The sequence below is a fragment of the Paenibacillus sp. NPDC058071 genome (assembly GCF_042885235.1).
Classification (GTDB): Bacteria; Bacillota; Bacilli; order Paenibacillales; family Paenibacillaceae; genus Pristimantibacillus.
Window position 1 is genome coordinate 1 of sequence record NZ_JBHVSK010000020.1, and the last position, 57,671, is coordinate 57,671.

At 52.2% G+C, this 57,671-nt stretch carries 53 protein-coding genes, 1 rRNA gene and 2 riboswitches (1 of these 56 running past the window's edge); of the genes, 49 read left to right on the forward strand and 5 right to left on the reverse strand.

The window, feature by feature from the left end:
• From rrf to ACFVTB_RS23680, 3 genes are all read left to right on the forward strand, one after another.
• Nucleotides 1–95, forward strand: a 5S ribosomal RNA gene (gene rrf, locus ACFVTB_RS23670); the annotation flags it as partial.
• A gap of 86 nt (nucleotides 96–181) precedes the next feature.
• Nucleotides 182–328: a hypothetical protein gene (locus ACFVTB_RS23675; RefSeq protein ID WP_387754896.1), complete on the forward strand. Its 147-nt coding sequence runs from the start codon at nucleotides 182–184 to the stop codon at nucleotides 326–328.
• Between the two features lie 144 nt (nucleotides 329–472).
• Nucleotides 473–1,681 carry an S-layer homology domain-containing protein gene (locus tag ACFVTB_RS23680; protein ID WP_387754899.1) on the forward strand — a complete coding sequence of 403 codons (1,209 nt, stop codon included), beginning with the start codon at nucleotides 473–475 and terminating at the stop codon, nucleotides 1,679–1,681.
• Between the two features lie 205 nt (nucleotides 1,682–1,886).
• Here ACFVTB_RS23680 and ACFVTB_RS23685 read toward each other — a convergent pair whose 3' ends face one another.
• Nucleotides 1,887–3,575 carry an S-layer homology domain-containing protein gene (locus ACFVTB_RS23685; protein ID WP_387754902.1) on the reverse strand — a complete coding sequence of 563 codons (1,689 nt, stop codon included), beginning with the start codon at nucleotides 3,573–3,575 and terminating at the stop codon, nucleotides 1,887–1,889.
• A gap of 400 nt (nucleotides 3,576–3,975) precedes the next feature.
• Between ACFVTB_RS23685 and ACFVTB_RS23690 the strand changes: the two genes are divergently transcribed.
• The 13 genes from ACFVTB_RS23690 (at nucleotide 3,976) to clpC (ending at nucleotide 18,661) form a co-directional block, all read left to right on the forward strand.
• A complete protein-coding gene (locus ACFVTB_RS23690; RefSeq protein ID WP_387754905.1) occupies nucleotides 3,976–4,938 on the forward strand; it encodes an ABC transporter substrate-binding protein in 963 nt (320 codons plus the stop codon).
• Nucleotides 4,935–5,933: a FecCD family ABC transporter permease gene (locus ACFVTB_RS23695; RefSeq protein WP_387754908.1), complete on the forward strand. Its 999-nt coding sequence runs from the start codon at nucleotides 4,935–4,937 to the stop codon at nucleotides 5,931–5,933. The genes ACFVTB_RS23690 and ACFVTB_RS23695 overlap by 4 nt, the downstream gene beginning before the upstream one ends.
• A gap of 36 nt (nucleotides 5,934–5,969) precedes the next feature.
• Nucleotides 5,970–6,302: a heme oxygenase gene (isdG, locus tag ACFVTB_RS23700; protein WP_387754911.1), complete on the forward strand. Its 333-nt coding sequence runs from the start codon at nucleotides 5,970–5,972 to the stop codon at nucleotides 6,300–6,302.
• Between the two features lie 239 nt (nucleotides 6,303–6,541).
• Nucleotides 6,542–7,621, forward strand: coding sequence for a heme uptake protein IsdC (gene isdC, locus ACFVTB_RS23705; RefSeq protein ID WP_387754913.1), 1,080 nt, complete (start codon nucleotides 6,542–6,544; stop codon nucleotides 7,619–7,621).
• A 1-nt stretch (nucleotide 7,622) separates the two neighbouring features.
• Nucleotides 7,623–8,573 carry a heme ABC transporter substrate-binding protein IsdE gene (gene isdE, locus ACFVTB_RS23710; protein WP_387754916.1) on the forward strand — a complete coding sequence of 317 codons (951 nt, stop codon included), beginning with the start codon at nucleotides 7,623–7,625 and terminating at the stop codon, nucleotides 8,571–8,573.
• A 21-nt stretch (nucleotides 8,574–8,594) separates the two neighbouring features.
• Nucleotides 8,595–9,575 carry a FecCD family ABC transporter permease gene (locus ACFVTB_RS23715; RefSeq protein ID WP_387754919.1) on the forward strand — a complete coding sequence of 327 codons (981 nt, stop codon included), beginning with the start codon at nucleotides 8,595–8,597 and terminating at the stop codon, nucleotides 9,573–9,575.
• A 23-nt stretch (nucleotides 9,576–9,598) separates the two neighbouring features.
• On the forward strand, nucleotides 9,599–10,276 hold the full coding sequence (locus ACFVTB_RS23720) for a response regulator transcription factor (protein ID WP_387754922.1): 678 nt from the start codon (nucleotides 9,599–9,601) through the stop codon (nucleotides 10,274–10,276).
• Nucleotides 10,273–11,649, forward strand: a complete 1,377-nt coding sequence (locus ACFVTB_RS23725; RefSeq protein WP_387754924.1) for a sensor histidine kinase — start codon at nucleotides 10,273–10,275, stop codon at nucleotides 11,647–11,649. The genes ACFVTB_RS23720 and ACFVTB_RS23725 overlap by 4 nt, the downstream gene beginning before the upstream one ends.
• Before the next feature lie 203 nt (nucleotides 11,650–11,852).
• Nucleotides 11,853–13,274 carry an aldehyde dehydrogenase family protein gene (locus ACFVTB_RS23730; protein ID WP_387754927.1) on the forward strand — a complete coding sequence of 474 codons (1,422 nt, stop codon included), beginning with the start codon at nucleotides 11,853–11,855 and terminating at the stop codon, nucleotides 13,272–13,274.
• Between the two features lie 785 nt (nucleotides 13,275–14,059).
• Nucleotides 14,060–14,521 (forward strand): CtsR family transcriptional regulator, encoded by a 462-nt coding sequence (locus ACFVTB_RS23735; RefSeq protein ID WP_387754930.1) that lies wholly within the window; start codon nucleotides 14,060–14,062, stop codon nucleotides 14,519–14,521.
• A gap of 38 nt (nucleotides 14,522–14,559) precedes the next feature.
• Complete coding sequence (gene mcsA / locus ACFVTB_RS23740) at nucleotides 14,560–15,081, forward strand: protein-arginine kinase activator protein McsA (RefSeq protein WP_387754932.1); 522 nt, start codon at nucleotides 14,560–14,562, stop codon at nucleotides 15,079–15,081.
• Between the two features lie 35 nt (nucleotides 15,082–15,116).
• Nucleotides 15,117–16,193, forward strand: coding sequence for a protein-arginine kinase McsB (gene mcsB, locus ACFVTB_RS23745; RefSeq protein WP_387754935.1), 1,077 nt, complete (start codon nucleotides 15,117–15,119; stop codon nucleotides 16,191–16,193).
• Nucleotides 16,194–16,195: 2 nt separating this feature from the next.
• On the forward strand, nucleotides 16,196–18,661 hold the full coding sequence (gene clpC, locus ACFVTB_RS23750; RefSeq protein WP_387754937.1) for an ATP-dependent protease ATP-binding subunit ClpC: 2,466 nt from the start codon (nucleotides 16,196–16,198) through the stop codon (nucleotides 18,659–18,661).
• Nucleotides 18,662–18,820: 159 nt separating this feature from the next.
• Here clpC and ACFVTB_RS23755 read toward each other — a convergent pair whose 3' ends face one another.
• On the reverse strand, nucleotides 18,821–19,006 hold the full coding sequence (locus tag ACFVTB_RS23755; protein WP_387754940.1) for a hypothetical protein: 186 nt from the start codon (nucleotides 19,004–19,006) through the stop codon (nucleotides 18,821–18,823).
• A gap of 562 nt (nucleotides 19,007–19,568) precedes the next feature.
• Here ACFVTB_RS23755 and ACFVTB_RS23760 point away from each other — a divergent pair.
• From ACFVTB_RS23760 to ACFVTB_RS23780, 5 genes are all read left to right on the forward strand, one after another.
• Nucleotides 19,569–19,895 (forward strand): antibiotic biosynthesis monooxygenase, encoded by a 327-nt coding sequence (locus ACFVTB_RS23760; RefSeq protein ID WP_387754943.1) that lies wholly within the window; start codon nucleotides 19,569–19,571, stop codon nucleotides 19,893–19,895.
• Between the two features lie 136 nt (nucleotides 19,896–20,031).
• Nucleotides 20,032–21,399 (forward strand): DNA repair protein RadA, encoded by a 1,368-nt coding sequence (gene radA / locus ACFVTB_RS23765; RefSeq protein ID WP_387754945.1) that lies wholly within the window; start codon nucleotides 20,032–20,034, stop codon nucleotides 21,397–21,399.
• Between the two features lie 10 nt (nucleotides 21,400–21,409).
• Nucleotides 21,410–22,486, forward strand: coding sequence for a DNA integrity scanning diadenylate cyclase DisA (disA, locus tag ACFVTB_RS23770; protein ID WP_387754948.1), 1,077 nt, complete (start codon nucleotides 21,410–21,412; stop codon nucleotides 22,484–22,486).
• Between the two features lie 83 nt (nucleotides 22,487–22,569).
• Entirely contained in the window at nucleotides 22,570–23,316 is a 747-nt protein-coding gene (gene pssA, locus ACFVTB_RS23775) for a CDP-diacylglycerol--serine O-phosphatidyltransferase (RefSeq protein WP_387754951.1), read from the forward strand.
• A 429-nt stretch (nucleotides 23,317–23,745) separates the two neighbouring features.
• Nucleotides 23,746–24,654 (forward strand): GNAT family N-acetyltransferase, encoded by a 909-nt coding sequence (locus tag ACFVTB_RS23780; protein WP_387754954.1) that lies wholly within the window; start codon nucleotides 23,746–23,748, stop codon nucleotides 24,652–24,654.
• A 102-nt stretch (nucleotides 24,655–24,756) separates the two neighbouring features.
• Here ACFVTB_RS23780 and ACFVTB_RS23785 read toward each other — a convergent pair whose 3' ends face one another.
• Nucleotides 24,757–26,139: an NAD-dependent epimerase/dehydratase family protein gene (locus ACFVTB_RS23785; protein WP_387754957.1), complete on the reverse strand. Its 1,383-nt coding sequence runs from the start codon at nucleotides 26,137–26,139 to the stop codon at nucleotides 24,757–24,759.
• A 291-nt stretch (nucleotides 26,140–26,430) separates the two neighbouring features.
• Nucleotides 26,431–26,515, forward strand: a riboswitch (cyclic di-GMP riboswitch).
• 87 nt (nucleotides 26,516–26,602) lie between these two features.
• A riboswitch (cyclic di-GMP riboswitch) is annotated at nucleotides 26,603–26,688 on the forward strand.
• Nucleotides 26,689–26,767: 79 nt separating this feature from the next.
• Between ACFVTB_RS23785 and ACFVTB_RS23790 the strand changes: the two genes are divergently transcribed.
• The 15 genes from ACFVTB_RS23790 to ACFVTB_RS23860 all read left to right on the forward strand — a co-directional run bounded on the left by ACFVTB_RS23790 (nucleotide 26,768) and on the right by ACFVTB_RS23860 (nucleotide 44,511).
• Nucleotides 26,768–28,150 carry a glycosyl hydrolase family 28-related protein gene (locus tag ACFVTB_RS23790; protein WP_387754960.1) on the forward strand — a complete coding sequence of 461 codons (1,383 nt, stop codon included), beginning with the start codon at nucleotides 26,768–26,770 and terminating at the stop codon, nucleotides 28,148–28,150.
• Nucleotides 28,151–28,405: 255 nt separating this feature from the next.
• A complete protein-coding gene (locus ACFVTB_RS23795; RefSeq protein WP_387754963.1) occupies nucleotides 28,406–29,404 on the forward strand; it encodes a polysaccharide deacetylase family protein in 999 nt (332 codons plus the stop codon).
• A gap of 18 nt (nucleotides 29,405–29,422) precedes the next feature.
• Nucleotides 29,423–30,052 carry a YveK family protein gene (locus ACFVTB_RS23800; RefSeq protein WP_387754966.1) on the forward strand — a complete coding sequence of 210 codons (630 nt, stop codon included), beginning with the start codon at nucleotides 29,423–29,425 and terminating at the stop codon, nucleotides 30,050–30,052.
• Nucleotides 30,049–31,065 (forward strand): Gfo/Idh/MocA family protein, encoded by a 1,017-nt coding sequence (locus ACFVTB_RS23805; protein WP_387754969.1) that lies wholly within the window; start codon nucleotides 30,049–30,051, stop codon nucleotides 31,063–31,065. The genes ACFVTB_RS23800 and ACFVTB_RS23805 overlap by 4 nt, the downstream gene beginning before the upstream one ends.
• Before the next feature lie 37 nt (nucleotides 31,066–31,102).
• Nucleotides 31,103–32,416 carry a nucleotide sugar dehydrogenase gene (locus ACFVTB_RS23810; RefSeq protein ID WP_387755169.1) on the forward strand — a complete coding sequence of 438 codons (1,314 nt, stop codon included), beginning with the start codon at nucleotides 31,103–31,105 and terminating at the stop codon, nucleotides 32,414–32,416.
• Between the two features lie 40 nt (nucleotides 32,417–32,456).
• The gene (locus ACFVTB_RS23815; RefSeq protein WP_387754971.1) at nucleotides 32,457–33,041 is read left to right on the forward strand and encodes an acyltransferase; all 585 of its coding nucleotides are present in this window, start codon (nucleotides 32,457–32,459) and stop codon (nucleotides 33,039–33,041) included.
• Complete coding sequence (locus ACFVTB_RS23820) at nucleotides 33,041–34,144, forward strand: DegT/DnrJ/EryC1/StrS family aminotransferase (RefSeq protein WP_387754974.1); 1,104 nt, start codon at nucleotides 33,041–33,043, stop codon at nucleotides 34,142–34,144. Before ACFVTB_RS23815 ends, ACFVTB_RS23820 begins: the two co-directional genes overlap by 1 nt.
• 10 nt (nucleotides 34,145–34,154) lie before the next feature.
• Entirely contained in the window at nucleotides 34,155–35,462 is a 1,308-nt protein-coding gene (locus tag ACFVTB_RS23825; RefSeq protein ID WP_387754977.1) for a lipopolysaccharide biosynthesis protein, read from the forward strand.
• Between the two features lie 5 nt (nucleotides 35,463–35,467).
• Entirely contained in the window at nucleotides 35,468–36,856 is a 1,389-nt protein-coding gene (locus tag ACFVTB_RS23830; protein ID WP_387754980.1) for a polysaccharide deacetylase family protein, read from the forward strand.
• A 19-nt stretch (nucleotides 36,857–36,875) separates the two neighbouring features.
• Nucleotides 36,876–37,967, forward strand: coding sequence for a glycosyltransferase (locus ACFVTB_RS23835; RefSeq protein ID WP_387754982.1), 1,092 nt, complete (start codon nucleotides 36,876–36,878; stop codon nucleotides 37,965–37,967).
• A complete protein-coding gene (locus ACFVTB_RS23840) occupies nucleotides 37,964–39,241 on the forward strand; it encodes an O-antigen ligase family protein (protein ID WP_387754984.1) in 1,278 nt (425 codons plus the stop codon). Before ACFVTB_RS23835 ends, ACFVTB_RS23840 begins: the two co-directional genes overlap by 4 nt.
• The gene (locus ACFVTB_RS23845) at nucleotides 39,207–40,367 is read left to right on the forward strand and encodes a glycosyltransferase (RefSeq protein ID WP_387754987.1); all 1,161 of its coding nucleotides are present in this window, start codon (nucleotides 39,207–39,209) and stop codon (nucleotides 40,365–40,367) included. Before ACFVTB_RS23840 ends, ACFVTB_RS23845 begins: the two co-directional genes overlap by 35 nt.
• A 1-nt stretch (nucleotide 40,368) precedes the next feature.
• Entirely contained in the window at nucleotides 40,369–41,541 is a 1,173-nt protein-coding gene (locus ACFVTB_RS23850; protein ID WP_387754989.1) for a glycosyltransferase family 4 protein, read from the forward strand.
• A complete protein-coding gene (locus tag ACFVTB_RS23855) occupies nucleotides 41,538–42,950 on the forward strand; it encodes a sugar transferase (RefSeq protein WP_387754992.1) in 1,413 nt (470 codons plus the stop codon). Before ACFVTB_RS23850 ends, ACFVTB_RS23855 begins: the two co-directional genes overlap by 4 nt.
• A 16-nt stretch (nucleotides 42,951–42,966) precedes the next feature.
• Nucleotides 42,967–44,511, forward strand: a complete 1,545-nt coding sequence (locus tag ACFVTB_RS23860; RefSeq protein WP_387754995.1) for a glycosyl hydrolase family 28-related protein — start codon at nucleotides 42,967–42,969, stop codon at nucleotides 44,509–44,511.
• Here the strand turns inward: ACFVTB_RS23860 and ACFVTB_RS23865 are convergent.
• The gene (locus ACFVTB_RS23865) at nucleotides 44,504–45,838 is read right to left on the reverse strand and encodes a right-handed parallel beta-helix repeat-containing protein (protein ID WP_387754997.1); all 1,335 of its coding nucleotides are present in this window, start codon (nucleotides 45,836–45,838) and stop codon (nucleotides 44,504–44,506) included. The genes ACFVTB_RS23860 and ACFVTB_RS23865 overlap by 8 nt on opposite strands.
• A 16-nt stretch (nucleotides 45,839–45,854) precedes the next feature.
• Nucleotides 45,855–46,250 carry a DUF1573 domain-containing protein gene (locus ACFVTB_RS23870; RefSeq protein ID WP_387755000.1) on the reverse strand — a complete coding sequence of 132 codons (396 nt, stop codon included), beginning with the start codon at nucleotides 46,248–46,250 and terminating at the stop codon, nucleotides 45,855–45,857.
• Nucleotides 46,251–46,403: 153 nt separating this feature from the next.
• Between ACFVTB_RS23870 and ACFVTB_RS23875 the strand changes: the two genes are divergently transcribed.
• The 13 genes from ACFVTB_RS23875 to nusG all read left to right on the forward strand — a co-directional run.
• On the forward strand, nucleotides 46,404–47,501 hold the full coding sequence (locus ACFVTB_RS23875) for a PIN/TRAM domain-containing protein (RefSeq protein WP_387755171.1): 1,098 nt from the start codon (nucleotides 46,404–46,406) through the stop codon (nucleotides 47,499–47,501).
• A 54-nt stretch (nucleotides 47,502–47,555) separates the two neighbouring features.
• A complete protein-coding gene (gene ispD / locus ACFVTB_RS23880; RefSeq protein ID WP_387755003.1) occupies nucleotides 47,556–48,254 on the forward strand; it encodes a 2-C-methyl-D-erythritol 4-phosphate cytidylyltransferase in 699 nt (232 codons plus the stop codon).
• Between the two features lie 5 nt (nucleotides 48,255–48,259).
• Nucleotides 48,260–48,736: a 2-C-methyl-D-erythritol 2,4-cyclodiphosphate synthase gene (ispF, locus tag ACFVTB_RS23885; protein WP_387755006.1), complete on the forward strand. Its 477-nt coding sequence runs from the start codon at nucleotides 48,260–48,262 to the stop codon at nucleotides 48,734–48,736.
• Between the two features lie 362 nt (nucleotides 48,737–49,098).
• The gene (gene gltX / locus ACFVTB_RS23890; RefSeq protein ID WP_387755008.1) at nucleotides 49,099–50,562 is read left to right on the forward strand and encodes a glutamate--tRNA ligase; all 1,464 of its coding nucleotides are present in this window, start codon (nucleotides 49,099–49,101) and stop codon (nucleotides 50,560–50,562) included.
• A gap of 1,077 nt (nucleotides 50,563–51,639) precedes the next feature.
• Complete coding sequence (gene cysE / locus ACFVTB_RS23895) at nucleotides 51,640–52,302, forward strand: serine O-acetyltransferase (RefSeq protein WP_387755011.1); 663 nt, start codon at nucleotides 51,640–51,642, stop codon at nucleotides 52,300–52,302.
• A complete protein-coding gene (gene cysS, locus ACFVTB_RS23900; RefSeq protein WP_387755013.1) occupies nucleotides 52,299–53,711 on the forward strand; it encodes a cysteine--tRNA ligase in 1,413 nt (470 codons plus the stop codon). Before cysE ends, cysS begins: the two co-directional genes overlap by 4 nt.
• Nucleotides 53,708–54,202: a Mini-ribonuclease 3 gene (locus tag ACFVTB_RS23905; protein WP_387755016.1), complete on the forward strand. Its 495-nt coding sequence runs from the start codon at nucleotides 53,708–53,710 to the stop codon at nucleotides 54,200–54,202. Before cysS ends, ACFVTB_RS23905 begins: the two co-directional genes overlap by 4 nt.
• A 157-nt stretch (nucleotides 54,203–54,359) precedes the next feature.
• On the forward strand, nucleotides 54,360–55,115 hold the full coding sequence (gene rlmB / locus ACFVTB_RS23910; protein ID WP_387755018.1) for a 23S rRNA (guanosine(2251)-2'-O)-methyltransferase RlmB: 756 nt from the start codon (nucleotides 54,360–54,362) through the stop codon (nucleotides 55,113–55,115).
• 3 nt (nucleotides 55,116–55,118) lie between these two features.
• Nucleotides 55,119–55,643: an NYN domain-containing protein gene (locus tag ACFVTB_RS23915; protein ID WP_387755021.1), complete on the forward strand. Its 525-nt coding sequence runs from the start codon at nucleotides 55,119–55,121 to the stop codon at nucleotides 55,641–55,643.
• 182 nt (nucleotides 55,644–55,825) lie between these two features.
• Nucleotides 55,826–56,476 carry an RNA polymerase sporulation sigma factor SigH gene (gene sigH / locus ACFVTB_RS23920; RefSeq protein WP_387755024.1) on the forward strand — a complete coding sequence of 217 codons (651 nt, stop codon included), beginning with the start codon at nucleotides 55,826–55,828 and terminating at the stop codon, nucleotides 56,474–56,476.
• 338 nt (nucleotides 56,477–56,814) lie between these two features.
• The gene (gene rpmG, locus ACFVTB_RS23925) at nucleotides 56,815–56,964 is read left to right on the forward strand and encodes a 50S ribosomal protein L33 (protein ID WP_015847242.1); all 150 of its coding nucleotides are present in this window, start codon (nucleotides 56,815–56,817) and stop codon (nucleotides 56,962–56,964) included.
• Between the two features lie 18 nt (nucleotides 56,965–56,982).
• Nucleotides 56,983–57,192: a preprotein translocase subunit SecE gene (secE, locus tag ACFVTB_RS23930; protein WP_387755028.1), complete on the forward strand. Its 210-nt coding sequence runs from the start codon at nucleotides 56,983–56,985 to the stop codon at nucleotides 57,190–57,192.
• Between the two features lie 23 nt (nucleotides 57,193–57,215).
• A protein-coding gene (nusG, locus tag ACFVTB_RS23935) for a transcription termination/antitermination protein NusG (protein WP_387755031.1) crosses the window boundary here: on the forward strand, nucleotides 57,216–57,671 show its 5' portion. It continues 78 nt past the right edge of the window; only the first 456 of its 534 coding nucleotides appear in the window; it begins with the start codon at nucleotides 57,216–57,218; its stop codon lies beyond the right edge, outside the window.

The window sequence follows — 57,671 nt, forward strand, 5'->3', positions numbered from 1 at the left end:
AACCACGCGTTCCCATACCGAACACGACCGTTAAGCCCTCCAGCGCCGATGGTACTTGGACCGCAGGGTCCTGGGAGAGTAGGACGTCGCCAAGCTACGAGAGACCTACCGCATTATTGCGGTAGGTTTTTTGTTGTGTTCGAAGAAGTATGGCGATCCACTCTCCCGGGGAGAGTATCTGTTGCTTGGTCGAAGTGACTTCCACGAAGCAGGAACGGTTTTTAAGGAAGCAACAGATGCCGACCTCGATGTCGTCAAGAAAGCTTATTCATCCGGTGCGGAATGGACGTCGCCAAGCTACGAGAGACCTACCGCATTATTGCGGTAGGTTTTTTGTTGTGTTCGAAGAAGTAAGATATTTATTGCTAGTAACGATACAAAAGAAACGATTACAGGATTAAACTCATTGCTATGGTATAATATTGACTTGAATACTACATATTTTTACAAACATAGATGAGGAGTGTTCGATTTGTTAAAGAAATGGCTTTCGTCTCTATTTGTGCTTGTCATTATTTTTGGATTGTCGGGGAACGTTGTGAATGCCCAGTTTTCGGATGTTGATCCATACAAATATCGTTGGGCAAAAGAAGCGATCGATTTCATGGTTGATCGAAATGTGATCGTAGGCTACGAAGATGGTAGCTTTAGACCTGAAAAGTCGGTAACGAAAGCAGAACTAACTGTTATGATCTATCGATTGTTTCCTGAGCTAAGAGCCGACAGTCCAGAGGCTATACCGGGTATCGATAAAAACCATTGGGCCAGTAGGGAGTTTGTCGAGCTCTATAATGTAAATTGGCCGATATACGCCGCCGATAAGCAGAACTGGAATAAGGAAACATATTCTTATTTACCAGAGAAAAAGTTGACAAGATGGGAAGTTTTGATGGTCTTGAACACATTGTTTGAGGGCAGGTTAGGGATTGACGATTACCCGGAATTGAAAGCTGTAATGAAAACTTTAATGAAAGCAAAAGATGTGCAACGGAAAGTGATTGCCACGGAAAAACAGCTTGATACATTTTGGGAAACAGCTTCTACGATGTCTCCAATTATGGGTCTTGAAAAAGACGGCTCGGAATTATACTGTGCGACTGATATTGAATGTATGAAGGTAGCCGCCTTGCATAAATATATTAGTCTTGGCATTATGTCCTTGGACAAGCAAAACAAGTTTTATCCTTCACAGCAGGTTACGAGAGCAGAAGTGGCTACCATTCTTCACCGCCTCACAAAGGTTGTAACGGAGGCCGTGGCACTACCTTCTGAGACTTCCGTTGATAGGGAAAGAGACAAGGATAGGGAGAAAACTCCTGTTCAAGAGCCAGTAACCCGGACATATGTAGATCCTAAAGGAGGCGTTGGAATTGGAGGGAACTTATATGGTAAAGATGCAGGTATCAGTTATATAGCCGAATTTCAGGAATCTATGATTGACGGTAAAAAAGTCGAACGCATCGTTCTGAAAGTGGACTCTAAACAAATACTTGATGTGTATGCGACGCTTGGGAATATAAAAACCTTATATACCTATGAACAATTAACGAATCACTCGAATCCCGTTACGATTGATGTTCGAGGATATTCTGAAATAAAAGTAGAATCCAAAGTGAGATACCCTGAACGGCTTGTTGAAAATGGAGATAATCAAGCTATGATAACTGTAGAAGCTTATTAAGCGTATCAGAACCTATTGAGAACCAGATAGGGAATTACTATACGAACAATTAATCGTAATTGCCTTTGTATCTCAGGAAGGTATGCATAAAAAGAAATGATGATCTAACAGTCCATTATCAAGAATAAGAGCCCTGGCTGTTAGTTGAAGGTAAACATACAAAAGCGCCGCGGATACTCGCGGCGCTTCTTGTTTTTTTGTGTATTTACGGAGTTGCTTTCTTATTAGCTTCCAGGTAGTCTACAGCGCGCAACGCGATCGTTACCGCTTCCGCACGGGTGGCTGGTTTTGCAGCGCCAAAACGGTTATTTTCCTGGCCAGTGATGAGGCCGTACTTCACAGCAGTAGCAATGTATGCTTTGGCGTATTGCGGAATTTGATCGGCATCGGCGAAAGTCAGCGCAGATGCGTTTTCAAGCGGTAAGTTAAGAGCTCTAACGATAGTAACCGCCAATTCAGCACGGTTAATCTCTTTATTTGGACGGAAGTTTCCGTCTTCGTAGCCGTTTATAATGCCAGCAGCGACCGCTTGCTCGATATACGGTTTTGCCCACGATTGAATGTTGCCGAGATCGGCGAACTCTACCGTTTTGGTTTGTCCTTCAAGCTTCAAAGCGCGGCCAAGAATAGCTGTCCATTCGGAACGGTTAACGGAAGCATTTGGTTTGAAAGTTCCATCTGCATAGCCAGTAATCAAGTTCAATTGAACGGCACGCTCAATCGACTTGGCAGCCCAATGCGATGCGCTATCTTTGAATACGGTTGTCGGTTGGGTAGGCTTAGTGCCGGTTTCTTTACCAGGCTCTTCCGGTTTCTCCTCTTCCTTCTCTTCTTTTTCTTTAGTTTCACTTGGGTTAGGGCGCTCCGGAATGGTGCCAAAGTTATCGGAACCCCAGCTTGTTGTAGGGAATGCCGAGTTCAGTTGAATATCGACAGCATAGTCTTCAACATAATTGATTGCTGGCCAGTTGATTTTGACATGACCGCTTAAAGTGGACGGGACATCAGAAACTTCAAATTGAACTCTTCTTGTATTGGAGGCCGAATCGCTTTCAATCGTTTGCGTTTCGCTTCCGCCAACTTGGAAAGAGGTCACTTCCTTGCTTTGCTTCAAAAAGATTTGGACATATTTTTTTCCATTTTCAACAAGCAGACGTCCTGGATGTGCAACATAATCGTCCATTACGGAAGCTTGAGAGGTGCCCGATTTCAGGATTTTAAAGCTCAGAATATATTTTCCGTCCTGCAAGACGCTAGGGTTCGTACCTGGATTGGTGCCCGGGTTCGTGCCAGGGTCAGTGCCTGGATTTGTGCCTGGGTTCGTACCCGGATTAGTTCCTGGATTCGTACCTTGAAGCGGCACATTCGAGACGTCCAGCTTCAGAAGAACGCCATGCCAAGCGGAATAAACCGGCGTAGTCAGTTCAATATGAACAATGGCGGCTTGCTCTTGGTTAATGTCGCTAATGTTCAGTGTTACTTGGTGATACGTAGAATTAGTCACTGTAACGGCAGTTGCCGCATCATAGCGTGCAAGCTGTGCTTGGTCAAACGGTGTAGGCGATCCGTATGCAGGAATCGTTGCTTTCGTCTCGCCAGTTTTCAGGCTTCCAATGTACTTAAATACTTCGTACGATTTCATTTCGTGCGAGAAAGTCGCTTTACCGTTGCTGATCGTCAGCTTGCCCGTCCCCGGGACAGCGTAATTGTTAACGGAGGAGGTTTTGCCAGAACCGTTGTCGTTCAAGTATTGGTAAGGAACGTTGTAAACGCCGTCCACCGGCGCAGATGAACCGGAGCTAGCAGGAGCCGCCGAAACCGCGGCAGTGAAAGCCGACAGCGTCAGAGCGAGCGCCATGAAGAGCGAAGTAAATTGGCGAAGCATTTTGTTCATTTGTAGAAACACTCCTTTGAATGATATAAATGAAAATTTGAATAGCGGAAGCTTCCGCTTAAAACCAATATGTAACCCGCGGCTTCCCTCCCAGTAAAAGAATCTATTGATAGACGCCAAACGCCAAACGGCAGCGTGCAGATGAATCAAAGTAACAAAGGATAATGAGAATCATTATCGTCCGAGTGGCAAGTCGATTTTACTATGTGATTATGAACGGAGAATGAATTCTAAATTACAAATTTGAACGTCGGGATAGCTGAGGAAATGACGGCAGTAGAAGCTTCAAAATTGTAATCTGCATTTCATACCGCGTTCATAATTGCAAAGTAAAATGCAACTGTGCAGATGAAAGTGAGAATTGATCTCATTAAAAAGAGGCTGGAGGCATAGATAACAATTGAAGGCAATATTGAAACGCTGTACGGGAATAGGGACGGCATTGATCATTACGGTTGGCCTCTTATCCGGCTGCGGTTCTGCTGTTAATAGCAGCGGGGGAGAAGGTAAGCTGAATATCATCGATTTTGCTGATAGGAGCGTATCGTTCGAGAGCCCTCCGCAGCGTATTGTCGCGCTCGGCAACGGCGAGGTCGATATTGTGTATGCACTCGGCGGTTCGGTAGTAGGAAGGCCTGAAGCTTCTGGCGCTTTTGTGCCGGATGCTGCAAAGACGGCGTTGGAGATCGGATCGGTGCATACGGTCGATTTAGAAAAGATCGCAAGCGTACGTCCCGATGCGGTGCTCGGCAATTATCCGATTAATATGAACGACGTGCCCTTGCTACAAGGCATCGGGATAAAAACCGTGCTGACACAGGCCAACTCCGTTGACGACATTAAGCGTCAAATCGAGCTGTTCGGCAAGCTGCTGGAACAAGAGGACCGCGCGGCTGAGCTTGTCTCCAGCATAGATCATGCAATTGCGGAGGCCGTGAAACGACAGCATGACAATGAGCAGGCTGACGGACATAAGCCTCGCGTCCTGCTTGTGTATGGCGCGCCAGGCTCTTATCTGGCCGCTTTGCCAAATTCACTGGCCGGCAACCTGCTTGAAACAGTTGGCGGCGTCAATGTAGCGGCAGAGCTGCCGCGGATGCAAAACTTCCCGCAATACGCGCAGTTGAATACAGAACGCGTCGTTCAAGCGAATCCCGACATCATTCTAATGATGACGCACGGCAATACGGAGGAAGTCGAGCGGGGCTTTATCCGCGAGATGGAGAGCAGTCCAGCGTGGAATTCACTTTCCGCAGTTCGTAACGGTCGCATGCATGTGCTTCCATCAGAGCTGTTCGGTACGAATCCAGGGACGCGCGTTGTCGATGCCGTGGAGCTGCTGGAGGAGCTGCTTCGCTCATGAAGATCAGCGTAAGAAATAAAAGAAGAAGTTTGCTCGCAATAACGGCTTTACCGGCGATTATCGCGGCCGTTCTTTACGGTCTGGGCAGCGGCTCGGTATTTATATCCCTTCCCGACATTTGGGCCGTGTTAACGGGCGGCGGGGATGAAATGCATTGGACGATTATTTGGAACTTGCGGCTGCCTCGGGTGCTCGTCGGCTTGCTTGTCGGAGCTTGCTTAGCCGCCTCGGGTGCGCTGCTTCAAGGCGTAATGCGCAATCCGCTTGCCGATCCGGGCATTATCGGGATTTCGTCCGGCGGCGGATTGGCTGCGACGGTGGCATTGGTCATACTGCCGCAATTCTCGTACCTGCTGCCCGCTTTTGCTTTTGCCGGCGCCTTGCTGTCAGCGATTGTAATCTACTCGCTGGCTTGGGATAAAGGCGTATCGCCCGTCAAAATCGTACTATCCGGCATTGCGATCAACGCTTTGCTCGGCGCGGTAATGAACGGCATTATGGTGCTGAACGCGGATCGCGTTCAAAGCGTCATTCCATGGCTGGCCGGGGGATTGAGTGGCAGAAGCTGGCCGCATCTGACGTTTATGCTGCCTTACGCCGTTCTCGGGCTGCTGCTCGTTCCCTTTGCCGCCAAGGCGGTCAATATGCTCGCGCTCGGCGACAATTCGGCGAAATCGCTGGGCCAGCATGTAGAGCGGCAACGATTTTTTATTATCGCGCTCGCATCTCTGCTGGCGGGGGCTGCCGTGAGCGTCGCCGGTTTGGTTGGCTTTGTCGGCTTGCTGATCCCGCATGCTATCAGGCTGCTAATAGGCGATGACTATCGTTACTTACTGCCGTTATCGACGGTCTGGGGCGCCTGGCTGATGGTGGTTGCCGATACGGTGGCGCGCAGCTGGTTCGACCCGCTAGAGCTGCCAGCCGGTATTTTGCTCGCTTGTCTCGGAGCGCCCGTATTTCTCATTTTGCTGAAAAAAAGAAAGCTTACCCGATAGGTACAACACAAATTAACATATAGGAGGAATTTATTTATGGTTATCGTGACAAACGTTTCGCAAATTACAAAAGGTGACGGTATGAAGCTGATTGAGCGGTTTGACAAGGTGGGCCAAGTGGAAGGCATGAAAGGCTTCCTAGGGCTTGAAGTCATGCTCACGGAAAACGTGAAGGAATACGACGAAGTAACAGTCAGCACGCGCTGGGAGACAAAAGAGGATTTTCAAGCTTGGACGCGCAGCGATGCGTTCCGTGAGTCGCATTCCCACCGGGAGAAGCCGGAATACATCATTTCCAACAAAATCGCGTTTTACGATGTGAAAATCGTACGCCACCCGCTGCCTCAAGAAGAGAGCCAGGCCGTATAAAATCAATGAATGAAACGGGCTTTCACGGGGAGCATAGCTGCTCTTGAAAGCCCGTTTTTTTCGCCGTTGCTCTGTTTTACGGCCTAAAAACTAAAAAGGGATTGACAGAGCGTAATCATACTTGTACGCTTATTCAATAATGATAATCATTATCATACATATGATAATAATAATCTTTTTCATAAGAGTTTATAGGATTTGCCGACTAAGGCCAACCAACCGGAGAGGATGAAGAAGCATTGAAGCTTGCAAAAGCTAGCACGATAAAATGGGCATTCGCACTGCTGCTTGCTTGTGCGTTAATGCTGCCTGCAATGGCGGCAAGCGCTCAAGAGGAATGGAAAGACGGCTCCTACACAGTCGATTATTTGGTGCTGAAGGCAGAGGATGATTCTGTATCGATCGCTAACGATTACTGGGAGAAACCGGCTTCTGTTGTGTTCAATAAAGGAAAAACGACCATTCGATTGACGATTAACCATAGCGACTGGGTGACCGAGTTCAAAGTTTCCCGTAATGGCAGCTATTCGGATGCTCAAGTTATCGAAACGAATAATTCCGACAACCGGCGCGTTGTGCAATTTACGACAGATGATGTGACGAAGCCGATTCTGTCCAAAATTCATGTAGCGATTCCGGACATCGGCTACGACCACGGCTACACCATACGATTGGTATTCGACACCGATAGCTTTAAGCTCGTTAAAGCTGCAGAGCCGGAACGGGTGACCGAACCGTCCACTCATCCAAGCGAGAAACCGGCTGCGAATAAGCCAGCGGCAACGGCAAAGCCATCAGCACAGCCAACCGATAAGCCGAAGACGAGCGTTAAGGACAATGGTAAGGATGCGAGTGGGCCTTCGGAGCAGCAGAGCGCAGCGGCGAAGGAAACGCCTGCGGCTGACGGAAATGCGAAGGCGACGGAGGGCAAAGCGGAGAAAGAGAAAGCTTCGGAAGGCACAAGCGGTGCTGATACTGCTACTGCTTCATCGGCATCTCCTGCTCCCGAGGCGACAGAGGCTCCGGCTGAAGAAACAGCAGCCAACGCAAATGGCGGTGCGCAAGCGAACGGGACGAACGATGCTGAAAATGCAGAAGGTGCCTCTGAAGACAATGCGCCAGCGGATAGTGAAGCGGCCGTCGAGAACGTTGCTGCATCAACCGACGACGCTGTCAAAGCTGCTAACGCAACTGCTGGAACAGAAACCGGGGCGGCTAGCGCTGGCTCTAATTCCGCCCGAAGCGTCTGGGCGTTTGCGGGACTGGTCGTTTTTGTCGGAGCGGGAGCCTCCTTCGTCTGGATAAGGAGAAAACGATAAGATGAACAGAACCTTTATCGCGATTATAGGCTTGCTCCTGCTTTGCGCACCTCTGCTTGCAGGCTGCGGGGGATCAGGATCAACCGCTAACAATAGTACGGCGAATCAACCGGCCGAGGGGGCAACGGCTGAGCCGAACGGACAAAACGGCGGCCTAGCGGGAGAGAATGACGGAAACGCTGAGCATCGCATCGTCGCGACAACGGTAGCGGCGACGCAAATCATGGATATGCTGGGAATCGATCTTGTCGGCGTGCCGACAAGCGTCAAAACGCTGCCAAGCCGTTATGACGGCGTAACCCGCGTAGGCAGTCCGATGAGCCCGGATATGGAGCTTGTCAAATCGCTTAAGCCAACCGAGGTGTTGTCCGTCACGACGCTCAAGTATGAGCTCGAGCCCGTGTTCGAGAACGCCAAAGTGCCTGCCTCATTCCTCGATTTGACGAGTCTGGACAGTATGCGCAAGGAGATCGAGACGCTCGGCGAGCGATTCGGCAAACAGGAGAAGGCGGCGGAAATCGTGAAGGCGTTCGATGCCACGCTCGAGCATGTTCGTCAGGCGACGGAAGGAAAAGAAAAGCCGACGGTTCTTATCTTGCTAGGCGTGCCCGGCAGCTATCTGGTAGCGACGGAGCATTCCTACATCGGAGATTTGGTGCGACTGCTCGGCGGAGTCAATATTGTGCAGGACTCCAAAGTAGAGTTCCTTGCCTCGAACACGGAGTACTTGCATAAGTCCAATCCGGACGTCATATTGCGAGCGGCTCACGGCATGCCGGACGAGGTCGTCAAAATGTTCGACGAGGAATTCCGCAAGAACGATATATGGAAGCATTTTAAGGCGGTGCAAACAGGGCAGGTATACGATCTAGAGGAGTCCTTGTTCGGCACGACGGCCAATCTGGCGGTGGGAGAGGCGTTGGAAGCGCTGCTTCCTATGCTCTATCCGTAACCGGCAAAGGACAGTGGGAATATGACGAGAAAAATAACCGTATTTGCGGTAGTGACGCTGCTTCTCACCGTGGCGGCGCTATATTCGGCCATGACGGGAAGTATTCGCGTCGGCTTTGGAGAGCTTGTGCAAGGATTGTTCAGCGGTTCGAACGAACAGGTGCAAATTATTAAAGATTTGAGGTTTCCTCGGATTCTAGTTTCGATGCTGACAGGAGCGGCGCTTGGCGTGTCAGGCGCGCTGCTGCAGGCGGTGATGAAAAACCCGCTGGCGGAGCCCGGCATCATGGGTATTTCTTCAGGAGCGGGCGTCGTCTCGCTAGCTATCATTACGATTTTTCCGGTTTTATATTTTTGGGCTCCGCTCTTTTCCGTACTTGGCGGTGCGCTTGCCTGCTACTTGGTCTATTCGCTTTCCTGGCGTTCGGGCTTGAATCCGCTCAGACTCATTTTGGTCGGGATCGCGATAAATGCGACGTTCAGTGGATTGGGCCAATCGTTCAATTATCGCGGGAGCTATGCGGTAACGAGCGTCAACCAGGCGGTTTCCTCCATTTTTACGATGAAAACATGGGAGGACGTATACATACTTGGCTTGTTTGGCGGCATTGGCTTGCTGCTGGCACTGGCGCTCGGCTCGTGGTGCAACATGCTTGCCTTTCAAGATGAAACAGCGCGTAATCTTGGTTTGAGCGTCACGAAAGTCCGGCTTATTATATCGGCGGTGGCCGTTTTGCTTGCATCAGTCGCTACGGCGATTGGCGGACTGATTCTATTCGCAGGACTGCTGGTTCCGCATATCGGCAGGCTTTTAATCGGCAGCAACTACAAGCTGCTCATTCCGTTTTCCGCAATCGGCGGTGCGCTTCTTATTTTGAGTGCGGATACGATCGGGCGAACCGTGCTGGCGCCTGCAGAGATTCCAGCTTCCATTATTATGGCTGTTGTAGGCGGGCCGTTCCTGATCTTTATGCTGCGCCGGAGCGACAAACTGCGAAGATAACCGATAAGAGGAGGTTGATTGGGTTGAAGCACTTGCTAATCACGGACGATGACGCGAACACGAGAGCGCTGCTGGGTCATTACATGACGTTGGAAGGCTTTCGCGTTGTGGAGGCGCAGAACGGACGCGAGGCGATAAACATGCTGAAAGGACGCTCGATCGATCTGGCTATCTTCGACGTCATGATGCCGGAAGTGGACGGCTTGACTCTGTGTGAGTATACACGCCGAAATTATGATATTCCAATCATTCTGCTGACGGCGCGCGATCAGCTTAGCGACAAGGAGCAAGGCTATTTGAGCGGAACGGATGATTATGTTACGAAGCCGTTCGAGCTTCCGGAGCTGCTTTTCCGTGTAAAAGCGCTGTTTCGCCGTTATTCGCTGCCTTCAAGCGATAAAATTCGTTTAAATGACGTCATTATCGACCGTAAAAATTGCGAGGTGCGCATCGGAGACGAGGTGCTGCTGCCGCCGATGAAGGAATTCGAGCTGCTGGCGCAGCTAGCGGAATATCCCGGGAGGCTTTTTTCGCGCGACGAATTGATTCGTCTTGTGTGGGGCTCCGATTACGTAGGCGACGAGCGCACGGTCGATGTGCACATTAAAAGGCTGCGCCAGCGTTTTCCCGAGCATGAGCGCGGCTTCATTATTCATACGGTAAGAGGAATCGGTTACAAGCTTGAGGTGCCAACCGGATGAGATCGCTTTATTTTCGCGTATTTATGATTACTATTTACGCTATAACGCTTAGCAGCCTGCTTGGCTTCTATACCGCGAATGTCTACTATCAGTGGGAGCTCAAGCCTTACAATGACGCCAAGCTGTCGGGTATCGTGGGGCAAATAAGAGATTATGTCGAGCGATTCCCTGAGCAGATGGGCGATTACTTTAGCCATGCGGCGTCGCTTGGCTACCAGCTTTATCTGATAGACGAGGAAGGCAACGAGATGTACTACGGCGCTCCTTTTCGAGTGCTGGATCTCGGGGACGACGTTCGGCGGTCGGTGCTGGAGGGGATGTCCTTTCACGGCGTTGCTGAATACCCGAACAAGCCCTTTGTCACAGGTTATTTCGAGAATAGATTGAGCAATTCGGTAGGCGTGCCGATGCTGGCGAATGGAGATCGTTACGCTTTGTTTTTGCGCCCCGATATTCGGCTGCAGTTCGGCGAGCTGCGCAGCTTTTTTGCGATGATATTGGCGTTCGCGGTTTTGTTCAGTATTCCGTTTTTTCTGATCAGCACGCGCTATCTGGTGCATCCGGTGACAAGGTTGAAGGATGCGACGAAGTTGATCGCGCAGGGGCACTATACCTTAAAGCTGCCTACAAAACGGAAGGATGAGATTGGCCAGCTTGCGCAGCATTTTCAGAAAATGAGCACAGAGCTGGAACGCTCTGATAAGGCGAAAAAAGAATTTGTTGCGAATGTGTCGCATGAAATTCAGTCCCCGCTGACGTCGATACAAGGCTTTGCCGATTCGCTGCTGCAGGAAGAGGCGGACGAGCAGAGACGGCGGCATTACGCAAGCGTCATCGGGCAGGAGGCGCGTCGTTTGGCGGCGCTCAGCCGTCAACTGCTGCTGCTGTCCACACTGGATAACACCGGATCAGCGGTTGAAAAGCGTTCGTTCGGACTGCAGCCGCAGATCCGACAGGCGCTTCAATTGCTGGAGTGGCAGCTGACCGAGAAAGAAATCGCCGTCCGGCTGCGGCTTGCGCCGCAATTGTACATTGTAGGTGACGAAGTGCTATTAATGCAGGTTTGGTCGAACCTGCTGTCCAATGCAGTGAAGCATATTCCAGAAGGCAGCACCGTTACAGTCGAAGCTTACCGAGAGGACCGGGATTGCGTCATCCTCATTGCGGACACGGGCAACGGTATACCTGAGGAGCAGCTGCCGTATATTTACGATCGTTTCTACCGGGGCGACAGCGCGCGCCAGCGAGGCTCCGGCAGTACCGGCCTCGGTCTCGCGATCGTACAGAAAATCGTTTATTTGCATGGAGGAACGATAGAAGCTGAGAGCCGGATGGGGGTCGGTACGACATTTTGCGTACGCATTCCGGATTAGCTTTTGAGGCGGGAACGGAAGACGAGCGTGGCGTGGGTTCATAGGCCATTTTCATCGTGAAGAGAATAAGCTTCTGGTGCGGTTATCCCGATGTGGATGCCGCTTTTTTGCGCGTTAAGTCTTGTTTGCGAGATAGGACAGAGGAGTGGAGTCTGTTACAATAAGAAGGAAGACTTATAACAACTTAAGAAGGTGAACAACCTGTGGATAGAAAAAAACTGTGGATAGGCGGTCAATGGATCGAGGCTAAAAAATATGTTCAGCTTCGTTCCCCGTACTCAGGAGAAGTGATTGCTGAAATTCCTTCGGCCGATCTGGAGGAGACCGAGGCAGCTATCGCCGCTGCCTATGAGGCAAGAGCCTCTATGGCGGCGCTTCATGCGCATGAACGCGCGACTATTTTGGAACGGCTAGCCTTGGCAATTGAGAAGCGCTCGGACGAAGCGGCCCGACTGCTCGCGTTTGAGGCGGCCAAGCCTTTTACAACGGCAAAAGCGGAAGTGGCTCGCACGGTGCAGACCTATAAGTTTGCGGCCGAGGAAGCGAAACGGATTCATGGAGAGACGATTCCGCTTGATGCCGCCCCTGGCGGCGAGAACAAGCTCGCATACACCGTTCGAGAACCAATCGGAGTGGTCGGAGCGATCACACCGTTCAATTTTCCTCTAAACTTGGTTGCGCACAAAGTCGGACCGGCGATTGCAGCAGGCAATACAATTGTTTTAAAACCAGCTTCGCAGACGCCGCTTTCCGCTTATTTGATTGCCGAGCTGCTGGATGAGGCTGGCCTCCCGTCGGGAGCGCTCAACATCGTAACCGGATCGGGAAGCGTAGTCGGCAATCGGATCGTCGAAGACAACAGAGTAAGCATGATTACGTTCACGGGCAGCCCGGAAGTCGGCATTGGCATTCGCAGCCGTGCGGGATTGAAGCGGGTCACATTGGAGCTAGGCTCCAACTCGGCTCTCCTGATCGATCGTGGTGTCGATATCGATGGGATTATTAATCGCTGCGTTACCGGCGCTTTTTCGAATCAGGGGCAGGTCTGCATATCGCTTCAGCGCATTTATACACATGAGGATGTGTACGACCGATTTACTGCAAAGTTTGCGGAGGCGGCAGGGCGGCTTAAGCAGGGCGATCCACTCGATCCGGCGACGGAACTATCCGCGTTAATTTCCGAAGGGGATACAGCACGTGCAATGGAGTGGATTGATGAAGCGCGTGAGGCGGGGGCGACGGTTGTCACCGGCGGAACCGTTCAGAACGGCATTGTGGCGCCAACTGTTATTACGAATGCATATGCGGAACTAAAAGTGTCCTGCCAGGAAGTTTTTGCGCCGATTGCGGTTATTAACAAAGTGTCCACGATGGAAGAAGCGTTCGAGCTTGTGAATAACTCCAGGTACGGCCTTCAAGCGGGCATTTATACGGAAAACTTGCGCACGGCGCTGGACGCCGCGGGAAAACTGCATGTCGGAGGGGTTATGATTAACGATATCCCCACGTTCCGTGTTGATCATATGCCTTACGGCGGCGTGAAGGAAAGCGGTATTGGCCGCGAAGGCATCAAGTATGCGGTAGAAGAAATGACGGAATTGAAGCTTGTCGTCATTAATCGTTAAGGCGGTTTAATTTTTAGAGGGCGAAGTAAAGTGCCCGTTCTTCACGTTGAGATGGCTGGAATGGACAGCGATGGCAGTGGAATCGAAGTAGAAGCAGGGGCTGGTAAAGGAGATCGTATTACTAGCTCGTTTCTGTGAATTACGGGTGTACGGCAGGATCTTGTGTCACTCTTTTTAAAGATTCTGAAGCGCGAAGCGCTAAACGATACGAAAAACGGAAACTTGGTCAGTTTCGAGGATAAGAAGTAAGAGTGTTGAAATGCTCCCGTCGAGCTCGGTTTGCGACCGAGTTTGCCACGAGGGCTTTTTTTTCGCACCCGCACCCGCACCCGCACCCGCACCCGCACCCGCACCCGCACCCGCACCCGCACCCGCACCCGCACCCGCACGGGATAACTTTCGCATTGCTTATGCACAGTGGGGATAAAAACAGACGCCGCCTAATTTATTTTCTTATGCACATGTGAATAAGCGAGAACCGCCTCTTGTCCTCTTTTTTCTCCACAACTGTTTATAACCGGAGGATAATAGCCGAAAACAGCGTATAAATAAGCAAAAAGCGCTCCATGCTAAGTATTAGCGCCATTTTCGGCAGCGGATTTGAGAATCGTCAGAAAATTGCAAATGCGCGTCTTGACCTTTCCTTTTTTTCGCGTATAATAAAATTAAAGTCAAAGAAAGTCAAAGTCAGTTGTTGATCAATCGCCTATCGCGATAAAGCTGCTGCTGTCCTTGCATCTTGGAAGAACTTTGACTTCGTTATGCATCACAGGGAGGTTGGTGGTTTGCGTAACATTTCCGATCTCATCGAACAGTATTTGAAGCATATGCTGCAGGATAGCCCCGAAGGCGCGGTAGAAATTCAGCGCAACGAGCTGGCGGATAAGTTTTCTTGCGTCCCCTCGCAAATCAACTATGTTATTAGTACCCGGTTTACACTGGAGAAAGGCTACATGGTGGAAAGCAAGCGGGGAGGCGGAGGCTATATTCGCATCCAACGGGTAGAGCTTCCGGCGCTGAAAACGATCCAGTTCCATATCCATCAAACGATTGGAGATTGCGTCGAACAAAGCGTGGCGGAAGGTCTTATTTATCAGCTGGAGGAAGCCGGTCTCGTCACAAGGCGCGAAGGCAACTTGCTGAGAGCGGCCGTCGACCGCGAGACGATTGCGCTTAAGCTGCCGATGAGGGATGAGGTCAGGGCTCGCCTTTTGCGCTCCATGCTCATTACGCTGCTTGTTAAATAGCGGTTCCACAGCTAATGCTACCGGAAGGAGGTTTCGGCATGATTTGCCAAGAATGCGGCAAGAAGCCGGCAACGCTTCATTTTACGAAAATCGTAAACGGGGAGAAAAACGAGTTCCACATTTGCGAGTCGTGCGCCAGGGAAAAGGGCGAGGGCATTCCGGGAGCGCCGAACGGTTTCTCGATTCATAGTTTGTTGTCCGGGCTGCTCGATTTCGATCCGTCGGGAGCAACCGGAGGCGGTCTGAAAACGCAGCCTCAATTGCGTTGCGAGGATTGCGGGTTGACGTATAGTCAGTTCAGCAAGCTAGGTCGATTCGGCTGCAGTTCCTGCTATCGGCATTTCGCCGACCGTCTGGATCCGATGCTGAAAAGAATCCACAGCAACACGGTGCACAGCGGGAAAATTCCAAAGCGCTCCGGTACGCAAATCCAGTATAAGCGCGAAATCGAACAATTGCGCCGCGATATGCAAGGCCGGATCGAACGGGAAGAATTTGAGAGCGCGGCTCATATCCGTGATCGAATCAGGGAGCTTGAGCGTAGAATAGTAGATCTGTAAGCCAGGAAAGGCCGCATGAAGGAGGGTTCCTCTTAATGAAACGCCGATTCTCACAACAGGCGGTAAGCGATTGGATGAAGGAAGCTGGACCCGATTCGGAAATTGTGATTAGCAGCCGAATCCGGGTAGCCCGCAATTTGCGGCAGTTGCCTTTTCCGATGCTTGCGACCAACCACCAGCTGACGGAAGTGATGGAACTGCTAACCGAGGTTTCCAACTCCGGAAAGCTGGCGCCGATCGGCAAGTTTGATACGATTGTTTTATCGGAGCTGAACGAGCTGGAACGGCGGGTGCTGGTGGAAAAGCATCTCATTAGTCCCAATTTGGCTAATGATTCACGTGGCGGGGCCGTCATTCTAAGCGAGAACGAGTCCATCAGCATTATGATCAATGAAGAGGATCATTTGCGAATCCAATGTCTGTATCCCGGCTTTCAGATTAAGGAAGCCTGGACACTGGCGAATCGCATTGACGATATATTTGAAGCGGAAACGAATTACGCTTTTGACGAACAACGGGGATACTTAACGAGTTGTCCGACGAACGTGGGCACAGGAATCCGGGCATCGGTCATGATGCATTTGCCGGCGCTTGTGCTGACACAGCAAATTAACCGTATTTTATCGGCGGTAACGCAAGTCGGCTTGGCCGTTAGAGGGCTGTACGGGGAAGGTAGCGAAGCGCTGGGAAATCTGTTCCAGATTTCAAACCAGGTAACGCTTGGACAGTCCGAAGAAGAAATCATCGACAATCTGTACGGCGTAGCCAAACAAATTATCGAGCATGAGAAGGCGGCCAGGGTCAGGCTGCTAACCGATTCCCGTCTTCGGATCGAGGATCGGGTTAGACGCTCCTACGGCATTCTCTCTTACGCCGCAACGATGGATTCCAAAGAATCAGCGCAGCGGCTGTCCGATATTAGGTTGGGTGCCGATCTCGGATTGTTGGAGGAAGTTTCGCCGCAAGTCACGAATGAATTAATCGTGATGACGCAACCCGGCTTCCTGCAGCAAGCGTTCAACGAAAAGATGAGCGCCGAGCAGCGGGATTATAGACGGGCCGAATTAATCCGCAAGCAATTGCGGAGTCAAACCGAGCATGGGGGTGCATGAATATGATGTTTGGAAGATTCACGGAGCGGGCGCAGAAGGTACTCGCATTGGCGCAGGAAGAAGCGGTCCGTTTGGGCCACAACAACATTGGGACGGAGCATATCTTACTCGGCCTAATTCGCGAAGGAGAAGGCATTGCCGCGAAGGCGCTGATCGGACTTGGTCTTGGTCTCGAGAAAATACAGGATGAAGTGGAAGCTCTAATCGGCAGAGGCCAGGAGCAGCCTACTAATATCGCTTATACGCCGCGCGCGAAAAAAGTGATCGAGTTGTCGATGGACGAAGCGAGAAAGCTTGGCCATACTTATGTCGGCACAGAGCATATTTTGCTCGGTCTCATTCGCGAAGGCGAAGGCGTAGCGGCTCGTGTATTGAACAATCTTGGCATTAGCCTGAACAAAGCGCGTCAGCAAGTGCTGCAACTGCTGGGCAGCAGTGAAGCAGTATCGAGCAACCACGGCACGCCGTCAAACGTCAGCACGCCTACCTTGGACGGTCTGGCCCGCGACTTGACTGCTTTCGCTAAAGAAGGCAATCTCGATCCGGTAATCGGCCGCAGCAAGGAAATCGAGCGCGTCATTCAAGTATTGAGCCGCCGGACGAAAAACAATCCGGTTCTCATCGGTGAACCAGGCGTCGGTAAAACGGCGATTGCGGAAGGCTTGGCACAAAAGATCATCGCCAACGAAATTCCCGAGACACTGCGCGACAAGCGCGTCATGACGCTCGATATGGGCTCCGTCGTGGCGGGTACGAAATACCGCGGTGAATTCGAGGACCGTTTGAAAAAAATTATGGATGAAATCCGCCAAGCGGGTAACATCATCCTCTTTATCGACGAGCTGCATACGCTGATCGGAGCGGGTGGCGCGGAAGGCGCAATTGATGCTTCGAACATTTTGAAACCTGCGCTGGCGCGCGGCGAGCTGCAGTGCATCGGCGCGACGACGCTTGACGAATATCGCAAGTACATCGAGAAGGATGCTGCCCTGGAACGGCGTTTCCAGCCGATTACGGTAGATCAGCCTTCGCCTGAAGAAGCGGTACAAATTCTGATGGGGCTGCGCGATCGCTATGAGGCGCATCACCGCGTGAAAATTACTGACGATGCTATCGTGCAGGCGGTAAAACTGTCCGATCGTTACATTACGGACCGCTTCCTGCCGGACAAAGCGATCGATCTGATCGACGAAGCGGGCTCGAAGGTAAGACTGAACTCGTACACGGTACCGCCTAATTTGAAACAACTGGAGAACCGTCTGGAAGATATCCGCAAGGAGAAAGACGCCGCGGTTCAAAGCCAGGAGTTCGAAAAAGCGGCAGCGCTTCGCGATACAGAGCAAAAAATCCGCGAAGAGCTCGACGTGACGAAAAACCAATGGAAAGAAAAACAAGGCCGTACCGATTCCGAGGTTACGCCTGAAGATATCGCGCAAGTGGTCGCAAGCTGGACCGGCATTCCGGTCAGCAAGCTGGCTGAAGAAGAGACAGAACGTCTGCTCAAAATGGAATCCATTCTCCATGACCGCGTCATCGGCCAAGATGAAGCCGTTAAAGCGGTAGCGAGAGCAATTCGCCGGGCGCGCGCCGGTTTGAAAGATCCGAAGCGGCCAATGGGCTCGTTCATTTTCCTCGGCCCAACCGGTGTCGGCAAAACCGAGCTGGCTCGCGCAATCGCGGAAGCGATGTTCGGCGACGAGAATGCGGTTATCCGCATCGACATGTCGGAGTATATGGAGAAGCATTCGACATCCCGTCTGGTCGGAGCGCCTCCTGGCTACGTCGGCTACGAAGAGGGCGGTCAATTGACCGAGAAAGTTCGCCGCAAACCTTACTCCGTCGTGCTGCTGGACGAAATTGAAAAAGCGCATCCGGAAGTGTTCAACATTCTGCTGCAAGTGCTGGAGGACGGCCGTCTTACCGATTCCAAAGGCCGTGTAGTCGACTTCCGCAACACGCTCATCATCATGACGTCGAACGTCGGCGCTGACCAAATCAAACGCAATTCCTCGCTCGGCTTCACGGCTGTGCAGGACGCGGGCCGCGATTTCGCTATCATGAAGGACAAAGTGATGGGCGAGCTGAAGAAAAGCTTCCGTCCGGAGTTCCTGAACCGGATCGACGAATCGATTGTATTCCATTCGCTGGAGCAAGAGCATATCGCTCAAATCGTGACACTGATGTCCGACGAGCTGCGCAAGCGTCTCCGCGAGCAAGAAGTCGACTTCTTGTTGACGGATAAAGCGAAAGCTTTCCTCGCAAAAGAAGGCTTCGATCCGCAATACGGCGCTCGTCCGCTGCGCCGGGCGATCCAGAAGCATATCGAGGACCGTCTGTCCGAAGATCTGCTGATGGGAAAAATCAAAAAAGGCGACAACTTTACCATCGACGAGCAAGACGGTGAGCTGACGGTTCGCAAGGACACAGAAAGCGCTGAATCGGCTCAAGAAGAGACAGCAACGAAATAACACGTTCATTTCCATTTCAAAAGGACCTCATTTCCGCTGTGAAGCGGGATGAGGTTCTTTGTATGTGAGTTAGATTAGACGGATGTTGGTGCGGACGATAGATGGGTGAAAGCAGATTGTTTAATTGCATCTGCCGCCATCAGTATACTGTACTACATTCTAAACCCAACTTACCTTTGGTGCTATAAAGTGGCAGTAATGGACGGACACCTGCACAGGACCGCGCGAAAGTAACTCTTCTGTTACTTCTTTTGTTACTTCTTTTGTTACTTCTTTTGTTACTTCTTTTGCTACCTCTCCTGCTACTTCTTCCGTTACTTCTATTTCTGCTGCTGACTCCTTCACATAATTTTGCGCTACTTCTTCACTCCCCCTTTATGGCCTGCAGGGCAGATTAATAAGAACGAAAAATCATATATATTTGGCCCGAAAAACGAAAAAAGGCCAGTTATATACGAAAGATCACACATAATTGGACCGAAAATTGAAATTGGGCGAAATATATACGAAAAATCATACATATTCACCTTAAACGGCAGTTTTGCTCAGATTATATATGAAATTTCATACACAATTGAACTCCAGCATCGAAGGTGCCGAATAACTGCCGCTCACGGCATTTCGCGCACGCAAAGGCCAGGCTATTAGAGTTAAATTGAGGAATGACCGAGGCTACGCGGCATTCCCCAGATATTTTCCCTTGGCGGAGCAAAAGCGAGTCCGAAATGATTTTTCGAATGTTCATCCCGCGGTCGGCGATAGCGACCGCCGGAACGAGAATGACATTTCGGACCGCATTTGCGTAGCCCGAACGACATCTCGGACCGCTTTTGCGGAGCATCATTTGTTCTCAACCAAAAAGCTTGGTAAAATTAAAAGGAGTCTATAAGGCAGGAGGGGTACCGCAATGATTATGGTAACGAACACGATTAGAGTCAAGAAGGGTCACGGCGAATCGGTTGCCGAAAGGTTTACGGGATCGAAAGGAGTAGCGGAGTCGCCAGGCTTCGTCCGAATGGAGGTTCTGTTTACGGAGGGGCTTGAAGACCATGACGAGCTGAAGGTGTGCACGACGTGGGCTACAAAAGCAGCCTTTGAAGCTTGGGTGAACAGCGATTCCTTCCGTCAGGCTCATGCGCATCGCGGCAAGAAAACGGAGGGTGAAGGCGAAGCGAAAGAGTCGGTGCTGCTCGGTTCCGAGATGACGACTTATCGGGTGCTTGTAACCAAATAAATCCGTTTTAGATCAGCTCCCTGAAGTCCGCTAAGCGGCCGAAGGGAGTTTTTTTGTAGGCATTTTGGCTAGGGGTTTATACGGTTCGCATTAAATGGTAAACTTTGAATGATAGCTTTAGTAAAAGGAGCCTGTCATGGCAAAAATAAAGACGAAATTCGTATGTACGGACTGCGGCACCGAATCGCCGAAATGGCTGGGCAAATGCCCGGGCTGCCACGCTTGGAACTCGATGGTGGAGGAGAAAGAAACCGTCGTTAAAACCCAAGGCGTGGGTCTTCGAGTGGTTCATGAGAAAGAAAAACCGCAATCCATCATACATATAGAAAGCGGGCAGGAGCCTCGGATTGAGACGAAGATGCAGGAGCTGAACCGCGTGCTTGGCGGCGGAGTCGTTCCGGGCTCGCTCATTCTGGTCGGGGGAGACCCGGGAATCGGCAAGTCGACGCTGCTGCTGCAAACCTCGCACGCAATGGCTGCAAAAGGACTGAAGGTCCTCTATATCTCGGGCGAGGAATCGGTGCGTCAAACGCGCTTGCGGGCGGATCGGCTGGGCGCTTTGACGGAGATGCTGTTTGTGCTCTGCGAGACGAACATGGATTACATCAACGACGCTATCGAATCGATTCAACCCGATTTCCTTGTGATCGATTCCATTCAGACGGTCTACGACCCGAATGTGCAATCGGCTCCCGGAAGTGTAGCGCAAGTGAGGGAGTGCACAGCCCACTTTATGCGCGTAGCCAAGATCAAAGGCATCGCTACTGTTCTAGTCGGTCATGTGACCAAGGAAGGCGCGATTGCAGGGCCTCGGTTGCTTGAGCATATGGTGGACTGCGTGCTCTATTTCGAAGGAGAGCGCCACCATACGTACCGGCTGCTACGGGCGGTCAAAAACCGGTTCGGCTCGACCAACGAAATCGGTATCTTCGAAATGGGCGAAGAAGGATTGCGCGAGGTATCGAATCCATCGGAGCTGTTTTTGTCGGAAAGGCCGTTAGGTGTGGCGGGATCGACAGTCGTTGCCAGCATGGAAGGGACGCGGCCCGTCCTGGTCGAGCTGCAGGCGCTGGTCGCTACGACGAACTTCCCTTCGCCGCGGCGGATGTCCGCCGGCATCGATCATCACCGCATGGCGCTAATTATTGCGGTATTGGAAAAAAGAATCGGCATGTTTCTGCAGACGCAGGACGCGTATCTGAACGTAGCGGGAGGCGTGAAGCTTGACGAGCCGGCCGTCGATTTGGCGGCAGCCGTTTCGCTGGCGTCCAGCTTCCGCGATGCGCCGACAAGACCGTACGACGTCATATTCGGCGAGGTCGGATTGACAGGCGAGGTTCGAGCCGTATCGCGCGCGGAGCAAAGAGTAAAAGAAGCGGAAAAACTAGGTTTTAAACGAGTCATTATGCCGGAAAAAAGCCTAAAGGGATGGAAGCCGCCGGAAGGCATAGAAATTATCGGCGTTGGCACCGTATCGGAAGCATTGAAAGCAGCACTTGGATAGGGGGCATACGATGAAGGAACAAAGCCAGCAAGAAATAATGAACCAGTTATTGCAGTTAGTCGCGCCAGGCACCCCATTCCGCGAAGGATTGGAGAATGTGCTTCGGGCAAAAACCGGGGCGCTGCTTGTAGTAGGCTACAGCCCGGAGGTCATGGAAGTCGTTGACGGCGGTTTCTCCATCAATTGCGATTTCTCTCCAAACTACTTGTACGAGTTGGCGAAGATGGACGGGGCCATCATCTTGAGCGAAGATATGCGCCGTATACTGTACGCCAACACCCAGCTTATCCCGAACAGCTCGATTCCGTCGATCGAAACCGGCATTCGTCACCGGACGGCCGAGCGCGTCGCCAAGCAAACCGGCAAGCTGGTCGTCTCTATATCTCAGCGACGTAATATCATTACCTTGTATCAAGGGAACCTGCGGTATTCCTTGAAGGAAATGGGCGTTATTCTGACTAAAGCGAATCAGGCGATACAGACGCTGGAGAAGTATAAAGTGGTGCTTAGCCAGTCGCTGACCAATCTGTCGGCACTGGAGTTCGAAGAGCTCGTTACGCTGCAAGAGGTGGCGCATGTCGTGCAGCGCGTCGAGATGGTGCTGAGAGTCAAACTGGAAATAAAACGATATGTGACGGAGCTCGGCTCGGAAGGCCGCCTGATCGCGATGCAGCTCGAAGAGCTGGTGGACGGGGTGGACGAAGAGGCGTGGTACTTGCTGAAAGATTATGCCAAAGACAATTCGGATGACCGCATTCGGGAAATTCGTATCGCATTGAAAAAGCTAAGCTCCGACGAGCTGCTCGACGCCCAGCCGGTCATTCGTTTGCTCGGCTACACGAATACCGGAGCGATGGCTGAAGAAGCGGTCTCTCCTCGCGGCTATCGCATGCTGAATCGCATTCCGCGCCTGCCGCTTATTATTATGAACAACCTGATCGAAAGGTTCGGCCGTCTGCCTCATGTACTGATGGCTACGATCGAGGAATTGGACGAAGTCGACGGTATCGGCGAAGTTCGAGCGAGAGCGATTAAAGACGGGCTGAAGCGGATTCAGGAGCAGATGTTCATTGACAGACAAATCTAAATCTCATACAATAGATTGAATGTGTCCTTTAAACCATACATCAGTTAGCGGACTTAGGGCATAGTAGAGAAGAGGTGGAATAGATGATTACAAAGTCGATACCGAGCCTTCTCACAGTGGGGAACTTATTCCTTGGAATAGTTGCCATTATTCTTGTGTTTAACGAAAAGCCTCAGCATGCCGCCATGATGGTTCTCATCGCCATGCTGCTGGACGGTGTTGACGGCCGCGTTGCCCGCGCTTTGAACGCTCAAAGCGAATTCGGCAAAGAGCTTGATTCCTTATCCGATGTCATTTCATTTGGCGTAGCACCCGCATTTATTATGTACGTTGTAGCGTTCACTGAGCTAAATCAGACGCTCGCGTGGATAATAACGGCATTATTTCCGATTTGCGGTGCATTGAGGCTGGCCCGATTTAACGTAATCTCCAGCGCTCCGGGTTATTTTATCGGTTTGCCGATACCGGCGGCGGGAGGCGTACTGGCTACGCTCGCGCTCTTTAAAGACGATATTCCTCTAACCGTGCTGGTGTTAAGCTCTTTTGCGCTATCGCTGCTAATGGTTAGTACTGTTAAATATCCGAACTTCAAAAAGATCGGCATTCCCCGCAGTGCAGTATGGGTGGTGCCCATTGTCGTTCTAATCGCGATAATTCTTGGCGTTACGCTGGAGAAACAGCTGTACAAGATCGTCTTTATCCCATTGCTGTTGTACGCCCTTTACGGTTTAAAAAAAAACGTTGACTGGCGTCGCAAACGGCGCTCGCGTCGGCGTCACCCCGTAACGGAAAACAACGAGGAGCCGGTTCAATCCGATACCTCCGCTTAAACGCAAGAAGAAGGTTCAGAAAAAGAACGGATCGCAGGCCTGAATAGGCCTGCAATCCGTTCTTTTTTTGCTTAGTAAATGCTGCGGAACAGACGCTTCTTCTGATTTCGGATCAAACTTAAAATTAGTGCTTGACTCACAAGGAGAAAAAGCGAAGGGGCAGAGGGATTCTGGAGAAACGATAGTTTTCGCTTTTAAAGCATGATTCCTACCGCAAACACTATTAAATAAAGGAATCAGGCTTTAATGGCGATCGCAAGAACCCTCTGACCCGCAGCGCTTCCCCTCACCTAAAGTCAAGCACTGATTTCTCACCAAGACAATATTCGCCCCGCCGCGACAAGACAATCGTTGACGTATTGCCATCATAAAGTTAATATGGATGGGAATGTAAAATAATGTCGCAGAAGGGAGACGTGCCGCTTTCCGATGATCGATCAATCGTTTCTTCAAGGCTGGGCGGAATTTAACCAGAAAAAATGGAATTGCAGCGCCGATCTGATAACGCTCAAAGCGCCAAATTCCGACGCCTGGTGCGAAACCCTTATTCTAGCCGACCGCGGAAAGCTGATACTGCCGCCGCTTAATCCTTATCATTTGACGGTCTTTCATCCGACGCCGACAACGAAGGTGCAAAAAACAGGCAGTCAATGGCATGAAGTCGCCAAATTGTTGGCCGCTTCGCTGCAGCGCTACAAGCTGTCGTCGAACTTTTATTTTCCTCCGGAAATTCAGGATATCCGTCCTTTTTTATGGCAAGGCTTTAAACCGGAAATCAAATATACATACTACGTTGAATTGCCATGCGTTAGCGAGCAGATCAGCTCCTCGATACGCAATAAAATAAAAAAGGCGAACGCGGCGGGCTACGTCTCTGTTAGAACCGACGATATGGAAGCCGTGCATCGCTGCTTAGCCGGTACGGAAACAAGGAAAGGCTTCGATCATCATCTGACGGTCGGCGATTTGCAACTGGCTAGACAACTGCTGGGCGAGGATCGCTTCCGGGCTTATGTCTGCCTAACCAAGGACGGCGAGCCTGTAAGCGCCAGCATTACGATGCTGCTCAGCCCCGAGAGGGCGCTGGGATGGATTTCGGCGTCGAAAACAGAGCATCTGTCAGGCGGTGTCGTTCAGCAACTGCAGCAGTTTGAATTCGAGGACTTGCATGCTGCTGGCGTGCGCACATTCGATTTTTACGGCGCCAATCTGGAATCGGTCTCCGCATCCAAAGCGCATTGGGGTGGACAACTGCGGGCGTTTTACGGCATCCGGGCGCCTGGTTATAAGGATATCGTTCGATCGGGCCTCGAATGGCTGCGGTTCGGTAACAACTGATAAGCTAGTCGAAAAAAGTAAAATAAGGCGGTGCAGAGGGATATGACGATCCCCGCACCGCCTTATTTTACATTTATCTTGCTTGATGATTTCCGTACGTTCCTACTGGGCGGGCTCGGCCAGATCCCATTTCGGATATTGCTCCGGCTGCAGGACGCTTGCGTCGATGCGCTGCGACAACAGGCGGTTGGCGACGATGGCAGCGTCGTCTTTTGTCGAATTGGATAACAATATAAAAAGGTCGCCGCCAAACGATTGGCCGATAAAGTCGGACTCCCTCAGCAGACCGTTCACTTTGAATAGCAGCTCGCCGTCTATAATGATTTTTCGCTGCAAGGCGATAAAGGAATAGTTGACGTTGAACTTCAGCTTCGCTTGTTCCCTGGAGCGAATGACGGCCAGAAACACTTCCGGCTTCAGGACAGGCAATCCATCCAAATAGCGGTCGGGCTGGCTTAGGTAGATGCTGCGGATGTTGCGGGACAGCGATGAAGCCATCAGCTCGTTATAGATATGGCCTTCGTCCAGCTTGACCGCCTTCTCCTGACCGGCCGCAATATGAGGGACGGCTGCGGGCGTTCGCATAAACCAGTCAAACGTACGTTTCAAGCCTTCTTCAAGCCCGTAGCGGGGATCCCAGTTCAAGGCGTCTTTCAAGCGGCTATTGTCCAAGCGTGAACGATGAATATCGCCATTGCGTGCGGGCTTGTATTGAACGCTGGCTACCGGATGCAGGCTTTCCATAATGCCAATAAGCCGGCTGACCGAGTTCTCGGTATTCGTGGATAGGTTCATGAGACCGACTTGATCCGTCAGGCTAGCCAAATAGATGACTTCGGCGACGTCTTCCACATAAACGAAGTCGCGCGTCTGCGATCCGTCCCCGTAAACGTCGAGCGGCAGCCCATGACGGACGCGCTCCATAAAAATCGATACGACGCCGCCTTCGCCAATCGAGCCTTGGCGAGGCCCGTAGACGTTGGCGAAGCGGAAGCAGATGGTGTCCAGCTTGTAAATCTCGCTCCATTTCGTGCAATAATATTCGCCGAGCAGCTTGTTGATGCCGTAAGGAGAAACCGGCTGGCAAGGCATGTCCTCGTTCAGCGGCACTTGGTCGTTGAGTCCGTATACGGCGGCCGACGATGCGAACAGAAATTTACGCACCTTATGCTTCGCCGCCAATTGCAAAATGTTCGTTAATCCGAGTATATTCGACTTGGTATCGGCATACGGGTTGTCCATTGAGGTAACGACATTGATTTGAGCGGCCAAATGAACAACGATATCAATATTGTGGCTGTCGAAAATGGAGTCGCATACCGTGCTCTCCACATCGGCGATATAGGAAACATGCGGGAAGCCGCAGTTTGACAGATGGCCCGATGTGAGATTATCGATAATGATAACCTTATGTCCTTCTTTATAGAATCTTTCCGCGACAAAAGAGCCGATGAAGCCGTAGCCGCCGGTAACCAGTACATTCATGAGACCACCCCGTCCTTAAATTCATTCCGTTATTGCACGCATTCCCGGCGAATCGATAATCTTGGGGCAGTCATGGGGATTCGATCGAGCGGAAGGATGCGAGTCTACTTGACTATGATAATGGTTAGGGAATAAATTGTAAACTAATTCCAAGGAATGGTCGATAGATTATATCGATCCCAGGAAATTCAGATAAATTCTTGTCGTTCTATTCTACTAATGGTTGTTGCTTCCAATTCTGAAATTTGGTATGATAGAACCAGAAGTTGTCGATAATTTCATAGAGTGAGATGTCGAAAAGGGCAAACCGCGCGAAAGCGCGGGACGCAAAGCTATAGGGGCTACATGGGCAACCATACGCCAGCCAGCTACCGAAAGTTTCCTAGTATTTTCGGGCCTATGACATGTCATAGGCTTTTTCTACTAGTTATGCACCTTTCTATCCAAATTTAATATGATGAAGCATCGATAAAGGCAAACCGTCGCGAAAGCGCGGGACGCAAAGCTACAGGGGCTAAATGGGAAACCATATGCCAGCCAGTTCCCGAAATGTTTCAGGATACGAGAGTAGGATCGTCCTGAAACGGGATGATTCTATTTTTTATCCGTAGATTTGGAGGAATGGGAAATGAGTATTTTTAGCAGCTATTCGAAAAAATCGATAGCCATCATGTTGACCATCTTTTTAAGCGGATTCGGTTTTTTTGGCCTATTTGTCGAACAAGCACACGCGGCTGATCGTATAAATGTAAAAGATTACGGAGCAAAAGGCGACGGACGGACCGATGATACGTCGGCGATTCAAAAAGCGCTGAACGACGGGGGCGCGAAAAAAGCAACGGTTTACTTTCCGAAAGGAACGTACATGGTCAATGTGAAATCGCCGCTGGCAGTGAGCAGCAGCATCGTTGGCGATGGTACAAGCTCTGTCATCAAAGCAAGCACGAGCACATTCGGTTGGGAACTGGTACGCGCCGCTGGGTCGAACTTCTCGATCAGCAGCCTCTCGCTGGACGGCAACATGCAGGTGAACCGCGTGCTCGTGATCGATTCGGGCAGCGAAAATGTGAGTGTAAGCAATATCACTGCTGCTAACGCAACGCACAGCAAGCAATCGAGCAGCGATTATTACAGCGGCGTACTTTCGGGCATTCTTGTGCTCGGCAATACGAAGAACATCGAGATCAGCAATACCGAAATCAGCAACATCATCGCGCTGAATCCGACCAGCGGCAGCCTGATTGCCAGAGGCATCTACGTCACGACGGCTTGGGGTAAAAAAGAAACGGTTGCGGCCAATATGACGATCGCGAGCAACTACATCCATCATATCGGCCCGGCGGACGACGGCGACGGCATCTACTACGAGGATCCGAATTTGGATAACGGCAACGGCTCGAATACGAGAAGCATCATCACCAATAACCGTTTCGACAACAACGCCAAGCGGGCAGTTAAAGTCTATGCTCAAGGGCTGACGGTCAGCGGCAACCAAATTACAAACTCGTATTTGCAAAACAATTACTACAAATCGGGCAGCGATAAAGGCAAATTGGCTCCTGATATGTACTCGGCCATCAGCATTTACGGAAGCAACAATCTCGTTCAAAACAATACGATTTCAGGCACAGGCAGCTTCTACGCGGCGATTGAAGTCGGCGCTTCCCAGACGGTCAAGGATATCGAAATTACGGGCAATAAAATTACGATGGGCGCGAGAAGCGTTCAGCAAGGCAAAACCGCGATCCGCCTTGGCAACATTACGAGCTTTAAAGTGGAGAGCAATGTAATCGAGAACGGTGAAAAAGGCATCTGGACATGGCAAAATGCCGATAAAGGAACGATTTCGAAAAATATTATCAAAACGACGGTTGGCGGCGGCATCGACTTGACGAGCTACCTGTCGCAATACGTGCAAAAAAATATCGTTTGCTCGGATAATACGATTCAAGCTAAAATGTTCACTATTCAACTGTCCAAAAAGTCGAATTATAATATTGAGTTGTTGTAAATAGATGCTGAGCCAAAGCTTCGACACGCCGTGTCGGAGCTTTTTTTAGTTCTTTTTTTTATAAAATCGTATCCATAAGAACTAATTTAGTGATACTATGGATACAATTTACAGATTTATTGGACGAAAACGGTCGTATATTGTCGCATCATTTTTATTTACTTGCTGTAAGAGCAGGATTATACTACCAATAAGTCCAAGGATTCATAGAATTAGTGCCTATGAACGACGTATGAACAGAGGGATGAAGCCATATTGAGCCAAGATAGCGGTTTATTCGTCATTTCTATCGATTTTGAGTTGTATTGGGGCGTAAGAGATTTATATTCTCTGGAAGAATACAGGCGTCGTTTCGGTCGAGAGCGCAGCTTGATACCGGATACGCTGGCGCTGTTCGCGCGCAACGGCATTCATGCGACATGGGCTACGGTAGGATTGCTATTTTTCGAGTCCAAAGGAGAAATGCTGGCAAGTCTGCCGATAGACAAGCCAGGATATGTCGACGACGGTCTCTCGCCGTATGACCACCTGGCCAGTTCCGGAATCGGCGATGCTGAGGCGGACGATCCCGACCATTTCGCGCCTTCGCTAATCCGTCTTATTCAGGAAACGCCTTATCAGAGCATTTCCACCCATACATTTTCGCATTATTACTGCCAAGAGGAAGGCCAGACCGAGGAGCAGTTTCAAGCCGATTTGGAAGCCGCTGCCGCCATCGCGGACAAGCGAGGCTTGCGGCTTGAGAGCATTGTCTTCCCGCGCAATCAAATGAATGAACGTTATTTACAGGTGCTGCGCCGTTTGAACATCGGCGTTTACCGGGGCAATCCGTCCCATTGGCTGTACCGCAGAGGGTACAGTACCGGCGATCCGCCGCTTCGGAGAGCGCTACGTCTAGCGGACACTTACTTTAACTTATCCGGCTACCATTGTTATCCGCTCCAGTCTTATGGAGAGACCGAACCAATCAATATCCCCGCAAGCCAGTTCCTTCGTTCTTATTCTACCGCACTCAAACATCTGGAGCCTTTGCGAATCAAACGAATTAAAGACGCGATGACCTACGCGGCCAAACGAGGCCAGGTTTATCATTTATGGTGGCATCCTTACAACTTAGCCGAGGGCGGCTCAGCGAATATGGCCGTTTTGGAACAGATCGTCGAGCATTTCGGCAAGCTTCGCGACCGATACGGCATGCGCAGCGCCAATATGGAAGAAGCAGCAAGTTTGGCCTTCAAGCAGGCGGGCCATTAAAGAAGACGAGGTGCATCGATGGATATCGATCGATTAAAGCAGGCGGTTTCCCGATTTTACATGATTATTTTAATTACGATAGCGCTTTGTGTAGGAGGGGCGTTTATCCTTAACGCGGCTGTCAAGCCCGTATACGAGGCGACTTCGAGCGTCGTCGTCAGCATCAGTTCGACGGGCGATGCCGGCATTTATAACGAGTTTCTCGCGAGCCAGCTGCTTGCGGGCACGTACAAGGATATTTTGAGCAGTCATTATTTGGCCGAGAAGGCGAAAGAAAAGCTTGGGACGAGCCTGACGGCGGCCAAGCTGCAGAAGAAGCTGACCGTTGAGACGAATGCGGACACGCTGGTCATCAAGCTGAAGGTCAGAGACAGCAACGTCAAGGATGCAGTCGCGATCGCGAACGCGTTCAGCGAGACGTTTTTGTCAGAAGCGAAGAGCATTATTCAATATACCAATCTATCGATTCTGGATTTGGCTAATATCGAGCAGGCTTCGGACCCAGTCAGTCCGAAAAAGGCGTTCAACCTCGCTGTCTCGCTATTTATCGGTGTTTTCGCGGGACTGAGCGCCGCCTTGGGGCTGGAGTTCAGGCGGGAGCAGCGTAAAAGAAAAATCTATCAGGAACGAGAGTTGAGCGAATCATGATCCATTTTGCTATTGTGGGCTGCGGCCATATTGCGTACAAGCATGCCGAAGCGATTCGGGAAATCGATTCGGCGCAAATCTCCGCTGTTTGCGATACGAACCCGGCGACATTGGACAAGTTTGTTGAGCTGACCGGGGCTAGAGGCTACTTGAATCTGGAAGAAATGCTTGGGAGCGAGCCGGACGTCGATGTTGTGTGTATTTGTACGCCGAGCGGCCTCCATGCAAGACTGGCGGTTACCATTGCAAGAGCCGGCAAGCATCTCATTATCGAGAAGCCGCTGGCGTTGACGCTGGAAGATGCGGACCGTATTCAGGAAGCGGCGAAAGCAGCGGGCGTGAAAGCGGCGGTTGTTCACCCGAACCGGTACAGGCCGGCGATATTACGTCTGAAGCAAGCATTGGAGCGGGGCGCATTCGGCAAGCTGAGCCATGTGAACGCAACCGTGCGCTGGAACAGGGGACAGGCGTACTACGACCAGGCGCCTTGGCGCGGCACGCAGGCGATGGACGGCGGCGTGCTGATGAATCAAGCAATACATAGCCTCGATTTGCTGCAATGGCTGTTTGGCGAAGTGGAGCAGATCAAAGCGATGGTCGACACGCGCGTTCGCCGTATCGAAGCAGAGGACGTGGCGGTGGCGACGCTTCGTTTCGAAGACGGGACGCTGGGCTTAGTAGAGGCTGCGACAACCGTTTATGAGAAAAACCTGGAAGAGACGATCAGCGTATTCGGTGAAGACGGTTATGCCGTAATCGGAGGCGTCACTGCGAACTGGATCAAGCATTGGAAGAGCGCGTCGATGTCGGACCCCGATATAGCGGCGCTCATCGAGGAAATCGAAAACGATCCGTACGGCCAACCCGGCCACCGGCACATTATCGAAGATATGATTGGAGCGATTCGCGACGACCGAGAGCCGGCCGTCACGGTCGAAGACGGCCGGCGTGCCGTCAAGCTGGTGCTTGATATCGTGAACGAAGGCCAACTAACTGGCCTGCAAACGATTTAACAAGGAGGGTGCGGAGCATATGGAATCCGTAAAAACGATTGCGCTCAGTGATCGGCTAATCGACAAGCTGACCGACAAAACGGCGGTCATCGGTGTCATCGGGCTTGGTTACGTCGGACTTCCGCTGGCGGTGGAGAAAGCGAAAGCGGGCTATCGCGTCATCGGTTTCGACGTCCAGCAGAAAAAAATCGATATGGTGAACGCTGGCGTTAACTACATCGGCGACGTCATCGACGAAGACCTGCGGGTTATGGTCGGCAGCGGGTCGTTGCGCGCGACATCGGATTATTCGTTCTTGAGCGATATGGACGCCGTGGCGATCTGCGTGCCGACGCCGCTCGATATTTACCAGCAGCCGGATACGAGCTATGTGGAGTTATCGACGAAAGCGATCGCCGATTATTTGCATCCAGGCATGCTGGTCGTGCTGGAAAGCACCACCTATCCCGGAACGACGGAAGAGCTGGTGAAGCCGATTTTGGAGTCGACCGGGCTGAAGTGCGGCGAAGACTTCTTTCTCGCTTATTCGCCCGAGCGCGTTGATCCCGGCAATAAATCGTTTAATACGAAAAATACGCCGAAGGTGGTCGGCGGCATTACGCAGTCCTGCTCAAAGGTCGCCCAGACGCTCTACAGTCAAGTGTTGGACGGAGAGGTGCATGTCGTATCCAGTCCTTCCGTAGCCGAGATGGAAAAGATTTATGAAAATACATTTCGCCATATCAATATTGCGCTCGCCAACGAGATGGCCGTACTGTGCGACCGAATGGGCATTAACGTATGGGAAGTGATCGACGCGGCGAAGTCGAAGCCTTACGGCTTCATGGCCTTTTATCCAGGGCCGGGACTGGGCGGACATTGCATTCCGGTCGACCCGTTCTATTTGACTTGGAAGGCGCGGGAGTACAACTACCATACGAGATTGATCGAACTTGCTGGCGAAATAAACAATACGATGCCGGAGTTCGTCGTGCAGAAGATCGGCGATATTTTGAACAAGCAGCAGAAATCGATCAACGGTGCGACCGTCTACTTGCTAGGCGTTGCGTATAAGCGGGATATTGACGATTATCGCGAATCGCCAGTGTTGAAGATCATCGAGCTGCTGGAAGAACGGGGCGCGAATCTGTGGATTAGTGATACGCATATCAGCCATTTCAGCTATAAAGGGCGTTCTTACGAGAGTGTTGAACTGACGGAGGAAAGGCTGTCGACCGCCGATATTGCAGTCATTACAACCGATCACTCCGGCTTTGATTACGAGTTGATTGGACGGGCCAGCCGCAGCCTGTTCGATACCCGCAACGGGATGAAGGACAGCGGTAAGCCGCAAAATTACCATCTACTATAAGTACGTGTTGAACTACCTCTATAAGCAAGGAGAATGGAAGATGAGCTATTTCTCACATCCGTCGGCCATCATCGATGACGGCGCTTCGATTGGAGAAGGAACAAAAATATGGCACTTCTCGCATGTCTCGGCCTCTTCCGTCATCGGCAGCCGTTGCAGTCTCGGTCAAAACGTGTTTGTTGCGAATCGTGTGACGATCGGCAACGGCGTTAAGATTCAAAACAACGTATCGATTTATGAAGGGGTCGAAATCGAGGACGACGTGTTTTGCGGGCCAAGCATGGTATTTACGAATGTCCGAACGCCCCGTTCGGCGTTTCCGCGCAATCAAAGCGCCGATTATTACAAGACGGTCGTCAAGAGAGGGGCTTCGATCGGAGCGAACGCAACGATTGTGTGCGGCGTGTCGATTGGCGAATGGGCTTTTATTGCGGCTGGCGCCGTCGTGAATAAGAATGTTGCGCCTTACGAACTGCATGCCGGAGTGCCGACTCGGCGGCTGGGCTGGGTCTGCGAGTGCGGCGCAACGCTCGCCTTCGCAGGCGACAAAGCTGAATGCGGCGATTGCCGGAGGGAGTATCAGCTCGAACAAGACCGTGTCAGCCGAGTAAATGGAGGGATTTGATGAAACGCATTCCGATTCTAGATCTTAGCTCGGAAATTAACGAGCTGAAGCCGCAGCTGCTGAACGCCTTCGAGAACGTGCTCGATAACGGGGTATTCATTATGGGCGACAACGTCAAGCGCTTTGAGGAAGAGGCAGCTGCTTATCTGGACACTCCTTACGCGGTGGCCTTGAACTCTGGCACGGACGCACTCGTTATCGCATTGCTGGCGGCGGGTATTCAAGAAGGGGATGAGGTCATTACGACGCCTTTCACCTTCTTCGCGACGGCGGAAGCGATCAGCCAGGTGCGCGCGGTGCCGGTGTTTGTCGACGTCGAGCCGGAGACCTACAATCTGAATCTCGATTTGCTGGAGGCTGCCATTACGCCTAAGACGAAGGCGATTATTCCGGTTCATCTGTTCGGTCAGCCGATGGATATGCAGCGGTTAATGTCGATCGCCAAGGAGCGCGGCTTGCTTGTCATTGAAGATGTTGCCCAAGCCTTTGGGGCTGATTACAAGGGACGCAAGGCTGGCACGATCGGCGATATCGGCTGCTACTCCTTTTTTCCGTCGAAAAACTTGGGCGCTTATGGCGACGGCGGCATGCTGGTAACGGCTAACAAAGCGTTCGCCGAGAAGGCGGCTATGCTGCGCGTACACGGCTCTAGAAAGAAGTACTACAACGAAATCGCCGGCTTCAATTCGCGGCTCGACGAGCTTCAAGCGGCAATCCTGCGAATCAAGCTGCCGAGAATCGAAGAATGGAATGCGGGCCGAAGAGCGGCAGCGGCGCGTTACGGCCAGCTTTTGGAGCATGTGGAGGGGATCATCCTACCGTGGGAGACGGCGGATGTGAAGCATGTTTACCACCAATATACGATTCGAGTCAATGACGGGAAGCGGGAGGCGCTTCAGCAACGTCTGGAAGCCGAGGGGATTGGCACGATGGTGTACTATCCGGTTCCCGTTCATAAGCTTCCGATCTATGAGTCGATGAACGCGGCGATGCCAGTATCCGAGCAATTGGCGGGAGAAGTGCTGTCGCTGCCGATTTGGCCGCAAATCGAGCCGTCCGTCCAGCAGTTTATTGTTCAAAAAATAATCGAAGCTCTTCGGTAAGGTGGCTTGTATGCGCAAGTATCTCAAATTTTTTCCGCTCGACCATTTTTTCAAGAATGTGCTTGTGCTGGCGGGCGGTACGATTATCAGCCAAGTTATCGTGCTGGCCTCGCTGCCGATCATTACGCGGATTTACAGTCCCGCCGATTATGGCACTTATTCGTTGTATACGTCCATCATCGCCATCCTGCTGATGACGGTCTCGCTTTCGTACGAGAACGCGATCACGCTGCCGGAGGACGACAAGACCGCCTCCAGCATTTTGACGCTGTCGCTGCGGATTTGCCTAGTGGTAAGCGTCTTGAGCGGCATCGCGATCTACTTCGTCGCTTCGCCGCTGGCGCACTGGCTGAAAGAGCCGAGCATGAAAAATTATTTTCTGTTCATTATCGTCGGCTTGTTTGGCGCAGGCTTCTATCAAATCTTGAACTCGTGGTCGGTGCGAAAAAAATATTTTAAGCAGCTGGCGCGAACAAAGTATACGCAGAGCATCGGTCAAGTATCGGTGCAGCTTGGTTTCAGCTTCATGCATATCGGGCCGGTCGGTCTGATTGCGGGAGAAATTATCGGCCGGTTCGGCGGCATGCTGTCCCAGTGGGGGCTATGGAGGAAGGACGTCAAGCAGCAGAACATCGTGACGACGGTTCAAGATTTGAAGGACAGCGCCTATCGGTATCGCCGCTTTCCGATGCTGTCTCTTGCCTCCAACGTACTGAACAGCATCGGTCTTTACCTGCCATTAATTATGATTACTGCTTATTATGGGCCGTATACTGCGGGATTAATGGCGCTTGGTCAGCGTATTCTAGGCTCGCCGATGACGCTTATTATGACGTCGGTCCGGCACGTCTACTTGTCGGAATCATCGGAGTACGCCAACAATGCGCCGGAAAAGCTGTACCCGTTGTTTCTTAGGACGGTACGCAACGTTTTTATCATCGGCCTATTAATTATTTTGGTTATCGTTATTTTGGGACCGTCGACCTTCGCTTTTCTGTTCGGCAACGAATGGGAGAAATCGGGTCATATCATTCGGATCCTATCGATTATGTACTTGAGCCAGTTTGTGGCGAATTCCGTCGGCACGACAATCGACGTCATGGAGCGGCAGGATCTTCATTTGTACCGCGAAATCATTCGTACGGTCATAATCATCGGCGCGCTGCTGTACGGGGAACTGTCGAAGCAGCCGGCCGAAACGGCAATCCTTTACTTCAGTCTGGCATCGACAGTAGGCTACGTGCTGCATTTAGGGCTGTCGTGGTTTTCCATTAAAAAGTTTAAAGGACGAGAAAATCAGTACAAGGAACGAGGGTAAAGGAATTGTTTATTTTACGATCTCCAATGTCGCGTAAACCTGAGAGAGAATACATCTACCGAGTCGTCCTGCAACAATTTCTTGGATTCGATTATGCAGTTGAATACGAGGAGCGGAATGATATTGTGATCGTCTGGCGGGATGACGATGCGAGAAGGCTGACGCTTGCCGACGTATTTCTAGCTACCGCCGACGCCGATTGGCTGCAGCGAAGCTCCTTGCCGAAGAGGCCGCTTATGCGGACTGGCACAGGACAAGGAGGAGAGGAGCTGCCCGTCCTTTATGGCCGGGTCTTGGCCGGCGAAGGTTATTTCGGCGGGGAACAAAACAGCCGTTATATCGGGATTGACGTGTTCGGCAGCTCCTTTTTTATGCTGACAAGGTACGAGGAACTGGTCATTCGAGAACGAGATGATCACGGCCGGTTTGGCGCTGAGCAATCGATCGCTTGGCAGGAGCGGTTTCTTCATCGGCCGATCGTCAACGAATACGTGGCTTGTCTGGAGCAGGCGATGCGTCAGCTGTGGCCGGGACTGCCGGTCAAACGCCGGGACATGCAGAGGCACATCAGCCACGACGTCGATTTTCCTTTTTATGCATACGGCAAGAATGCATGGGCGATAGCCAAGGAAAGCTTGGGCGATATCGTGCGGCGGCGCAGTCCGGAAACAGCGATGAAGAAGCTGAGCATGATGTACCGCGGCCACAGCAGGCTGGGTGCCGACCCGTACAACCGGTTCTCGTATTTGATGGATCTGAGCGAGCGAATTGGCATAAGGAGTTCCTTCTATTTCATAACCGAGGCGACGCGGCCCGGCATGGACGGAAACTACGCGATGGACGACGCCAACATTCACGCTTTAATGAAAGAGATTCATGCCCGCGGACATGAAATCGGTTTGCATCCCAGCTACGATACATACAAAAATCCCGAAAGCATCGGTCGGCAGTTCGGCCTGCTTCGGCAGACGGCGGAGTCGCTCGGCATTCATCAGGAGCACTGGGGAGGCCGGCAGCATTACTTGCGCTGGAGCGCCGAAGAGACCTGGCAGCACTGGGAAGATGCGGGGCTTCATTATGACAGTACGGTGGGTTACGCCGATGTCGCAGGATTCCGCTGCGGCGTTTGCTACGAGTATCCGGTGTTCAACGTTCGCGAGCGCAAGCCTCTGCAACTGCTGGAGAGGCCGCTTATCGTGATGGATCAAACGCTGCTCCACTACGAGTATATGGGGCTGCAGGCGGAAGAGGCGCTGCGCGTACTGACGGACTATAGCAATCAATGCCGGAAGTATAACGGCGATTTCACGCTGCTATGGCATAACAGCCAATTGGTCAAAGCGTCGGATCGGACCGTATACGAGAGTTATATGAAACAACTAAGCGGCCAATAGGACCGGAAGGTGAATTGCAATGAAAATTGCTTATTTGATTCATTGGAACGAAGGACCCGAGAGCGGGGTTTTCAAAAAAGTGGTCGAGCAGATGACAGAGTGGCGGAAGCTAAGCCATGAGGTCGCGCTATTCCTGTTCACCAGCAGGCCCGATATCGCCTGGGGCGAATACGCCCCGGGCATTACTTGCTTCGTCTCACATTATTCAGGCCGGAGCGGGCGGTTTAAAGCATTTAGCCAATTGGCGCAATCGGTTCGGGAGTGGGAGCCGGATGCGATCTATCACCGGTTCGATTTGTATTACGGACCGCTGCCGTCTCTGCTGCGCGCTTATCCGTCGGTACTGGAGATCAATACGAACGACCTGAGCGAAATGCGCATGGAAAAAGGGCTCCGCTATTACTATCACCGGCTTACGCGCGGCCTTGTGCTGAAGGCCGCTTCCGGTTTCGTATTTGTCAGCGAAGAACTAGCCAGTGAGCCTCATTTCAAGCGCTACGTGCGGAATTATACGACGATTGGCAACGGCATCCGGTTGGATGATTATGGCTCGTCCACACCTTTGGCGGCCAGCAGTTCCGTCCGATTCGTCTTTATCGGCTCGGCTGGACAGTCTTGGCACGGTATCGACGAGATGGCTGCGTTGGCTGATGCCCGTCCGGATTGGCAATTCGATATGATCGGCTCGGACGCAGATGAGCTAACGAGGCCCGCTCCAGACAATATGCATTTTCACGGCAAGCTGTGCCGAACGCAGTACCAGTCGCTTATGGACAGCGCCGATATTGCGATCGGCACGCTCGCCTTGCATCGAAAAGGCATGAACGAAGCCTCGCCGCTCAAGGTTAGGGAATATTTGGCCAATGGTTTGCCTGTTATTATCGGTTACCGGGACACTGACTTTGCGGCAGTCGTTCCGTTTCTGCTCGAACTGCCGAACGAGGCGGACAATATAGTGAAGCGACTTGAGGCGATTGATGCATTTGCCGCTCGCTGGAAGGGCCGCCGGGTAGACAGGGAGAGCTTAGGACATCTGGATACGGCGGTCAAAGAGGCGCAGCGGGTCGATTATATGAACCGTATTGCATCCGCGAAAGGGAAGCGGCAGTGAGCGGGCAATTATTGATCGTAGGCTTATTAGTCGTATTCGCAGCCGTTTTCTTTACACAGCTTATGACGATGCTCAAGCTGCGAATCGATGCTGCGTACGTAGCCGGATTTGCGATTTGCTTCGATATGTTCGGCTACTTCTACAGCCAGTACGTTCCGATCAACTCGTTCGTGCTGCTGCTCGGCGCGCCTCTGCTGCCGGTTTGCGTAGCGCTGCTGCAAAAGCCTTCGAAGCCTTACGAGCTGCTGACGGAGCCCGTCGCCTGGCTATGGGCGCTATTCCTGCTGTACAGCCTGACTTCGTTCGCTTGGGCGCCATCGCTGTCGAACGGCCTCCTGAAAGAGCAAATTTTACTTATACGCGGAGTTATTCCGGGCATTTATATTTACATCCTTTATAAGAAATACAATCGTTTTTCGTGGACCGTCGTCGCCTTGTTTGGTTTGGCTTATGCGCTGATGCATCTTGCGCTCGGAGGCTATTCTTCTGAATATCCGGGCCGGCTGACCATGCCGGGAGGCAATCCGATTTACGATGCAAGGATCGCCTTTTTCACCATTACAGTTTGTTTATGGGGGCCGCGCATTCCTTTCGTTGTGCGGATCGGGGTCATGGCGGCGGCTCTCCTGTCCGGTTTTTACACGCAGTCGCGGGGGCCGTTAGTCGCTTTTCTTGCGGCGAACGCTATCGTCGGGGCCGTGCTGCTTATTCAGAAATACAGGCGGGGTGAGCTGGCGTTTTTGTCCCGTTACGCTGCGCCGATCTGCTTCGCCGTGCTGGCTGGCTTGTTTGGCTTGTATTTGTACGCTGGTCACGACCATCAATGGCTGGACAAGAGCCGGTTTACGGTGCTGTTTGATAAAAGCCAGCTGCAAGCAGACGCCAATTACTTAGGAAGGATGAAGCTGCAGGAGGAAGCGGAGGCACGGCTGCTGGACAATCCGTTTTTTGGAGCGGGTCTAGGAGCAAGCTCTCCTCCGCTCACGCCAGATCATCCGCATAACGTCATCGTTGAGATGGCGAGCGAGTTGGGCATTGTCGGACTTTTGCTATGGAGCATTGCGCTGTTGTATTCCATATGGAAGGCTTCTAGAAATCGGCTCCTGCTTGTGCTGCTTTTACAGGTGTTGGCTTACGCACAGTTAAGCGGCGACTTCGGCTACAATTTCGAGTATTTACTGATCGCTTTTATAGCGATGGCGCTGGTTTCGCAGACGGCGGGAAAGAAGGATGAACGGTATGAAGAAAGTGCTATTTCTGATCACCGGATTTGATTACGCCGGCGCGGAAAATCAAGTCGTGGAGCTGTGCAAGGGGTTAAAGGCAAGAGGAGACGCCGCGATGATCGTCAGCATGATTGAACCCGTCGCCTATTTGGACGAGTTGAAAAGAATAGACGTTCCGATCCGGTCGCTTGGCATGAGCAAAGGCGTTCCCGATCCTCGCGCGCTGTTTCGGCTGAGGCACATCATCAAAGCGTTCAAGCCCGACATCGTTCACAGCCATCTCGTGCATGCCAATATTATGGCTCGCGTCGCCAGACTGATCGTCCGCATGCCGGTGCTGATCAGCACCGCTCACAATATTAACGAAGGCGGTAAAGTCAGAGAGCTTCTGTACCGGGTGACGGACCCCCTGTGTCAGTTGACGACGAATGTCAGCCAGGAAGCGGTTAATCGGTACGTCGCGATTAAAGCGGCGCCGAAACACAAAATACGCTACGTTCCTAATGGTATTGACATGAATCGCTTTGAGGGCACCGGAAGGGAAAGGGCAGACATCCTTTCGGAGCTTGGAGCTGGAGCCTCCGGGAACGGTTTTATTTGGCTGGCGGTGGGGCGATTTGTTCCTGAGAAGGATTATCCTGCAATGCTTGGCGCGTTTCGCAAAGTGTTGAACCGTTATCCGGACAGCCTGCTGCTCATTGCAGGCATTGGGCCGGAACGGGAAGCAGCCGAACGAATAAGCGAGGAATTGGGGCTGGGTGGCAACGTTCGATTTCTCGGCATACGCACTGACGTGCCTAAGCTTATGCATGGGGCAGACGCTTATGTCATGTCTTCCAGATGGGAGGGGCTTCCGATTGTACTGCTTGAAGCAGCCGCCAGCGGCTTGCCGATCGTCGCGACCGACGTCGGCGGCAACGGCGAGGTGGTGCGCCACGGAGCGAACGGCTACTTGCTTGCGCCGGACGACGAAGAGGAGCTCTCTGGATATATGAAGCTGATGATGTCGCAAACGCCGGAAGAGCGCCGGGCAATGGGCTTGCGGGGGCAAGAGGAAATAAGAAGAAATTACGATATGGAACAAATCAATGAAATTTGGGAGAGCATCTACAGCGAGCAAACGGCGAGGAAGGGCCGGCCGGACGCTTATCGCGTATCGGGCGGGGTGAAATGACGTGGGATTGAAAAAAGCGGCCTATGTCGCAACCGTGTATTCGCATATTAACGCTTTTCACCTGCCGTTTCTGCAGGACTTGCGGGAGAAGGGCTGCGAGGTGCACGTTTACGCTTGTCCAGACCACACGTTCGAGGACGTTCGGGCGACTGGCGTTGACTGCCGGTCCGTGCCGTTCAGTCGAAGTCCGTTCTCGCCGGATAATGTCCGCGCGTTCAAGCAGCTGAAGAAAGCGTTCGAGAGCGAACGATACGACCTCGTTCATGTGCACACGCCGAACGCAAGCGTAATCTGTCGGCTGGCTGCCCGGTTTGCCGGATTGGATCGCATCGTCTATACGGCGCATGGCTTTCATTTTTTCAAGGGCGCGCCGCTAGCCAACTGGCTGCTTTATTATCCGGTGGAACGGCTCATGGCGAGGTGGACGGATGCTCTCGTGACCATTAACCGAGAGGATTACGAGCGGGCTAGCACATTTCCGCTGCGCGGTGAAGCCGTCTATATGCCGGGAGTCGGCATTGATTTATCCCGTTACCGGGAGCTCGAGCCGGAACGTCTGGCGGTTAAACGAAAGGAACTCGGTATCGCAGAGAACGATTTTGTACTGCTATGCGTTGCCGAATTGAACGGCAACAAAAATCAGACGCAGCTGCTGCGCAGTGTACGTCAATTAAAGGATGAGGGCGTGCCGGTCAAAGCGATACTGGCAGGTACGGGCGATAGCGAGGAGTTGTATAGACGGCTTGCCGAGGAGCTGGGGGTGCGGGAAGAGACGCTGTTTCTCGGGTTTCGGAAAGACGTGCCGGAATTGATCAACATAGCCGACGTGCTTGTTCTGCTGTCGCGGCGGGAAGGGCTGCCAAAGGCGCTGCTCGAAGCGATTGGGATTGGGAGGCCGATGGTTGTGACGAACGTGCGCGGCAGCGCCGATCTGGTCCGGCACGGCGAGAATGGCTTTATTGTTCCAATCGGGGATGTTCCGGCTACGACGGAGGCGCTGCTTTCCTTGCATCGCGATCCGGCCGCCCGATTGAAAATGGGAGCTAACGGGAAAAGCGGCGCATCCCAGTACGACTTACAAGCTATTCAGGCGGATATGCGGGGCTTGTATGAGCGGCTGCGGCTTCGAAAGGAACGTCAGCCTAAAAACAAGGTAAATGAGGACTTGCGATGACAAAGTTATTTCGTACGAACGGACTTAAAGTGATTTTGCTGCTGCTGGACTGCCTATTCATCTATTCCAGCTTCCTGCTTGCCTACCGTCTGGAGTTTCTAAGCGGCATTCCGGCGACGGAGCAGCAATCCTTTGTGCAATACGCGCCGTGGCTGGGGCTGCTGACCGTATTCACGTACTATTTTTTCAATTTATACGATTTGGCGGGGAGGCGGATACCTTCCAAGCTGCTATATAATCTCGTGCTGGCGCATATTGTGTTTGTCGCGGAGATGATTGTTCTAAGCTACTGGCTGAAGTCGTTCAGCGTTCCGAAGAGCATTTTCTTTGTAGCCTTAATGCTGCAGCTGTTGTTTGCGTTTACGCTAAGACTCGTGATCTTTGGCGTGCAGTCCACCGTAATCGGCAAGAAGCGAGCTGTGATCGTAATGCCGGAGGGCAATACGGATCTAAACACGATCGGGAAGCTGATCGAGCAAGGGAAATCTTGGTTCGCGGTGGAACGAATCGTTGCCGGCTCAAGGGCTGCTAAGCTGGCGGAAGAGGGCGGACTGGATGAAATCGAGGCGCTTCTGCTATGCGCTGGACTGCCTCCGGAGCTGAAATTAAAGCTGGTGCGGGAAGCCGGCGAGCGTCGGATCGAGGTGCTGCTTGTGCCGGAGTTTTACGAGCTCAACTTGATGGGAGCCGAGCCCCAGCAAATTGACGATTTGATGGTGTATTCGGTCGTATCGCCGCATTTCACGTTTCTGGAGCGATTTACGAAGCGGCTGCTCGACTTACTGCTCGCTGCGCTCATGATTGCGGTCGCTTCGCCGGTGATGTTGTTGATGTTCTTGCTCATCCCTGCTACCTCGAAGGGGAAAGCGTTGTTTGTTCAGGAGCGCGTCGGCCGATACGGGAAATCGTTCCCGCTCTATAAGTTCAGAAGCATGGTGGACAACGCAGAGAAAAGTACAGGACCGGTGCTGGCGAGCGACAGGGATCCGCGCATCACAAGGCTGGGCGCGTTCATCCGAGCTACCCGCATCGATGAGCTGCCTCAATTATTTAATGTCGTTCAGGGGCAGATGAGTCTGGTCGGGCCGAGGCCGGAACGCGCGTTTTTTATCGACCAGTTTGTGAAGGAGATTCCTCACTATACGTATCGGTTAATGGCCAAGCCTGGTTTGACTGGACTGGCTCAGGTTATGGCCAACTATTCGACGTCGCCGTCGGACAAGCTGCGCTATGATCTTACGTATATTCGAACTTATTCTCCGTTATTGGATATCAAGATATTGTTTCAAACGATTATCGTCGTTTTGCAGCGGGAACAGTCTAGAGGGGTTGCTTCGGCGACCCGTCAGGCGGACGTAGAAAGACAGATTAGACAGGCGCTGGAGGAGACGGCGGCGGGGAACGGTTAAAAACGGGGGAAAAGAGATGCGATTCGGTTCACTGAGGCCTGTGGCGATCGGACTCGTGATGGCGATTATCGCCGCATTGGCTTATTTATCACTGTTTTACCCGAATAAGCTGGACGAGGACCCGACGATTCGCCGTTACGAGAACGCCGTTAATGTGAAAAAAACCGGGGCCAAAGGCGACGGCAAGACCGACGATACGAAGGCGATTCAGAAGGCGATCAACGAAGCAGCCGCTTCTGGCAAGATCGTTTATGTGCCCAGAGGGATTTATGTCATCAATCCGGAGAGACCGTTAAACATGCCTTCCGGCACCCGGCTGTACGGCGACGGCAAAGAGTCGGTGCTGCAAGCCGATCCGCACCGGTTCGGCTGGGAGCTGGTCCGGGTGCATGGGAAGCGGATCGACATCCGCCATCTGTTCATGGACGGCAACAATGCCGTCAACCGGGTTGCCGTCGTCCGTGCAGGCAGCCAAGACGTTTCGTTTTCCAGCGTTTTCGCTGCGAATGCAAGCCAGAGCGATGACCCGGGCAGCATTTATTACAATCAAATGGTTGCGGGAATTGTCATTTACGGAGAGACGGAACGCATCAATATCGCTCACTCCGAAGTGTACAACATTTATGCTCGGCATGACACGGAGGGAACCCGCATCGCTCGGGGAATATACGTGACGACGACATGGGGCAATCAGGAAACCGTCGCTCGCGAGGTGAAGATTACCGACAGCGCTGTTCATCACGTCGGCCCCGCCGACAATGGTGACTGCGTTTACTACGAGGACCCGAACCGGCGCGCGGCGGGTTCGGGCGAACGGGCTGAGCGAGCGGAGCCAAACCAAACCGGTGGAGAGAAGAAGGCAGGCAGTGAAGCTGAGCCGGCAGGTGCCGATGAATGGGCTGAGCACGACGAGCAGGTAGCGTCGGTGGATACAGGCAGCCTGCTCGAGAGAAACCAGTTTTCTTTTTGTGCGACCCGAGCGGTTTATATTGGTGCGAACGGCGTAACGGTCGACAACAATCGAATCGACAACCTTTTTCAAGGAGATAACAAATTTGAAGGAGGCCCGCGCGCCGGGCAGAAGGCTCCCGACATGTACGCCGGCATTTCGATCAATGCGGATCATGTCATGGTACGAAATAATGCGCTGGAGGGAGCCGGAAGCTATTACACGGGCATTGAGCTCGGCGTTTATGAAACGGTGCGCAATGTGCAGGTGATCGCCAACCGCATAACGATGGGCAATGGCAGCGACATTACGGGAACGACGTCGATTCGAATCGGCAAGGCTGACGGCTTTGTCGTCTCGGACAACCAACTGACGCACGGAGGAAAAGGAATTTGGACTTGGCTCACTGCTTTGAACGGGGTTATTTCCGACAACGCGATTCGCATGCCTGAAGGGGGAGGCGTTCAGCTTTCCACCTATTTAGAGGAACATTGGCAACGGAAAATCGCTGTAACGGATAACGACATCCAGGCGAGAGATTATACGATTGGAAACGATAGTCGGAACGAGGAAATGACCATAGAAGAAAAAAAAGAGGCGGCTCCTACTTAGGAAGCGCCTCTATTTTCATTTTACGCGCGGTGATGAGGTTGTCGGCTACGATCACATTCGAGTCTTTGTAGCCAAAACGATCATACAGCGAGAAACGGATGCCGAAATCGACTTTGGAAATGTTGTTTTTCTTGATCGAGCCGGCCTGCGTGTCGGTAATCGGAGAAAATATGCCAGTCTGCATGTTGGACAGCTTGTTGTCGTGTACTTTGAAGTTTTCGATCGTGCCGAGGCGGATGCCGTTCGTATTTTTAATGATCGCGTTGGAGCCGTTTGTAATTTTGTTATTGTAGATGACGATATTTTTTAAATCTCCCAGATCGGCTTCGATACCGGCGTAATAGCTGCCAATACCATCAATAACGTTGCCGTGTACGGTGACGTTGTTCGCGTAAATCGAGATGCCGGAGAACATGTCCTGCGGAATCGCGTCCTCGCCGGGGAATAAATATTCATTGTTGTTCAAGAAGCTGTTCGTAACCCGGTTGTCCGATACGGTCACGCCTGGAGCGGCGATTTTGATGCCGCGCTTGGCGACGTTCGAAATCGTATTGCCTTTTACGACCGAATTGGAGAGCTTGTTCGGGTCATCTGGCATATCGAAGTAGACGCCGTCCGCATCGTCCCGGGGACTGATGTCGCTGATTCGATTATTAAGAATGCTGACGCGCTGCGCATAAGGCAAGTCGTCCTGCGCGTAGACCATTACGCCTCTGGCGACCGGACTCTTGTTAAACGCTTTGATGCCGCGGATTACATTCCCCTCCAGTTTAATGTCCGAAGTGCCGCCGTATATCAATACGCCCGTTATGGTGGCGCGATAAGCATGGCTGTCCGGGTCGCTGGACTGTGTCATATTTTCGATGACGTTGTGGGACAGCGTGATGTTCTTGGAGCCTGGATGAATGCCGAAGCCGCGAATGAGCCGATTGCCTCCATTGACCGTCAAGCCGCTGATCGAGATGTTGGAGCCCCGAACGTCAAAGCCTTCGTAGCCGAATGAGCCGTTCCTGGACAACGTTTTGAACCGAATGACCGGATTGGATTTTCCGACAATGGAGACATTGCTTCGGACGTACAGCGGCTCCTCTGTATCGATGACGTACTCGCCTTTCGGTACGACGACGGTTCCGCCCTTCTCGGCCGCTTTGCGCAGTGCGGCGTCGAATGCGGAGGTATCGTTCGTTTTGCCGTCTCCCTTGGCGCCGACCTGCATCACATTAATCGTTGTGCCCGTTCCGGCGCTTTGGAGCGTTTTATGGCCGGAAAATAAAAATGCCATCGCCGCAATCGCCGCTAACGATAAGTACAATTTACTTCTAGCCATACCATACCCCTTGCTTTTACGTTAGATTGAATAAACCGAGAGCTTTGCATTTGTCATATTCATCGGCGATGACATCGTCGAGCTTGATTTCGAGCAAGTTGCACATGGCGGTCGTATAAAACAAATTGCGTCCGAGCTCGGCCTTCAGCACATCCCGGCAATGCTCGCACAACTCGCCCGACAGATGGCTTTGCAGCGTCGACTTGGCTTTCTCGAGGTCCGGCTCGGCGGAATAGTTCTGCTTGCGGGCGTTCAGTTCAATACAGCCGCAATCGGTAATCGCCTTTGATACAGCCCGGTTGACGGATGCGCCGGACTGGCCGAATTTGGATAAGACGTCCAGCAAGCTGCGGTGCCTGAGCAGCAGCTCGGATACTTGCTGCTGAAATTGATCCAATGTGGGAGCGCTCAACGGTCACACCTCTCTCTTCTTTTTGTACAAAAGTTATCACTATTTCCATTATAAGCCTACAGCAGGTCCTTTTCAAAATTAAAAATCATTCACCTGCTACGGTTAGCCCGTCCATTATTGGAACATAATTGTAATGGAGGTGGAATGAAAATGATGGTAAGAAGAATCATTCAATTAATCGGCTTGCTATTCGGAGGGATGGCCGGCAATTGGGTTCATAGCTGGACAAGCGGCGGCGCCATATGGAACCAACCGTCCTTCGACATGCTTCAGCGTTCAAGCTCTTATTACATGAATGTGGCGATCGGCGCAGTGGCCGGCGTTGTGCTGGCTACGCTAGCATCTGGCAGAATCATTCGGTTTTTGCAATCGGGGGCCGATCGGGCGGCTCAAATGCCGCTAAAGGATTTGACGGCTGCGGCCGGAGGCTTGCTGGTCGGCTTAGTGCTGTCGGTATTGCTTTATCCGGCGATTTCGGGACTTGAAGGACCGGGCGTTCTGTTGCCAGCGGCTCTCTCGCTGGGGCTTGGTTATTTGGGAATGCAGGTTGCCTGGCATAAACGGGAGGAACTGGCGGCTGCAACCAGCGCCCTGTTCGAAGCGAGAAAGGCGCCAGCGCCGGAGGAAGAGAACCGCGGGTTCGAGGAGCATAAAATTCTCGATACAAGCGTCATTATCGACGGACGGATCGCTGACATTTGCAAAACCGGCTTTATCGAGGGCACGCTCGTCATCCCGGAATTTGTGCTGGAGGAACTGCAGCATATCGCCGACTCGTCGGATCTGCTAAAGCGGAACAGAGGACGGCGCGGACTGGACATTTTGAACAAAATTCAAAAGGAACTCGATGTGAGGGTTTTGATTTACGAGGGTGATTTTGAAGAAATAAGCGAGGTGGACAGTAAATTGGTGAAGCTGGCGAAAGCATTGCGCGGAAAAGTCGTAACGAACGATTTCAATCTGAACAAAGTTTGCGAGCTGCAGGGCGTTTCGGTGCTCAATATCAATGACCTTGCAAATGCGGTTAAACCTGTCGTTCTTCCCGGCGAAGAAATTATCGTACAAGTTATTAAAGACGGCAAGGAGCATGGACAAGGGGTCGCTTATTTGGACGACGGCACGATGATCGTTGTAGAGGGCGGCCGCGATTATATCGGCACGACGATGGAGGTGCTGGTTACCAGCGTCCTGCAAACGTCTGCGGGCCGAATGATCTTTGCCAAGCCGAAGCTGTTGGAAAAAGCGCTCTAACCCTGTATAGTAGTAGTAATCATGCTGTAACGGGTTAGAGGAGAGAAGAACGGGATGAACAAATGGGGTGCCGTCGTCGTGGCGGCCGGCCGCGGCTCGCGAATGGGCACGGCTGAAAGCAAGCAGTACTTGCCGCTTCGCGGCAAGCCGATCCTCGTTCACACGCTTGCTTTGTTCGAGCGGATGGACGAAATCGAGGAGGTTGCCCTCGTCGTCGGCAGTGCGGATATTGAGCGCTGCAAGGCGCTAGTGCTGGAGCACGGCCTGGCCAAAGTGAAGGCGGTTGTAGCCGGCGGCGACGAGCGGCAGCATTCCGTCCATGCCGGCGTCAAAGCGCTTGCTTCCGAGCTGGAATGGGTGATGGTGCACGACGGCGTGCGTCCGCTGGTCAAGCCCGAGCATATCCGGGGCTGCTGTGCGGTTGCGGAGCGGGTCGGCGCGGCAGTGCTGGCTGTGCCGGTCAAGGATACGATTAAGCAGGCGGACGAAACGGGATTGATCGTTTCTACGCCGGACCGCCGAAGCTTGTGGGCGATTCAGACGCCGCAGGCTTTTCGTCGTGATCTGCTGACGGGAGCGCATGAACGTGCGGAGAAAGATGGTTTTCTCGGTACGGACGATGCGATGGTCGTCGAACGGACCGGCGCGCCGGTTACGATCTCCGAAGGCGATTATACGAATATAAAAATTACGACGCCCGAAGATTTGCCATGGGCGGAATTTCTGCTGGGGAAGCGGGAGAGAGGGGAATAAGAACGATGATTCGAGTGGGACAAGGATTTGACGTGCATCAATTAACGGAGGGGCGCCCCTGCATAATTGGCGGCGTGACAATTCCATACGAGAAAGGGCTGCTCGGCCACTCCGACGCCGACGTGCTGCTGCACGCTATTACGGATGCGGTACTCGGCGCGCTCGGACTTGGCGACATCGGTAAGCATTTTCCGGATACGGATGCGGCGTTTAAGGACGCCGATAGCTTAAAGCTGCTGGAGCAAGTATGGGTGCTTGTCAAAGAGCGTGGGTACAAGCTCGGCAATATTGATTCGACGATTATTGCGCAGCGTCCGAAAATGCAGCCGTACATTCCGCAAATGGCCGAAATTATCGCTAAAGCGCTGGAGGCGGATGTCTCACAGGTGAACGTGAAGGCGACGACGACGGAGCAGCTCGGTTTTACCGGCAGAGGAGAGGGCATTGCCGCTCAGTCGGTTGTTTGTCTGGTGAAGGAGTAAGAGCGCGGCATCGGTATCGTGGGTAGCATCGGACAGCTCGAGACGGGTAGCAAGATCGGTCTGCGTCTGCCAACGAGAGTGGGAACATGCTTATAGGCAGGTTGTGTGCGTTGGCGAGTGAGCGAGTCATGATGGAACTGCGAATCCATCTAAGAGCGCGCCTGTGCATGGTGGTAAGATGCGTGGTGGTAAGAGAGCGGGTAATGACGGATAAGTGCGAAATTGCCAGCGAGTGCGACTAGGCTGAGCTGGGGTACGCCAGACGGCGATAGAGCGGGTTTTAGAGGGATAGCGCAAGCTTGTAAGGCTTGCTACAATAAGACGGTAACACAACGGAAAGCGACGAGAGGGGTTTGGTTTCGATGACACAGGAAGTCCGGGTAAGGTACGCGCCTTCGCCGACGGGCCATTTACATATCGGCAACGCCAGAACGGCCTTATTCAATTATTTGTTTGCCCGCCACCACGGCGGAAAGTTTATTATTCGTATTGAAGATACCGATGTGAAGCGCAACGTCGCTGGCGGGGAAGAAAGCCAGCTTACCTATTTGAAATGGCTGGGCATGGATTGGGACGAGAGCGTCGATATCGGCGGCGGTTACGGTCCGTATCGTCAGACGGAAAGGCTGGACATTTACCGCGAATATTGGCAGGATTTGATCGATCGGGGCCTTGCCTATCGCTGCTATTGCACGGAGGAAGAACTGGAGCAGGAGCGTAACGAGCAGATCGAACGCGGCGAAACGCCTCGTTATTTGGGCCGCCATCGCGATCTGACCGCTGAGCAGCGTGAAGCGTTCGAAGCGGAAGGCCGGGTACCGAGCGTTCGCTTCCGCGTGCCGGAAGGACGCACTTACTCGTTCAACGATATGGTGAAGGGCGAGATCAGCTTCGATACGGCTGAGATGGGCGACTTCGTCATTGTGAAAAAAGACGGCATTCCGACGTACAACTTCGCCGTCGTCGTAGACGATTATTTGATGAAAATCAGCCATGTATTGCGGGGCGAGGATCATATTTCAAATACGCCGCGCCAGTTGATGATTTATGAGGCTCTGAACTGGGAAGCACCGCGCTTCGCCCATATGACGCTGATCGTTAACGAGAGCCGGAAAAAGCTGAGCAAGCGGGATGAATCCATTATTCAATTCATCGAGCAGTACGATGGTCTCGGCTACTTGCCGGAGGCGTTGTTCAACTTCATCGCGCTGCTTGGCTGGTCGCCAGAGGGCGAGCAGGAAATGTTCACGCAAGCGGAGCTTATTGATGTATTCAACTCCGATCGGTTAAGCAAAAGCCCGGCCGTCTTCGATACGAATAAGCTGACGTGGATGAACAACGAGTACTTGAAAAAAGCAGAATTGCCGCGGCTCGTTGACCTTTGCCTGCCGCATCTGCAAAAGGCCGGACGTGTATCGGCCGAACTGAGCGGCGAGGAACGCGCTTGGGTGGATGCGCTTGTCGCGCTTTACCAAGACAAGCTCCGTTATGCGGCTGAAATTGTGCCGCTTACCGAGCTGTTCTTCCGCGACAGCGTAGAGGACGAAGAAGAGGCCGTTACGGTGCTTGCGGAAGAGCAGGTGCCAACCGTGCTGGCGGCTTTCCTTGCACAGGTGCAGGGCGGCGAACTGGCCTTTGACGTAGAAGGTATCAAAGCGATGATTAAAGCGGTCCAGAAGGAAACGGGATTTAAAGGCAAGCAGCTGTTTATGCCGATCCGCGCTGCTCTGACAGGACAGACGCACGGTCCGGATTTGAACCAGACGATTGCTTTGCTCGGCCTGGAGAAAGTAACTGAGCGGCTGAACGGTCGTTTAGGGAAGTAAGTAGCTTACGAGGTTAAGTGTGATGAGCGAACGTTTGCAGCTGGAAGGCAAGCCTGTGTGCTGTAAGGCTCGAAAGAACCTTACAGCGCAAAAATGAGGGCGAATCACCTGCTGTAAGGCTCGAAAGGGCCTTACAGCGCAAAAATGAGGGGGATTCACCTGCTGTAAGGCTCGAAGTGGCCTTACAGAGCAAGAGCGAGGGCGAAACTCTGGCTGTAAGGCTCGAAAGAGCCTTACAGAGCAAAAGTGAGGGCAAACCTCTCGCTGTAAGGCTCGAAAGAGCCTTACAGCGCAAGAACGAGGACGAATCACCTGCTGTAAGGCTCGAAGTGGCCTTACAGAGCAAGAGCGAGGGCGAAACTCCTGCTGTAAGGCTCGAAACCGCCTTACAGCACGCAAACGAGATTGTCCAACGCGCCGAAAGTCGAAATTCCGCCTAACAGCGCGCTTAAACAAATCATCTTGTCACTTTTTTAGCTATTGAGTATACTGTTACTACTACAATCGATGAATCGATAGGCTATGAGCAGGAAAAGTACGTTTTGCAGGATTCACAGAGAGGACGACCGTCATCGCGTTGAAACAGCGGGGTTAGCTGCCCGGCCGTGAGGCGCATGATTGGCTGCGAGTTGTCTAGTCCGAGAAGCGGAAAATGCACCTGGGAGCTTTGTTCCGAGCCGATTCGCCTGATGTTCCGTAAAAGTATGCGTCGTCATAACAAGACGCTGTGCGGCACAAGGGAGAAGCGGGGTAGGCCGCAACGTACGCCTGCGTTAAAGGCATTTCAAGACGGACAGCCGAAGATGGCCCCGAAGAATCGTTGCTTTGCCTATCGGCAAGAAAAGCGTTCGCGAGGCCCCCGACCGTAATTAGCAATTGCCCCGCCTGCGCATGAACATGCGCCCGCGAAGGCAGGAGCGCCGGGCAGCTGTCCAAGCAGAGTGGAACCGCGTCCGTCATACACGAACGCCTCTGCGGCATCGCCAAGTGCGACGCCGCAGAGGCTTTTTTATGTTCAAAGGACGGTGCCGGTTAAAGCGCATGAGCGCAGGCAAGGTTGGGGGAGGAGAAAGCCAAATGTTTCGCCACTTTAGATCAGATATAGAGGCGGTATTCGAGAACGATCCGGCGGCCAGGAGCCGGTTTGAAGTGATTTTCACCTATTCTGGCCTGCATGCCATATGGGCTCACCGGATCGCGCACACGTTGTACAAGAAACGTTTGTTCACGGTGGCGCGTATCATATCGCAGTTCAGCAGGTTCATGACCGGTATCGAAATTCACCCAGGAGCGACAATCGGCCACCGGATGTTTATCGACCACGGCATGGGCGTGGTTATTGGCGAAACGTGCGAGATTGGCGATGATGTCGTCATCTACCAAGGCGTAACACTGGGCGGAACGGGCAAGGAGAAAGGGAAGCGTCACCCGACCATCGGCAACAACGTCGTTATCGGTTCCGGAGCAAAAGTACTAGGCTCCTTCCAGATCGGCGATAATTCGAATATCGGGTCTAATGCGGTCGTCCTTCGCGAGGTGCCGGAAAACTGCACCGTCGTCGGCAACCCTGGCCGCGTCGTCAAGCGGAACGGCGAACGGGTTGGCGATCGGCTCGATCATAAACAGCTTCCCGATCCCGTTATCGAGATGTTCCGTGAAATGCAAAACGAAATCAACGGCTTGAAAGCCGAGATTGAGAAGCTGCGGCAGCCCGCAGCAGAAGGAGAAACGAGAAAATGAGCGTTCATATCTACAATACGCTGACCCGATCCAAGGAAGCGTTTGTCCCACAAGAGCAAAATAAGGTCAAAATGTACGTATGCGGACCGACCGTATACGATTATATTCATATCGGCAACGCCCGTCCGGTTATCTTTTTCGATGTCGTGCGCCGTTATTTGGAGTATGCCGGCTACGATGTCGACTACATTGTCAACTTCACCGACGTTGACGACAAACTGATCCGTAAGGCGGAACAACTAGGCACAACGGTGACAGAGGTTGCGGATAAATTTATTAATGCTTTTTACGAAGACCTGGAATCGTTGGGTGTTCATAAAGCGACGCTGAACCCAAGGGTGACGGAGCATATTCCGGAAATTATTGCGTTTATCCAAGGTCTGGTAGACAAAGGCTATGCTTACACAAGCGAGGGTGACGTTTATTTCCGCACCTCGAAATTCGAGGAATATGGCAAACTGTCGCATCAAAATCTGGAGGAGCTGCAATTCGGCATTCGAATTGAGGTCGACGACCGCAAAGAGAATCCGCAGGACTTCGTGCTGTGGAAAGGTGCAAAACCAGGCGAAATCAAATGGGAAAGCCCTTGGGGAGACGGCCGTCCAGGCTGGCATATCGAATGCTCGGCTATGGCGCGCAAATATTTGGGCAACACGCTTGATATTCATGGCGGAGGCCACGACCTGCAATTCCCGCATCATGAATGCGAAACGGCCCAATCCGAAGCGCTGACGGGTCATCCGCTAGCAAACTATTGGATGCATAACGGCTACGTTCATATCAATAACGAAAAAATGTCGAAGTCGCTCGGCAACGGCATCACCGTTAACCAGTTGGTCAAGCGTGTGAAGCCCAATGCGATTCGCTACTTCATTCTGTCCGCCCATTACCGCAGCCCGCTCAATTTTAGTGACGATTCGATTGCGCAAGCGGAAAATAGCGTAGAGCGCATCGTCAACTGCGAAGTGAACCTGCAGCATCGTCTGTCTGCATTCAGCGGAAATGCACAAAGTGCCGCATCTTCCGAATTAGATGGCCGCATCTCGGAAATCACGGCGCAATTCGAAGCGAAAATGAATGACGACTTCAACACGCCGGATGCGATTACAGCCGTATTCGAACTTGTCGCCGAGGCGAATCAATATATGAGCCGCAGCGATGCGACGGCAGAAGGTTTGAACGCCTTGCTCGCTGCGCTTTCGCGTATGAACGCAGTGCTTGGCCTTGTTCTGGAGAAGGAAGAAGGAGCCGAGCTGCTGGATGACGAGATCGAGCAATTGATCATCGAGCGCACCGATGCGCGGAAATCGAAAAACTGGGCGAGAGCCGACGAAATTCGCGATCTGCTGACCACAAAAGGCATCGCGCTGGAAGATACGCCGCAAGGCATTCGTTGGCGGCGCCTATGAGCGAAGTGACAGGGAAAGAGAATGTGCAAGCGATGCTGCTGTTCCATAAGCCTTCCAAAAAGCCGCCGCTGCTGAACCCAGTCGTCTTGGCCTATATCGGCGACGCGGTGTTCGAGCTGCTGGTACGGCAGTTTCTAGTGTCACAGTCGAACCATAAAATGCACCATCTGCACAAAGAAGCGACGAAAATCGTCTCCGCCAAAGGCCAGCGAAAGCTGCTGCTTGAGCAGTGGCAGCCGCTGCTGACCGAGGAGGAGGCGGATATCGTTCGCCGCGGACGCAATACCAAATCGGGAGCGCCCCCGAAAAATGCTGATCCAGCCGACTATCGCCAAGCAACGGCGCTTGAGTGTCTGGTTGGCTACCTGTACTACGAAGGACGAGTTGATCGGTTGGAAGAGCTGTTTGCTCATGCCGTAGGTACGACGAAGAGTAGTGGATCGAGCGCAGAAAATACAAATGTATCCGATGCGTCGGGTGGGGTAGAGTAAACGGAAGAGGCGACGGCCAACTAGCGAAATCAACACGCACAATGCCGACGAACATGGCAGCCACTAGGGCAGCCAGCGCGAACAACGCGCAAAACGCGGCCGAACCGGCGAGCGATAGGCAGACGGCTCGGCCGCGCCATTTTTAGGAGGGACAAGCATGACAGAAAGCAACAATCAGGAAGAACTGATCGCCGGCAAGCATCCGGTAATGGAAGCACTGCGCTCCGGCCGAGAGATCAATAAAATATGGATCGCCGAAGGCGCGCAAAAGACATTGACGACGCCCATTATGGCGGAAGCGAAGAAAAACGGCATCATCGTACAGTTTGTAGACAAGCGCAAGCTGGACGGTATGGCGCCGGGCATTCAGCATCAAGGCGTTATTGCGCAAGCTGCAGCTTTTGAATACGTAGAGATCGAAGATCTGCTGGAGCGGGCGAGAAAAAGCGGTGAAACGCCGTTTCTGCTGCTGTTGGACGAAATCGAGGATCCGCATAACCTCGGTTCCATCCTGCGTACGGCTGAGTGCACTGGCGTGCACGGCGTTATCATTCCGAAGCGCCGCGCGGCAGGACTGACCGCTACAGTACTGAAGACATCGGCGGGGGCGGCCGAGCACGTGCCAGTAGCGCGGGTGACCAACCTTGCACAGACCATCGACCGACTGAAGGAAGAGGGCATCTGGATAGCGGGGACGGATTTAAGCGCTCCGCAGGACGTATACAAGACGAAGTTCGATCTTCCGCTCGGCATCGTCATCGGCAACGAAGGAAAAGGTATCGGAAGACTGATCAAGGAAAAATGCGATTTTCTCGTCAAGCTGCCGATGCTGGGGCAATTGAATTCTCTCAACGCCTCCGTCGCGGCGGGCGTCTTGATGTACGAAGTGGTTAGACAGCGCCGGAGCTTGTAGCCGATGAGCAAGCGCGATGATATTTTGCTAGTGGATGGCTATAATATGATAGGCGCTTGGCCGGTTCTGGAGAAGCTGAAGGAAATCGATCTCGAGGAAGCGCGGGACAAGCTGCTGGACATGCTGGCCGATTATCAGGGCTATTCAGGCATGACCGTTTACGTTGTGTTCGACGCGCATCAGGTGTCGGGGGTCGGCTCTACCTTTCGGCAGCATAAGCTGATTATCGTGTATACGAAGGAAAAAGAAACGGCCGACGAATGCATAGAGCGGCTCGTGCACGAAATGATGAACAAGCGTCGCAATATTTATGTCGCCACTTCGGACCTCGTTGAGCAGCACGTCATTTTTGGCCAGGGCGCGCTGCGTCTTTCCGCCCGCGAGCTGCTGATCAATATCGAGCAGAACCGCAAGCAAATCCAGCTGACGCTCCGCGAGGACAAGCCCGGCAAGCGCAATTCGCTGGACGGTCATTTGAGCCTCGATGTTCGGACCAAGCTGGAACGGCTGCGCAGGGGCGAGAAATAAAGTATAATGGCGGCTGGTTCATTTGTAACAAAGTTACATTTCTTACAAACGAATCGCCAACAAGTGTCGGTCAAATCGGTTGACGGTGTAAGGTTACATAATGTATACTGGCTCTATATTTATTGGATATTGGGTGCATATGAATCTAGCGGCGTACGCCTCGCAGGCCGGAGGGATAGTTCGTGAGCATCGACCTCAAAGAATGGAGTACGCTCGAATATGACTGCAGTACGGACGAGGATATCGTCGAAGCGGTCCGCAATGGCGACAGCTTAGCTCTTGAGTATTTGATCAACAAATACAAGAACTTTGTTCGAGCCAAAGCACGCTCGTATTTTCTTATCGGGGCGGATCGGGAAGATATTGTGCAGGAAGGCATGATCGGGCTGTATAAGTCTATTCGCGACTTCAAAGGGGACAAGCTGGCGAGCTTCAAAGCCTTTGCGGAACTGTGCATTACGCGGCAGATTATTACGGCGATCAAGACGGCCACCCGGCAGAAGCATATTCCTCTCAATTCGTATGTATCGCTTGATAAGCCGATATACGACGAGGATTCCGATCGTACATTACTCGATGTCATATGCGGGACGAGGGTTTCCGACCCGGAAGAACTGATCATCAATCAGGAAGAGTTCATGGGTTTGGAAGACAAGATGTCCGAGATTTTAAGTGATCTGGAGCGAAAGGTGCTCATGCTTTACTTGGACGGAAGGTCGTATCAGGAAATCGCCGTCGATCTGGACAGGCATGTGAAATCGATCGACAACGCGCTGCAGCGGGTGAAGCGGAAGCTCGAGCGATATTTGGAAGTGAGAGATTTAAGCAGTTGATTGGCGTCATTAACGATAATAGATGCAAGTGAAAGAGAAGGCTGTCTATCCGTCTGTCGGAGAGGGTTCCGGGGCGGAAGGGCAGCTTGTTTTAGTTTTAAAAGGCCGCTATGGTGGCGATACTAGTAGAACGAGACAACCGATTGTCGGAAGCAATTCCAAAATATGCGTGATGCGACGGGGGATCTAATCGTTGACATCAAATATGTCATATGATAAAGTGTTTTAGGTAGGCCTAAAATGTGAGGTTTTATTCGTATTGGGGCCGAATGACAGGACGAGTACGAGAGTAATTCGTCAGGCGTTTTATTTAGTAGCAGTTCGGGAGGTGTACTTCAATGCGGGTTATTATCACGTTGGCATGCACAAACTGCAAACAGAGAAACTATGCGAGCAGCAAGAACAAACGCAATCACCCCGACCGCATCGAGTTGAAGAAGTTTTGCAAGTTCTGTAACGAGCAGACTCCTCATCGCGAGACGAGATAGTCTATTGGAGGTGTGAACGTGGCATTTTTGGCTAAACTGAAGCAAGGCTTCGGAACAACGTTTAGTTTCTTTGCCGACAGCTGGGCAGAACTGAAAAAGGTTCGCTGGCCAAACCGTAAAGAGTTGACAAGCTATTCGATCGTAGTCTTTTTTACGATCACGTTTGTGACGATTTATTTTTGGCTTCTTGACATCGGGATCTCGTCGTTAGTTGAACTGATTGTTTAAGAAGGGTCCAAAGGTGGATTGGAATGGAAAAAAGATGGTACGTCGTACACACTTACGCCGGTTATGAGAACAAGGTAAAAGCGAATTTGGAGCGTCGCCTTGAATCGATGGGCATGGAAGACAAAATCTTCCGCGTGCTCGTTCCTATGGAAGAAGAAGTGGTAGAGAAGGACGGCAAGAAAAAAACCGTTCAACGCAAAGTCTACCCCGGCTATGTTCTTGTGGAAATGGTTCAAACGGACGATTCCTGGTACGTTGTTCGCAATACGCCGGGCGTTACGGGATTCGTCGGTTCGACAGGATCCGGCTCCAAGCCGACTCCGTTGATGCCGGATGAGGTCGAGCAAATTCTGAAGCATATGGGCATGGAAGAGCCTAAGCCGAAGATTGAGTTCGAAGTCAAAGAAACCGTGCGCGTCAAGGTAGGTCCTTTCGCAGACTTTGTCGGAACAGTGGAAGAAATTCTGCTCGACAAGGCG

Coding starts and splice junctions, on each gene's coding strand:
- ACFVTB_RS23815 (WP_387754971.1), top strand. CDS start 32,457: ATGAGCTATTTCTCACATCCGTCGGCCATCATCGATGACGGCGCTTCG.
- ispF (WP_387755006.1), top strand. CDS start 48,260: ATGATTCGAGTGGGACAAGGATTTGACGTGCATCAATTAACGGAGGGG.
- ACFVTB_RS23780 (WP_387754954.1), top strand. CDS start 23,746: ATGATCGATCAATCGTTTCTTCAAGGCTGGGCGGAATTTAACCAGAAA.
- mcsA (WP_387754932.1), top strand. CDS start 14,560: ATGATTTGCCAAGAATGCGGCAAGAAGCCGGCAACGCTTCATTTTACG.
- ACFVTB_RS23715 (WP_387754919.1), top strand. CDS start 8,595: ATGACGAGAAAAATAACCGTATTTGCGGTAGTGACGCTGCTTCTCACC.
- mcsB (WP_387754935.1), top strand. CDS start 15,117: ATGAAACGCCGATTCTCACAACAGGCGGTAAGCGATTGGATGAAGGAA.
- ACFVTB_RS23685 (WP_387754902.1), bottom strand. CDS start 3,575: ATGAACAAAATGCTTCGCCAATTTACTTCGCTCTTCATGGCGCTCGCT.
- isdE (WP_387754916.1), top strand. CDS start 7,623: ATGAACAGAACCTTTATCGCGATTATAGGCTTGCTCCTGCTTTGCGCA.
- ACFVTB_RS23820 (WP_387754974.1), top strand. CDS start 33,041: ATGAAACGCATTCCGATTCTAGATCTTAGCTCGGAAATTAACGAGCTG.
- clpC (WP_387754937.1), top strand. CDS start 16,196: ATGATGTTTGGAAGATTCACGGAGCGGGCGCAGAAGGTACTCGCATTG.
- cysS (WP_387755013.1), top strand. CDS start 52,299: ATGAGCGTTCATATCTACAATACGCTGACCCGATCCAAGGAAGCGTTT.
- ACFVTB_RS23825 (WP_387754977.1), top strand. CDS start 34,155: ATGCGCAAGTATCTCAAATTTTTTCCGCTCGACCATTTTTTCAAGAAT.
- ACFVTB_RS23725 (WP_387754924.1), top strand. CDS start 10,273: ATGAGATCGCTTTATTTTCGCGTATTTATGATTACTATTTACGCTATA.
- ACFVTB_RS23835 (WP_387754982.1), top strand. CDS start 36,876: ATGAAAATTGCTTATTTGATTCATTGGAACGAAGGACCCGAGAGCGGG.
- ACFVTB_RS23760 (WP_387754943.1), top strand. CDS start 19,569: ATGATTATGGTAACGAACACGATTAGAGTCAAGAAGGGTCACGGCGAA.
- gltX (WP_387755008.1), top strand. CDS start 49,099: ATGACACAGGAAGTCCGGGTAAGGTACGCGCCTTCGCCGACGGGCCAT.
- ACFVTB_RS23865 (WP_387754997.1), bottom strand. CDS start 45,838: ATGGCTAGAAGTAAATTGTACTTATCGTTAGCGGCGATTGCGGCGATG.
- ACFVTB_RS23915 (WP_387755021.1), top strand. CDS start 55,119: ATGAGCAAGCGCGATGATATTTTGCTAGTGGATGGCTATAATATGATA.
- ACFVTB_RS23875 (WP_387755171.1), top strand. CDS start 46,404: ATGGTAAGAAGAATCATTCAATTAATCGGCTTGCTATTCGGAGGGATG.
- ACFVTB_RS23845 (WP_387754987.1), top strand. CDS start 39,207: ATGAAGAAAGTGCTATTTCTGATCACCGGATTTGATTACGCCGGCGCG.
- ACFVTB_RS23785 (WP_387754957.1), bottom strand. CDS start 26,139: ATGAATGTACTGGTTACCGGCGGCTACGGCTTCATCGGCTCTTTTGTC.
- rlmB (WP_387755018.1), top strand. CDS start 54,360: ATGACAGAAAGCAACAATCAGGAAGAACTGATCGCCGGCAAGCATCCG.
- ispD (WP_387755003.1), top strand. CDS start 47,556: ATGAACAAATGGGGTGCCGTCGTCGTGGCGGCCGGCCGCGGCTCGCGA.
- radA (WP_387754945.1), top strand. CDS start 20,032: ATGGCAAAAATAAAGACGAAATTCGTATGTACGGACTGCGGCACCGAA.
- ACFVTB_RS23860 (WP_387754995.1), top strand. CDS start 42,967: ATGCGATTCGGTTCACTGAGGCCTGTGGCGATCGGACTCGTGATGGCG.
- ACFVTB_RS23800 (WP_387754966.1), top strand. CDS start 29,423: ATGGATATCGATCGATTAAAGCAGGCGGTTTCCCGATTTTACATGATT.
- ACFVTB_RS23695 (WP_387754908.1), top strand. CDS start 4,935: ATGAAGATCAGCGTAAGAAATAAAAGAAGAAGTTTGCTCGCAATAACG.
- ACFVTB_RS23905 (WP_387755016.1), top strand. CDS start 53,708: ATGAGCGAAGTGACAGGGAAAGAGAATGTGCAAGCGATGCTGCTGTTC.
- ACFVTB_RS23805 (WP_387754969.1), top strand. CDS start 30,049: ATGATCCATTTTGCTATTGTGGGCTGCGGCCATATTGCGTACAAGCAT.
- disA (WP_387754948.1), top strand. CDS start 21,410: ATGAAGGAACAAAGCCAGCAAGAAATAATGAACCAGTTATTGCAGTTA.
- isdG (WP_387754911.1), top strand. CDS start 5,970: ATGGTTATCGTGACAAACGTTTCGCAAATTACAAAAGGTGACGGTATG.
- cysE (WP_387755011.1), top strand. CDS start 51,640: ATGTTTCGCCACTTTAGATCAGATATAGAGGCGGTATTCGAGAACGAT.
- ACFVTB_RS23855 (WP_387754992.1), top strand. CDS start 41,538: ATGACAAAGTTATTTCGTACGAACGGACTTAAAGTGATTTTGCTGCTG.
- ACFVTB_RS23790 (WP_387754960.1), top strand. CDS start 26,768: ATGAGTATTTTTAGCAGCTATTCGAAAAAATCGATAGCCATCATGTTG.
- rpmG (WP_015847242.1), top strand. CDS start 56,815: ATGCGGGTTATTATCACGTTGGCATGCACAAACTGCAAACAGAGAAAC.
- pssA (WP_387754951.1), top strand. CDS start 22,570: ATGATTACAAAGTCGATACCGAGCCTTCTCACAGTGGGGAACTTATTC.